The organism is Bacillus marasmi (assembly GCF_902168435.1).
Classification (GTDB): domain Bacteria; phylum Bacillota; class Bacilli; order Bacillales; family Cytobacillaceae; genus Bacillus_BU; species Bacillus_BU marasmi.
Map to the genome: position 1 here is coordinate 115,344 of NZ_LR656173.1, position 57,671 is coordinate 173,014.

Genomic DNA, 57,671 nt, shown 5'->3' on the forward strand with positions numbered 1-57,671 from the left:
GACTCCGTGTTTGGAATACCGACCAAAATTACAGCCCAAACATTTGCAGGAAAAAGCGGAATCATGAATATTGATCGCGAGGCATCCTTAAGTGGTCAAATTCACAATAAGGGATTGATGATTTTAACTGGTTTTCTTTCAGGAGAATTTGCCAAAAATCGTCCAATTCCACTATCTGCAAGCATTACTTTTGAACAAACCTATTCAACGATTGATGGTGATAGTGCCTCAAGCACTGAATTATATGTTCTTTTGTCATCATTAGCTGAAGTCCCAATTAATCAAGGGATTGCCGTAACAGGTTCTGTTAATCAATGGGGTGAAATTCAGCCTATTGGTGGTGTAAATGAAAAAATTGAAGGATTTTTCCATATTTGTCGAGAACGTGGCTTAACAGGTGGACAAGGTGTCATTATACCAAAGCAAAATGTGGCTAATTTAATGCTCGATCAGGAAGTGATTGATGCGGTTAACCTAGGTGAATTTCACATTTGGGCAATCAGTCATATAGCTGAAGGGATCGAACTGTTAACCGGGGTAGAGGCTGGAAACATTCGGGATGAATCTGGACAGTATCGAGCTGGTTCCATTTTTGCGAGAGTAGAGGATCGCTTCAATATGATGTATGAAGCAGCAAAGGCAAACAATCAATAGCATGTTTGTTTTATTATAAAAAATCTACGACTTTTTTCTAAAGTTAATTTTGGGAGACAATGAGACTTGCTGATTTGACTCACCATGACTTTTACGATGTAGCTGAAAAAATTGTGCAGGGATTTCGGAAGTAACGATATGGACATTTTCAATGGTAATATGATCAATGGTGATACTTGGTAGCTCTTTTTGTGTCATATCATTTTTTAAAGACTTAATTTCATTGTTTTGTTTAAGATTAGTTAATTCATTTTCAATAAATTCTAATTTTTCTCGAAATCTAAAATGATGCTCATCAGTTCTTTCTAACACGTGAGACAGAATTCTACTCACTAGCTTATTAATTAAAAACGCAGGAATCATATCATCACACACTAACTTTAATATTTTTTTCGTAATCCTAAACAGTTTAGTCTTTTGTACATTATGCAAAAATACCTAAATTTGTTCTTATTGATGATGATTAAGTACAACGTTACAGGTGCCTTAACTGGTACCTGTTTTTATATTTTTCAAAATAAAGGAAAGACTACTCATGAATGTAACTAATAGGAGTGTTCGGTGTGAAAGATAATCGTGATGATGATATGTCGTTACAAATTACTAAGTTCCAAACCCGAAATCTGTGGTCTGGAATATTGTTTGGAATCGGATTAGTTAGTTTTTTTGATGAGGCTGTTTTCCATCAACTTCTGCATTGGCATCATTTTTATGATAAATCCACAACTAGTATTGGTTTAATTTCTGATGGATTTTTCCATGCCTTTAGTTGGTTTGCTACGATAGGTTCTTTATTTTTGTATGCCGACTTACGCAGACAAGGAAAGTTATCAAAAGCGCGGTGGTGGGGTGGTGTACTAATGGGCGGTGGAGGTTTTCAATTATATGACGGAACTATACAGCATAAGTTGATGAGTATTCATCAAATCAGGTATAACGTTGACATATTACCATACGATGTAATTTGGAACTTATCTGCATTAATGTTAATTATCGTAGGTGTCATACTTTTGCGACGAAAACCATATCAACAACTTTCAGGTGATGGATTAAAATGATTGCCCTTTTTCGTGAGCTATGTGGAGTTCAATCCAATTTTCTTTATCAACCCCAATTATTGCTTGTGCTTATTTTTATTTTAGCCTTTATTTTATATAATGGTGCTGTTTTAATTAACAAAACTCTTGGGAAAAAATGGCCATCTAGCTCCTCATGGTCATGGAATTTTGGGATTATCTGTGCGTTAACAGCACTATGTCCCCCAATCGCTAATCTTTCGCATCACAATTTTATCATACATATGGTTAGTCATTTGTTACTAGGGATGCTCGCGCCATTACTGATGGTGTTAGCTAATCCAATTACGCTTTTTTTGCGCACGCTACCAGTTAATTACTCACGACGTGTAATTCTACTGATACAAAATCGCTTTGTTTTGTTTGTTACATATCCAATCATGGCTTCTTTATTGAATATTGGTGGTCTTTGGTTGCTTTATACGACAAATTTATACTCAGCAATGGGGCAAAATTGGTTCTTGCATCTATTTATTCATTTTCATGTATTCCTAGCAGGATATGTATTTACACTGGCAATGATAGGGAGAATTCCTGGACATAAAATAGAAAGTTTTCGGCATCGTCTTGTTGTTTTTATCGTCTCACTGGCTGGACATGGCATTCTATCTAAGTATATTTATGCCCACCCTCCTCATGGCGTTTCAATTGTGGAAGCAAAAATTGGAGGGATGCTGATGTATTATGGGGGAGATGTAGTTGATATTGTATTAATTTTTATCTTTTTTAATCATTGGTACATCGCAGTAGGGCGGAAACGGAGCGGATTAGAAATTAGGACATCTTAGAAAAAATAAATAATACCACTGTTCCGACAAAATATGCTAAAATATTATGAAATTTCACTAATTACCATACCGTTTAACTCGATTAATGTTAAACTATTAATTATCATATTTCTAAAAAAGAGAGGCATATACGAAAATGATTAAAGCAATATTTTTTGATTTAGATGATACCCTCCTTTGGGATGCCAAAAGTATAAAGGATGCATTTGAAGCAACTTGTAAAGTAGCTCAGGAACGTTACGGTCTCGATCCAGAGCAATTTGAAGAAGCGGTTAGAGAAACTGCACGTGAATTATATTCATCTTATGAAACGTACGAATTCACGCAAATGATTGGAATCAATCCATTTGAAGGACTATGGGGCAATTTCTTAGATGAGCATGACGATTTCCGTAAAATGGCTGCAATCGTTCCAACTTACCGAAAGGATGCTTGGACAAATGGTCTGAAAAAGCTTGGGATTGATGATCCAGAATTTGGCCATGAGCTTGCTGAGCGCTTTCCGCAGGAACGTCGTAAAACGCCGTTTGTTTATGAGGAAACTTTTGCTACACTTGATGCGCTTAAAGGGAACTATAAACTTCTTATGTTAACTAACGGATCTCCAGACCTCCAAAATACGAAGCTTGATATTACACCAGAGCTTGTACCGTATTTTGATAAAATCCTCATTTCAGGTGATTTTGGAAGAGGGAAGCCGGATCCAACCATCTTTGAACATGCATTAGAGCTTATGAATGTAAATAAGGATGAAGTCTTAATGGTTGGTGATAATTTAATGACAGATATAATTGGTGCCAACACTGTCGGCATCAAATCTGTTTGGATTAACCGCCATGATAAGGAACGTAATCATGTCATCCCAACATTCGAAATTAAGCATTTACAAGAATTATTCGGCATTATAGAAACATTGAATTCAGAAACTAAATAAACGACAAAAGGCCACACTTTAGGGTTTTCTCCTGAAGGTGGCCTTTTTTATTGAGAAGAATTAAAAAATAAAGGCATCATATCATACTTTCCTTAACTGTAATTTATTTTTATAATTAATCCATTTTAGGGTACAAACATACCCTAAATCCTTATGGTCCATAAAAGATCAAACAGCTAAGGAGATTATAGAAAAATGACCAATAAATAACAATCCCAAGATAAAAAGTTGGAAAATTCTATTTATTTTGATAAATCGCACAGGAAATCCTGAACAAATACTCGAATATTATCAATATCTGATAGAATAATAGGAGAGGAGCTAGAAGGATGCCTTACGGATTTATTCAAGCAATCGAACAGAAGGGGTATAGTAAGGAAACGATAAGAAGCTACGAAAAAGTACTCGGACAGTTTTTTAACTTTATTCGAAATACATATCCGGAAAACAAGGAACCTTTTCAAATTTCTCCCACAGATATCAAGCATTACCTCAAGGCACAGCAAGAAAAACAAAAGAGTATTTCAACCATTAATAAAGAACTAGCTATTATTAAGACGATGTTCAATTACTTATGGGAAATAGATAAAGTCGCCATTGACCCTTCTGTAAAATTAAAGCGACTGAAGGTTCATGAAAAAATGAATCTCGAAATTACCTATAAACAAATTGTTGAGCTCCTTGATCATACGATAAAAAACCCTAACTATTCGCTGCTTCGAAAAGCGATTTTTATTTTAGCTGCAAAAGGCTTAAAAACGGCAGAATTTCGTTTTAATAAAGAAGCTGTTACCATTTCAAATTTAGAAAATAAAGTTGAAATACAAATAAGCAAACGAAAAATACTGTTTGAAGGCCAGGAAGCGATTATCTTTAAAGATTACTATTTCGAATCTTTAACAAATGATAGTGAATTTGTCTTTATTACCAAAAACCGAAATACAGAGAAACCTGGACCAATCGAAGTCATGTCGATTCTGACACATTTACGTGTCATAAGTAAGGAGTATTTACCAAAGGATGCTCCTGCACTTACGCTCATATCGATACGGAAGGCGTTAGCCTATGAATTATATACAAATCGGACGTCGATCCAAGCTATTGCTAACCTCCTTGGTATTGAAGAAAATTCTGCATCCAATTATATAAAAAACATCATGGAAGCTATACAATTCCAAAAAGCAAATACTATGTAATTTAAATCATTGTAATGAAAGGTGTCTACTATGAGAGTTATTTCAATATGTCCAAGCAATACCGAAATCGTTGAGTTTTTAGGCTTAACTCATCTGCTTGTTGGAGTCGATGATCATTCAGATTGGCCAGAAAGCATTGTAAATCTACCTAGATTAGGACCTGATTTAGCCATTAACATGGAGCTTGTAGAGAAATTACAGCCAGATCTTGTATTAGCATCATTAAGTGTACCTGGTATGGATCGGAATGTTGCAGAATTAGAAAAGCGTGGTATTCCTCACATCGTACTAAATCCTCAATCTTTAGCTGATATCGAACGAGACTTAATCGCAACTGCAACTGCATTAGGTGTACCGGAACAGGGACAAGCCTCAGCATTACAGTTCCAGAATAGACTTGAGGCAATTCGAAAACAAACTGCAAACATAGAAAATCGACCAAGACTTTATTGGGAATGGTGGCCAAAGCCGGTATTTACACCAGGTAAAACCAATTGGTTAACCGAAATCTCGCACGCAGCAGGTGCCGTAAATATCTTTGAAGATGTTGAATTAGCAAGCGTTCAAACCGATTGGGCTGACGTTGCCTCACGCAAGCCTGACTATATTTGTTTAGCTTGGGTTGGAGTTCGCAAAGAGAAAGTTCAAAAAAGTAATGTTACAAAACGAACAGGCTTCGAGAATATGAATATTAGTCCCGAAAATATTTTGATTCTTGAAGAAGAGTTATTCTGTCGTCCATCACCACGCTTATTAGAAGGGCTGGAAAAACTGTATTCTATCATTCATGAAAAAAGACCAAGTAATACAGTTACTTCCTAAAGGTTTAAGCAGCATTATCGACATATTAAAAGTCGATAATGCTGCTTTTTTAAATGGAAATATATTTTTAGATTTATCATATCTCCTTTTGAAAATATAGTGGTATAATACATATTTATTGATGGATAATAATTCATTCATGTTTAATGTGCATAGGAGATGCGATCAATTGACAAATATTTTTCAAAATAAATGGGCAGTCATTGTCCTAGCGATTATTTGCTGCCTGCTTTGGGGAAGTGCCTTCCCTGTATTGAAAATTAGTTACGGAGAATTACAAATGACAAGTGGGGATGTCAGCGCCCAAATCGTCTTTGCTGGTATGCGATTTTTATTGGCCGGATTAATCCTTATAGTTTTCTTATTCATAACAAACCGCAAAGTATTGCTGGTTAAACGTTCATCTATCATGATTTTATTGTTATTTGGAGTCATTCAAACTGCTGTTCAATACTTCTTTTTTTACAATGGTTTATCAAAGGTATCTGGCATGCAAGGGGCAATTTTAACCTCGAGTGGAACATTTCTAGCTGTAATCTTAGCGCATTTTTTCTATAAAAATGACCGATTAAACGGGAAGAAATGGATAGGAATACTTGCGGGAATTGCTGGGATTGTTGTTGCTAACTGGGGTCAAGACTTTCAATTTTCCTTTCACTGGACAGGGGAGGGTTATATGATTCTAGCAGCGCTTACAAGTGCTATTACGACAATCATGGGAAAAGAGCTCGCTACGGATATCCACCCAGTCGCATTGACCGGCTGGCAATTGACAATCGGCTCGCTCGTGTTGTTATTAATTGGCCTGCCGCAGCTTCAGGCAAATTCGATAACCTTTACACCGTTTGGGTGGGGCTTGTTGGTGTATGCAGCTTTGATTTCATCAGTCGCATTCGCGCTTTGGTTTTCGATTTTAAAATACAATAAAGCTGGTGAAATGAGCATTTATAATTTTTTAACGCCAGTCTTTGGAACGATGCTGTCAGCACTGTTCATACCGGGTGAAAGCATGAACGTGTTTATCGTATTGGCAATCGCACTTGTTGCAATCGGAATAATGGCTATCAATTATCAAGGGAAAAATCCTCCAAGAAATCTTGTTCATACTAAAAAAGTTAGCTAAAAAGAATGTTCGGGTGGAATCATTTTGATTCTGCCCTTTATATTAGGTTAAAACTAGAACATTTGTTCTATTTGTGTTATGATGGAATCAAGAGTAAAGGGGGGATGTTACGATGCCAAGACATAAGGGGATAACTGACGAAGATATCATTAAAATGTATAAAAGTGGTATGCCCTATAAAGAAATGATACCCATTATCGGCTTAACTGACAGAGGAATCCGGAAAGTAATATACAGACATGGCGTGCAAATAAATCGAAAACAGGGATCTGGACAGCCGAGAAAACATAAAGTGAATGAGGATTTTTTCAAAACATGGTCGCACGAAATGGCCTGGGTTTTAGGTATGTTTATCACTGATGGAACTGTAAGTAGAAAAACCAATAGTATTTCATTTGCTCAAAAAGATGAAAAAATATTACATATAATAGCTGATTACATGAATGCAGACTACGTATTAACTCCGTTAGCTCCAACAAAAAAGACTCCAAGTCTAGTTATTAATTCAAAAGAAATTTGTAACGATCTTGAAAAAATAGGTATTAAAGCAAATAAATCTTTAACAGTACCGTTTCCAGATGTACCGGAAGAGTTTTTACCTTCCTTTGTTAGAGGTGTAATCGATGGTGATGGTTGGGTAGATTATGAAGGCTATGTAATGAATATTACTACTGGAAGTCAATTATTCGCTAATCAATTAGAAATCATTTTTAAGACGTGGGATCTTAGAAGTGAGATTACTACTTTTATTACTCAAGCTAATAATACTATTTATCGGGTATGGATAAAAGGTAAAAGAAGTTTAATATTCTTAGCGAGTTTAATATATAAACATGAAATTGGAAAATTTATCAACTATAAAAGACTTAATATGTCGCAACATTCAAATGAACAAATGTCGAAGTTGGAACAGCTTTTAACTCATAATGAGTATATACTACTTGATAATCACCTATGGAAATTTGAAAACGGAAAGTTATTAAAAACGAATCCTACAAATAGAATTTCATTTAGAACCACCGTAAGTAAAACTATTCTTGAAAAGTTAAAAATTTTAGCAAAAGAGAAAAACACTCAAGTGAACCATATAATTGAGAACTGCTTAAAAGCATTGTTATCTAGTGGTAACATTAATTTTAATAAGAAATTTAGACCTAATGATCGAATCCATTATAAAACTACATATGATAAAGAATTATTGGAAAGTGTTAGAGAATTTGCTTATAATCATCATGTAAATGTGAATGATGTTATCGAACATAGTTTCAAATTTCTTAAAGGCTAATTGAAAAGAAGTAGGAAAAAGGTAAAAAACAAAAATGGAATTTTTTACAAGTTAACATAATATATATTTCAGGAACTTGAATCTAAAATAAAAATTCTGTCTCAAACCTTAAGTATACTTATGATATTGAGACAGAATTTATTTTTTGTAATATTTCAATTTGTTTATTATGTTTATGTCTTTATTCATTTAATCAGCATCAATAAAATCTGGCGTTATTTTTTACTGATTCAGCGATATGTTTTGGTAATTCATCCAGCATTGATTCTAATCGTTTTTGAGCTACTCGACCAATTTCAAATTTATCTTTAATATAATTTGCACATATCGATATTTCATAATCGAACAAATATTCGTACACGTGATAATCTACAAATAATATATCCTCATTTGGAAATGGTATTTCTTTACCTCGATTCGCGAATAACAATCCTAAATGATGATTTCCTCGGATACGATGAATTCGAGCTAAATGATATAATGGTTCAGCTCGAGTTGCTCGATATTCCCAGGATTTTTGGAGATATAATATTGAAAGTGCTTCGTATTCTTCACAATTATTTTCATCTGAGCAATTTGCTAAACGCTCATAGCATAGACCAATTTGCAATAATGAATAATAGATCTCCTCTATCCACCCACCTACCTCCACTCTTTTCTTATACCAAAGAATAGATTCTTCATATTCTTCAAGGCACATATGGGTTTGGGCTAAGTAGAACATGTAGCGTCCTTTTAAATATCTTGGAGTATTACTATCTTCAAGACCTTGTTGTAATAATCGCTTATCACGCTCAAATTTGTCTGTTTTACTACCCCCGTCTTCCTGGTCATTCACTACTAGAGTATCTAATTTCCCCTTCGTATCTATATACAAAAATGATTCATGTGGCAATTTTGAACGATCAAGATCCCAATATTCGTGGGTGACTCCAACAGAATGCCATGGTAATGAGGTTTTTAAAAGACGAGTTAGCCAATATTTTATTTTTCCATTGTATTGCATCGTTAAATATTGGTCTTTTTCTAAACTGCTCTTATTAAAATTTGGTTGAACCTCTAATATCATGTCTGCATCAAGCAGCAGTAAGTAATCTGAATCCGAAAATGTTTCTTGTGCTAGGCTTACTGCTTTTGTACGGTTGTATCCAAAGTTTTTAAATGGTTCAAAATGAACCTTACCATTAATCCCATTTTCTTTGCACCATTTTTTAATAATTTCTGGTGTTCCGTCAGTTGATCCTGTATCGCAAATCGAAATGTAGTCGACAATTGTTTTGGCAGAATTTAAACACCGTTCAATAATTCTGGATTCGTTTTTCACAATCATACATAAACAGATCTTTTTATCTTTCTTCCCCATTTTAGCGACCTCCTTGCCTACTAACGCTAACTTCCCTATCATATTCTTATTAATATGACTAGGAATAAATTATGTTTGGACTTCGTGACTATTTTATATGTAAAGGAAAAAGTGCCCATCATACTGTCATGGACACTTTTTTAAGTCTAGCCTATTATTCAATCAACGTTAGTTCCTATGGCACACTAAAAGTAATTGTTGCTGCTACACCGTCTGCAAATGCTCCGTCACCTGTTGTAATGCGAACAGAAATAAGGGTACATGGGTTTAGTTGAAGATTTGCAGCTACGGATGCACAACAATTTCCTGGATTCGGACCATTAACTGTGGCAATGATACCTGTCGGAGTAAATGTAGTTCCGCAATCTGTGCTGATATAGATTTCGGCCGTTGCAGTATCACCAGCAGCTAAAGGATTGGTGCGAATACTGTAAGTTAATCCAGTAATTGTTGTAAGTTGAGGGATGACTAATGTGTTTCTATTAAACATTGGTGAGGACGTTCCTAGTCCTAGGAAATCGTTATCGCTTATTGATTGGTCAGTGCCTAAATAGATCGTACTACCGCCAGGACCAGTAGCACCAGTAGCACCCGTCGCACCAGTAGCACCCGTTGCACCAGTAGCGCCCGTTGCACCAGTAGGTCCAGTATCGCCAGTAGCGCCCGTTGCACCAGTAGGTCCAGTATCGCCAGTCGGTCCAGTTGGCCCTGTAGGTCCAGTACCTCCTGTTGCACCCGTTGCACCAGTAGGTCCAGTATCGCCAGTCGGTCCAGTTGGTCCTGTAGGTCCAGTACCTCCTGTTGCACCCGTCGCCCCCGTAGCGCCCGTTGCACCAGTAGGTCCAGTATCGCCAGTAGGTCCAGTTGGTCCTGTAGGTCCAGTACCTCCTGTTGCACCCGTCGCACCAGTAGCGCCCGTTGCACCAGTAGGTCCAGTACCGCCAGTAGGTCCAGTTGGTCCTGTAGGTCCAGTACCTCCTGTTGCACCCGTCGCACCAGTAGCGCCCGTTGCACCAGTAGGTCCAGTACCGCCAGTAGGTCCAGTTGGTCCTGTAGGTCCAGTACCTCCTGTTGCACCCGTCGCCCCCGTCGCACCAGTAGCGCCTGTAGCACCAGTAGCGCCCGTCGCTCCTTTTTTGCAACAACAACAGCAACAACAGCAATCGTGATTTTTATCTTTCTTGTGCTTCGGTTTTGGCTTTGGTTTAGGCTTGTGTTTACTCTTTTTTTCTTCTTCCTCGCAAGACATTGCTTTTCCCCCTTTATTAAAATTTGTACTTGCTCTATATATGTATGGGGGTGGAATAAAATGGTATCAGCTAACATATCAAATCATAGTTTAATTTTATTAAAATAATAAAAATACCTATTTAAATGAATACATTTGAAGCGAGAATAGCCCGAAAAATGACATGCATACAAAAAGGAAGGCTACATAGTATACCTTCCAAAGTATAGGCTTATTTTTTATTGCTTAGCTTATTGCAAGACCTCCGCTTGCTACACCTTCCAGTGTCGCAATTAATAAGCCAGGTTGTGAAGTCACATAGAATACCATAATTAGACGTTCACCTGCAGAAACCGGAATGTTCAAGCCACTTAAGACGCCACTCGCTGTATCGCCAATAGAAATTAAGCCTGAGTAATCAGGAGCTAATGCAACATCTGTTCCCGCAATAGGTGTAAATACATTAGAATTTGATGGAGCTCTCCAGATTTCAGCGTGTACGGTTACTGTTTCAAGTAGAGAAACGCCAAGTGTTAAACTAAAGAATGCAGAAATGTCGGTAATAACACCATCTCTTGGTACAGAAAATGCAACATTTAATGCTCCTTGAAGATCTAGAGTATTCCCTAGAAGTGATACAGTTGGTAAAGCATCACCAAATGCAATGGCGCCACCTGAGCCAATTGTTCCACCTAATACTGTTGCCAGTGTCAATCCTACACCAGATGAGAATGGGATGATTGCTCCTCCGGCATTAGCACCCGTAGCACCGGTAGAACCCGTAGGACCAACATCGCCTTGGGCACCCGTAGCACCTGTAGGACCAGTAGGACCAATGTCGCCTTGTGCACCAGTTGCGCCTGTAGGACCAGTAGGACCAATGTCGCCTTGTGCACCAGTTGCGCCAGTAGTACCAGTAGGACCAATGTCGCCTTGTGCACCAGTTGCGCCAGTAGGACCAACATCACCTTGTGCCCCAGTCGCGCCAGTAGGACCTGGATCACCTGTTGCACCAGTAGGCCCCGTGTCGCCTTGTGCCCCCGTAGGACCAGTATCGCCTGTTGCACCTGTAGCACCGGTAGGACCTGGATCACCAGTAGCGCCAGTAGGCCCCGTGTCACCTTGTGCACCGGTAGGACCAGTATCGCCTGTTGCACCTGTAGCACCGGTAGGACCTGGATCACCAGTAGCGCCCGTAGGACCCATGTCACCTTGTGCACCGGTAGGACCAGTATCGCCTGTTGCACCCGTTGCACCGGTAGGACCAGGATCACCAGTAGCGCCAGTAGGCCCCGTGTCACCTTGTGCACCGGTAGGACCAGTATCGCCTGTTGCACCCGTTGCACCGGTAGGACCAGGATCACCAGTAGCGCCAGTAGGCCCCGTGTCACCTTGTGCACCGGTAGGACCAGTATCGCCTGTTGCACCCGTTGCACCGGTAGGACCAGTATCACCTGTTGCACCCGTTGCACCGGTAGGACCTGGATCACCAGTCGCGCCAGTAGGCCCCGTGTCACCTTGTGCACCGGTAGGACCAGTATCACCTGTTGCCCCCGTAGCCCCCGTAGCCCCCGTATCACCTGTTGCCCCCGTAGGGCCTGTGTCACCCGTAGCACCCGTTGCCCCAGTAGCGCCAGTAGGCCCCGTGTCACCCGTAGCCCCCGTAGCACCCGTCGCGCCAGTAGCGCCAGTCGGTCCTTCTTCTGGTTTCGGCGGCTTAGGTGGTTTTGGTTTATGGTGATGGTGATGATGCTTTTCTTCTTCTTCGTTTGACATGCTTTCGACTCCTTTTAATTTTTTTTACTTGCATTCTATAATATTTTGAAATTCGAAATATTGTATGGGACAACCGCCTTTTATGTAATACATTTTTTAGAAAATGATAAAAAAGCCTACTCTCCATAACAGAGAATAGGCTGCATAACTTCCCACTATTTAAAATATTTTTTTATCTTTGCCTTTTGCAACACCCAATTACCATTGACTCTTTTCCAACTGGAATCCACATAGGCTAATTTCTCTCCACCATAGCCCTCCTCTACCAGTTGTCGACCTTTTATTCCAAAGGAAAGATCTTTAAGCCTCGTCAAGTGAACAGTATTTATCGGGGAAACAATCAATTCCATTGGTTCATTTAGGGAGCCATGGTGGTAAACTCCCTTTTGCTCAAGCTGATTTTTTCGGTGAGATAAACTCAGAGTATTGGTTTGATTTAGATCATTAATTTTAATAGATGCTTGATAATTATTTTCATATTGAGCTGTAATATCAACGGTTTCTGGTAATGGAATGCTCTTTATTTGTTGGTTTTCAAATACTAACAATATAGATTGTTCCTTTTTTTTATTGTTAGTGGAATAAGTGACGAAAATGTCTTTAATACCATCCTGGGTTACGTCCTGGAAAACAATATTTGTTTTTGAGGTGTTGCCTAACGGTACACTTTTTAGTCTTCCCTCATTATTTGAGATCGTTAATTTGGTCGACGCACCCTTTTTTATTAATTCAATATCTTCAACTTCATGGTCTCCAGTGACATCCTTTTTATATGAATGAATAATCGTTGGTTTTTTTTCTAAAGCATACACAACCGTAATATTCGTAAAGCCAATAAAAAATATTGTTAGTAAAAGTAACAACTTATCAATTTTCATAGATGTCATCACACCTTTCCTAATGGTAATTTGCCCAATAAAGGAAAAATGATGCAGCAAATGTTTTTTTTAGTAACAAATCAACCCCCTTACCAAAAAGATAAGGGGGTTGATGATTAGTTATTATCCGTCGAGGCAATCTCTTCAGGAATACCTTCTTCTTTATATATCGCGATAATTTTCCCGCTGTCTGATTCATCGAAAATGAATGAACCATTTTGGTAGCGATCATTGTAGCGTAAATCTTTAACAAGTAATGTTTCTATCTGTCCTTTAGCAGACTCAATCATGACTTGATCGTGCTCGGTTGTCATAACGAAGCCGATAACCCGATGAGGATTAGCTTTTAATTCCCGTAAGACGATAACACCGCGTTTGGCTCTGGATGCTAGCTCAAATTCAGTTAACTTCATTTTTTTGACCGCACCACGTTGTGTAGCCATTACAATTGATTGTTTATGATTAGGTTCAACTAGCTGCCCACCAACAACATAATCACCGTCTTTTAAGTTCAGTCCCTTAACTCCAGCTGCACGTGCACCTACAATACTAATTTCTTCTTCCTTGAACCATAACGCGTACCCAAAGTGAGTCATTAGGAACAATTCTTTGTTTCCATCTGTCACATGTACATCTATTACTACATCATCGCCTTTTACATTTACAGCTACAAGAGGTTTTGAGTAACGTTGGGCTTTATACTGACTTAATTCAGTTTTCTTTACCATACCGTTTTTCGTAACAAACAGTAAATACTCGTTATTATCAAAGTTTTTAATGGGAATAGCTTTAATAATTGATTCATCACGATCAATTGGAATGATATTCGCTATATGCTGCCCCATATCCTTCCAACGAATATCAGGCAATTCATGAACAGGGCAATACAAGTAATTCCCTTTGTTAGTGAATAACAGAAGCACATCAGTTGTGTTCATATCAAGCTTAGCCAATAACCGATCACTGTCTTTTATCGCAAAATCTTGACCGTTTGACGCTGCATATGATCGCTGGCTTGTCCGTTTTACATAACCATGATCCGTAACGGTTACGATTACATCTTCATTGGCAATCATGACCTCGAGATTAATCTTAATTTCTTCAATTTCAGCTTGAACAACTGAGCGACGCTCATCTGCAAATTTCTTTTTCACTTCTTTAAGCTCGTTTTTAATAACCTGAAGCAGCTTATGCTCACTACCTAAAATAGCGGTTAGTTCTTCAATTTTCTTCGCGAGTTCTTCTGCTTCATTACGCAATGCGGTTATATCTGTATTGGTTAAACGATAAAGCTGCAACGACACGATTGCTTCTGCCTGTGGTTCAGTAAACTGAAATCTAGCTATTAAGTTATCCTTCGCGTCCCTTTTATCCTTTGAAGCTCGAATTGTTGCAATAACCTCATCTAAAATCGATAAGGCCTTGATTAATCCTTCAACGATATGCTGACGTTCGCTCGCTTTTCTTAGCTCGTATTGTGATCTTCTTGTTACAACTTCCTTTTGGTGATCAATGTATGCGGTTAGCATTTCCCTAATCCCCATAAGCATAGGTCGTTTATTATGAATGGCAACCATGTTAAAGTTATAGGTTATTTGAAGATCCGTGTTTTTATATAAGTAATTTAATACACCTTCAGCATCCGTATCTTTTTTCAATTCGATTACAATCCGTAGGCCAGTCCGATCGGTTTCATCACGAACTTCAGAAATCCCCTCAAGCTTTCGGTCAAGGCGAAATTCATCCATTTTTTTAACAAGATTCGCCTTATTTACCTCATACGGAATTTCAGTGATGACGATTTGCTGCTTGCCTCCACGGATTGTTTCGATATCAGCTTTACTCCGGATAATGATTTTTCCTTTACCCGTTTCATATGCCTTCTTTATTCCTTCGACGCCTTGAATGATCGCTCCGGTTGGGAAGTCAGGACCTTTAATGACAGTCATTAACTTATCTACGGATACATCTGGATTATCTATTTTCATCAATACGCCATCGATGACCTCACCAAGATTGTGCGGAGGAATATCTGTTGCATAACCGGCTGAAATTCCAGTTGACCCATTTACGAGTAGGTTAGGAAATCTTGCTGGCATAACTGTTGGTTCTTCAGCAGTGTCATCGAAGTTTGGAACAAAATCGACTGTTTGTTTATCAATATCACGTAATAGTTCGCTAGCAATCGCCGATAGTCTTGCCTCTGTATAACGCATCGCTGCAGGAGGATCGCCGTCAACGCTCCCGTTATTACCGTGCATTTCAATTAAGTATTTGCGAACCTTCCAATCCTGACTCATCCGGACCATCGCTTCATAAACGGAGGAATCACCATGAGGGTGATAATTGCCGATTACATTACCAACCGTTTTAGCCGATTTGCGGAAACCTTTTTCATGGGTATTTCCTTCTACATGCATGGCATATAAAATCCGTCTTTGAACTGGCTTTAACCCATCACGGGCATCGGGTAATGCCCGTTCTTGAATAATATACTTACTATAACGTCCGAAGCGGTCACCTATAACATCTTCAAGAGGAAGATCGCGGAATTTTTCTACTTGACTCATCCTTCAGATTCCTCCTCTGCCACACTAATATTCTCATTTTCAAGGATGCTTCCATCCTCTTCTAAACCAAAAGCAACATTTGATTCAATCCATTTTCTTCGCGGTTCTACTTTATCACCCATTAATGTTGTCACACGTCGTTCAGCTCGTGCAGCATCATCAATACGAACACGAATGAGCGTTCGTGAATCAGGATTCATTGTCGTATCCCAAAGCTGATCAGCATTCATCTCACCGAGACCTTTATAGCGCTGAATTATATATCCTTTACCCACTTTTTTTATGGCGCCTTGAAGTTCATCATCGCTCCAGGCATATTCAATTACTTCTTTTTTGCCCGACCCTTTACTAACCTTATAAAGCGGAGGTAGAGCGATAAAGACTTTGCCATTTTCAATAAGCGGCTTCATGTAACGATAAAAGAAGGTTAAAAGCAACACTTGGATATGCGCTCCGTCTGTATCAGCATCGGTCATAATGACGACCTTATCATAATTGATATCCTCGACGCTAAAATCAGAACCAACACCACCACCAACAGCGTGGATGATTGTATTGATTTCTTCATTTTTAAATATATCTGATAGCTTAGCTTTTTCCGTATTAATTACTTTTCCTCGCAACGGTAAGACAGCTTGGAATCTGCGGTCTCGTCCTTGTTTAGCAGAACCACCAGCAGAATCTCCCTCTACTAGATATAGTTCATTTTTCTGAGGATTTCTTGATTGAGCCGGTGTTAATTTACCAGATAATAGTGCCTCTGAACGTTTTCTCTTTTTCCCGCTGCGTGCCTCTTCACGTGCTTTTCGAGCAGCCTCACGTGCTTGATAAGCTTTTAATGATTTTTTTATTAAAAGGGAGCTAATATCAGGATTTTCCTCTAGGAAGTAAGACAAGTGCTCTGAAACAACAGAATCTACTGCAGAACGGGCCTCGCTTGTCCCTAATTTTCCCTTTGTTTGTCCTTCGAATTGCAATAATTCTTCTGGAATTCTAACTGAAATAATCGCCGATAAGCCTTCGCGAATATCTGCTCCATCAAGGTTTTTATCCTTTTCCTTTAATAATCCGACCTTGCGAGCATAATCATTGAACACACGTGTCATTGCTGTTTTAGAGCCGGCTTCATGCGTACCGCCATCCTTTGTCCGCACATTATTGACAAAGGAAAGGACGTTTTCTGAGTATCCATCATTGAATTGAAATGCAAAATCTACCTCAATGCCATTTTGAGCCCCTTCAAAGCTTACAACTGGATGTAATGAATCCTTCTCTTCATTTAAATAAGCAACAAAAGCTTCAATGCCATTTTCGTAATGATAGACATCTTGTACATCGTTTCTTTCATCAATAATTTCAATTTTCATACCTTTAAGCAAAAAGGCTGACTCTCTCAAGCGTTCTGACAAGGTTTCATAGTTATAGCTAGTGCTGGAGAAAATGGTCGTGTCTGGTTTAAAATGAATCGTTGTCCCAGTTTGATTAGTCTTTCCAATTTTCTCTAGCGTCGTAACTGGTTTACCACCATTTTCAAAGCGTTGCTCATAAATAAAGCCATCGCGTTTGATTGTCACGACAAGCCATTCTGATAATGCATTAACAACCGAGGCTCCCACTCCATGTAAGCCTCCGCTTGTTTTGTAGCCACCTTGTCCAAATTTCCCGCCAGCATGGAGGACGGTTAAAATCACTTCTGGTGTTGGTTTGCCCAGTTTATGCATTCCAGTCGGCATACCTCGACCCTTATCTTGAACACTAATTGAATTGTCCTTGTGTATCTTCACAATTATATGGTTACCGAAACCTGATAAGGCTTCATCGACAGAGTTATCAACGATTTCATATACGAGGTGGTGAAGACCGCGGGCATCGGTGCTGCCAATATACATACCAGGTCTTTTCCGTACGGCCTCAAGCCCTTCTAGCACCTGGATGGCGTCATCATTGTAATCGAATACTTGCTGGTTTCTTGCCACGAACATACCCCTTTCATACTTACAAAACAACAAAACCCATTTTAAACACTATGGTGTCAAACTTGTTTAATAATTCGTCTATTAAATCGTATTTTCCTTTTTGAATTTAAGAAAATATATTTTACAGAACGAACGTTCGAATTATATTATTTTATCATATATTTTAAAACGTACAATGTTTATTGTATCTCGCTTTATTTGTATTTGGCAAACAGTTCTCATGATTGCTCACCAATTTGTAGAAATTTTATACATAAAAAAAAGCCTAATGTATCAATATTTTAAGCAGAAACGAAGAAAAAAGAAAGGCATGGGACGAATATTTCACCCCATGCCAATTTAATCACATATTTTTTGTTATTGCATGTTCAACTTTAATACAACGATCCATAATCACTGTAAAGCCTTTTTCAGTTAATTCTTGGAAAACCCCTTCATGCTGTAACCCTAATTGGGCCCAGAAAATATCAGCATCGATTTTTAAGAATTCTTCAGCCACTTCTGGCAAGAATTCTGAGCGGCGAAACACGTTAACAATGTCAACATGTCCTTTTACATCGCTAAGCTTGGCAACTGCTTTTACACCTAACACTTCTTTAGCCTGTGGATTTACAGGAATAATTTCATACCCGGCATCTTGCATTGCTTTTGATACCATATATGAGGTTCTTTCTGGATTATCACTTAATCCAACAACTGCAATTCTTTTAGCTTTTTTTAAAATTGCTCCGATTTCTTCACGACTAGGGTTTTGAATTGCCATATGATTTCACTCCCGCTAATATTGATTTGTACTATTATTTTACCTTTTTCACCATGATATTCCTATTTTTCTGCTCTCAATATCAGAACCTTACATTTCGGCAGTATGAATCCCTAGCGAAACTTTATTGATTATTCACCTGGCTATTTGGCATTTGCATTGCTGTCCAAGCCGTTGGAGCAGCAAAATATCGCGACCAACTGGCAATTCCAGCTAGATCATATTTAGAAGCTAATTCGGCGCGTTTTTTTAAGGAAAGTTCATCCTCTAGCCAAACTTTATAGGTTGCATTTTCTTCCACTGAAACAAACTCTGCATAATTTTGTCCGCTTTGTTCATCGTACGTTGGTGTCAATTGATGCTCAAGAAGCCAAGCAGTCACTTTTTCCATGGACATTGATTCAGAGGTAACGGTGACAGCTCCGTCTGGTCCTGTCGTTTCCTTCCATAGTCTCGTATATAGCGGAACACCAAGAACAAGCTTTTTATTCGGTACCTGCTCAAGTAATTTCTGAAGGTTCTGCTCCACCCATGGCAGGCTAGCTACACTTCCTGCTACCGGTGAGCTACCCCAATGCTCGTCATAGGCCATAACCACCATATAATCAACTATTTGCGACAGTTTATCCCGTTCGTAAAATGCAGACCAATTACCGCTAGAAGAGATAAAAGTAATATCCATCGAAACATGTAGACCTGCCTCATGGAAATATGGCGTCGCTTCACGAACGAATTGTGTCACGAGTGGCCCATCCTCATTACGTACATTTTCTATATCAATATTAAAACCATCAAGTCCATACATTTGGCTAAAATGGAGAAGTTGGCGTATGATGTTTTGTCTAGTTTCAAAATCAGAAAATGCTTCATGGGTTAAATCAGGATCGAAATCATTGGAGAATAGTGCCCAAACAAGATATCCCTTCGAATGTGCCCATTTAACATAATCAATTGATGCTAAATTTTGGACACTACCATCGGTCCCACCAAGCTTAAACCAAGTCGGCGAGACAATATTAACACCTGGCATATCAGGTATAGCACTCGTATTAGGATTTTTAGAATAGACCGCTTCCCATGTCAGATATACCTGTCCTGCACCTGGAATCTCTCTTAAATTGGTTTCTTTAACTGTATGATTCACTTGAATTTTTTCGGTTTTTCCTGGGGTAATTAGTTCCTTATCGATGTAACCAGCGATCCCGTTTGCTTTTCTAACAAAATAGAAATTTGCTTTTTCCCCTTCAATAACAACCGATTCATTTGCAACTGTTTGCGCAGTATACGGTGACCTTAAATCAGCTTTCACACGCAATCGGAGTTTTTCTTCATGGACATCCTCGCTTGTGATTTTTGCTTGTTTCAATTTCTGTCCATCCTTTTCAATTAAAACAGCTTTAGTATCTGGCAAAATCTCATAACGAATAGGATAAAACGAGAGTATCGTCTCAAGTGCAATAAAATGTTCGCCATCCTTTTGTGTTAAAGCGGGAATTTGCAGTTCAACTGGAGTTTGATTAACAAAATATGTTAAAGACTCCGTTGGCATTTGCACGACTTTATCTGCAGTAGTGATTATCATAGATTGAGATTTTTCATCATAAATTACACTATCGTCCATTTTCTTTAAAAATGTATATGGGATATAAATTGTTTCCCCTTTAACTAAGGCATTTCCTTGTTGTTTTCCAGAAAAGACAATCGGATGGTCACCTTGGAAATAGGGTTCCTTTTCCTTTGATGCAAAGGGATATAATAAAAACAGAATACTAGAAATGACCAAAAGCACACCAAAAAGAATCCCTGCAATTAGGACACCAGGCGGAATTGATTTTTGTTTTTGCAGTTGTAATCTAGCCAGTAAAATCTCCTCCTCAATTGAAAACACAATCACCAAAATAAATATTCATTTCATCTGGAAACCATGCCTAAATTAAAAATCTCATACTCTATCATCTTAGCAAAGGGAGCAAATGAAAAAAAGTAGTTATTGTAGGAGTCATTAAAAAGCAAATGTATGTCATAAACATGAGTTACCTTATCGCTTAAAATGCTATAAATCCTCATGGTGTTTTTCAAAAAAGATGTTACAATATAGGAATGATTAAGTAAGTTCGAAGGAGACATTTTATGGTAACAAACGCAATTATACTCATCATCGCTTATTTACTAGGTTCCATCCCTTCTGGATTAATTGTCGGGAAAATGTTTTATGGAAAAGATATAAGAGAGCATGGAAGCGGAAACCTTGGTGCAACTAATACATTTCGCATATTAGGAAAAAAGGCCGGTTTAGCCGTTACTTTTGCAGATATTTTAAAAGGAACCTTAGCCGTTTTATTAGTAGACTGGTTAGGTGCAGATATACATCCTCTAATTGCCGGAGTGATTGCTGTAGTAGGTCACATGTTTCCCGTGTTTGCAGGTTTTAGAGGTGGAAAAGCTGTCGCAACCTCTGCCGGTATCATACTAGCCTATGCACCGCTTATGTTTGTGATTTTATTATTAGCCTTTTTCATTAGTTTATATATTACGAAATATGTATCACTTTCCTCAATGCTCGCTGCCGTTGCTGCGATTACATATTCTTTGATTAACGGAGATTTACCATTAATCATTGTGGTAGGAGTATTGAGCAGCTTCGTCATTTACAGGCACCGAACGAATATAAAAAGAATAATCGATAAAACCGAACCAAAAATTACATGGTTAGACAAAAAAGAACGTAAATAAGAATGGAAGAACCCGATTACTCTGGGTTCTTTTTTTTTCCTAAAATGTAAATTATGTAAAATTTAAAGGAAAAATGACATATTTTTTGCAAATTCCTGTTCTGGATTGCCTTAATTTGGTATTATTATTTTATGTAAAAGTGACATTAATCACAGTTAACATTATTTTTTCAATTATCGACATATATACTGGTAAACTATCATAAATTTTTTGTAGACACTTGAAATTAAAAACAACTGGTGCGTACACCAGTTTATTTAAGGATGGATGGTTATGCAAATGGATCAAAAATCAGTATTTGAACAAATGCCTTTCCCTCATTTTATCATTAACCAAAAATACCAAATTCTGTCTTCATCACATTCAGCCAAACATAGTTTCTCAGAAACGACATCATTCATTGATCTTGTGCAATCTTCCCAATGGAACATATTTGAAGAATTTTTAAACGCAAATCACCAAAATCATTATGGCGAACTAAAAATGGTAAATAACGAATGCAATATTTTGTCATTTCAGGTTTATAAAGTGGCACAAGCAGATGGAACCTTTCATTTATTTTGCATCCCGATTGAGACTTACTCTGCTGAAGTAAGTGATTTACTGGATACAGTGGAAGGGAAAATTTCTGACCTAAATAATGAAATTGAAGTAAACAAATATATTTTTGATCAAAAGCTAGCGAAGATGAAGGATGCAGCAATTCTCTCGGAGCATTTGGCAACAATTGGGCAGTTGGCAGCTGGAATTGCCCATGAGATCCGCAATCCACTTACAACTGTAAAAGGATTTATTCAACTTATACAGCCTTATTTAGTAGATATCGGTAAAGAAGATTATGCGATTATTGCCTTAGAGGAAATAGATCGAGCTAATGAAATCATTTATGAATTTCTCAATTCTGCAAAGCCGAAGGTTCACAAAAAACAAATCATTCCTTTAGAAAAGCTTGTGAAGGACATCATGATGCTCTACGAAAGTGAAGCCATACTCCGGAATATAGATATCGAATGGAATTCAAAGGGTGAAACAGCATCCTTGTTTATTGATGCAAAGCAAGTGAAGCAAGTATTAGTAAATCTCATCAAAAATGCTATTGAGGCAATTACAGAAAATCAAAGTAATGAAAAAGGAAAGATATGCATTAACACTGAAGCCATTGAAGATAAAGCTGTAATATGGATTGAGGACAATGGAATTGGTATGAAGAAAGAAACAGTAGATAATCTTTTTGTACCATTCTATTCAACAAAAGTTGAAGGAACAGGTCTTGGTTTAACGGTTTGTAAAAATATCATTGAGGAGCATGGTGGTAATATCATTGTCTCAAGTACTCTTGGTTTAGGTACCTCATTCCGGATAGAATTACCCATTTATAAAAAGGCAAATCAAAACAGTAATGGTGACATTTAGCACATGAGTCATGAATTTGTCAAAAAATATAGATAATTACCTTCCTTTTTCAGGATACAATATCAGTAACGAATTGAGGAAGGTGTTACTATGATAAGTTCGAACATACATCAAGAGGAGTTCATATTTTCTACAACGGCAAGTGATGCTAATAGCCCGGTTGATGAATTTATTTTAGAACTTTTTGATTACTCTCCCAATCAGTCCTGCGAAGGTACACCAAGAAAAATCATTACAAATTTCGAAGAATTGATTGATTTTTTCGAAACGATTGAATGAAACAAAACTCGTGTAAATGAATAAGGGTTTGATTTCCTTTAACTGCTTGGAATTAGTGCCAAGCGCTCATAAAGGAAATCAAACCTTTTTGTTTGGAATATAATATTTATAGCTTAAGCAGTTTAAAACGACTTTTGCCCAATACATCTGTTACATAATCCAATTTAGTTTGATTACAATAAATCATATCACGGGGTTGTAACAAGAAGTCTATGCCTTCTATTGTCACGATTTCATCATTGGTTATAGGCTGCTCTTCCAGAGACAGATTCAACTCTGGACCACCTCAACCAATGCCAATACTTAAACGTACGTATAACTGTTCATCATCCATCTTCTTCCCTTTTTCGATTGCTCTTGATATTAAATCATAAGCAGGTCCGGTTATTTGGAACATATTATTGCTCTCTCCTTTTATTGTACTTTATGCTGTTAAAATATTGAGAATAAAGAAATTTTCATGAATAAATTTAATATGTATTATAGTTAGAAGAGATTATTTTGTATATTCATTTGCTCAATATCTATTTTTTGACAAGGAGATCAATATGAAAAAAAACGGAAAAATTCTCATGCTCTTAACTGTCGTTTTGATTGCTACGATAGCATATGTTTATTTTGAAAAAGGCCCTAACACACTAACTGATGAAAAAAGTAAACCTGTCTCAGTTGGCACCCATGCATCAAGGACTTCTTCCAACGTAAATGCGGATAAAATAATTGTTCAATCTGCGACAATTGGTGCAATTGGAGATATATTAATTCACGATTGGGTTTATCAAGACGCAGCAGTCGACCAAACATACGACTTTAAACCAATGCTGACCAATGTTAAGCCATTTATGACTAAACCAGATTATTTAATTGCCAATCAGGAAACCATTCTTGGTGGAGTTGAAATGGGTCTTTCGAGTTACCCTACCTTTAATTCACCTCAAGAAGTCGGAGATGCATTTATCGATGCCGGAGTTGATTTCGTTACAACCGCTAACAACCATAGTCTTGACAAAGGAGAACGAGGTATATTAGCTGAAATCGACTATTTTAATCGAGTTGGGTTGCCCTACGTTGGTGTGTTTAAGGATCCCCAAGACCAACAAACCTTGCGTATTATGAATATTAATGGAATAAAAGCGGCTATTCTTTCCTATACATACGGCACTAATGGAATTCCCATTCCAAACGGAAAAGAATACTTAGTAAACTTAATTGATCAGGATAAAATAAAAGCCGAAATCAAACGAGCAAAACAACAGGCAGATATAGTCATCATGAGCATGCATTGGGGCAACGAATATCAGAGATTCCCAGCAACCCTTCAAAAGGATCTTGCTCAATTTCTTGTCAACGAAGGTGCAGACATTATTTTTGGTCACCATCCACATGTGCTTCAGCCTATGGAATGGCTAACTGATCCAGCAGGTCGGAGGGCTTTTGTTATTTATTCATTAGGGAATTTTTTATCAGGTCAAATGCATGATTATAAGGATATTGGCGGTTTAGCAACGATCGATGTCAAGAAAACCGTCAACACAACAGGAGTCAAAATTGAATTATCTAATCCATCATTTTTACCAACCTATGTATCAAATCAAAAGCTCCAGAATTATCGTGTTGTACCCCTATCTGACGCTTCAGGGTTTGGTTTGTCTGGTGCTGCAGAGAAAAACGATGAAATTATGGCTCATATGACTCAATGGTTAAATAAATAATAAGAGTTCACCATTTGAATTAAAAAGTTATTCATGATAAAAAGTAATGACAAATAAATAAATGTTTGGTGGCAGAACTATTACGAAATCATGAAATTACTGTGTAAATAGTGAATACTCATCGACTTGTTTGCGGTCCTCTACTATAATGAAAGCATACCGAGGAGAGGAGTTTTCAATATGAAAATCCACATTAGTCACGAGGCAGCACAATGGTATAAAAATGAATTACAGCTAAAAAATGGTGATAATGTTCGTTTTTATGCACGATATGGCGGACATAGCTCAGTCCAACAAGGTTTTTCCTTAGGTCTATCCACGGATGTTCCTATGGACATCGGTGTGAAAGAAGAAATTGTAGGAATCACTTTCTTCATAGAAGATGGAGACCTTTGGTATTTTGACGAAAAGGACTTATATATCGATATTAATCAACAATTTTCCGAGCCGGAATTCCGTATATCCTAGTAAAAAAACGAGCAGGCGAATAGTCGTCTGCTCGTTTTTTGTAGTTCAATCTTATCCTAAACTTCACCAAATATATTGGTCTAAACCCTCTTTTTTTAATATTTCTATCTGCACTTCACCAATCAAATCAAAATGTGGATATAGCTTGTTCCTGTTATCAATCCATTCAGGCTTTAAGCCGTATTGGTTTCCCCATTGTATCAACCTATCGAGATTACGACATCCTACCTTTGTAACTGTTTTACTATTAGGAAAGCGATCATCAAGCCAGTAATGGGTTATAAAAGCAATTTGTCCAGCAGCCACTTTCCGTTTCCATTCTAAAAGATCTGCTCGTTTAATGCCAAATGCCATCACAGTTCCTCCCTTTACAACTGGTTGGATTGTGGTTGTTTTTTAGCATTATCGTATGCCCTATGCCACTCAGGATATTTTCTCTTAATAGATATCGGACGAAACGAATCATGTTTTACACAAACGTGTTTTGATTTACCAGTAACCGACAACTCTAATTGTCCATTATAAATTTCATAACCATATGTAACCCGGAATCCATCATATTCCTCTATCCAAGTATGAACTGTCGCAGTTTCACCGTAACGGAGTGGCTTTTTATAGGATGCTTCAATATCAATCACTGGGGATATTATTCCATCCTTTTCCATTTCAGCATAATTAAAACCAAGATCTTGAATTAATTTTGTCCTACCTAATTCCATCCAAACAAGATAATTCGCATGATAAACAACACCCATTTGGTCTGTTTCAGCATAACGAACTTCGATTTCTTTTTTTGAAACAAGCATTGATATACTCTCCTTTAGCTTTTGAAAAACATGGTCTTATCAGTTAGGTATATGAATTTCCCATCTTATTCATTGTACCAATGTACGTAGTAATAACACCAGAGTCATAGTAGTTTGATTATGTTCACAGTTTATTATTACATACATGGCGTAAATTGACATCAAAAAGGACCTATCCTCATTTGGATAGGTCCTTTTTGCGATCCCACTTATTATTTCCGATTGCGAGCTTCATCTTTTACTTCTAATCGCATTGAATCGATACTTTCTCGTCGCCGTTCGTTTTTGGCTTCAATTTGCGCTCTTTCTTCTGGGCTTGCAAATTCTAACGCCTCTTCTGCCTCTTCCATATTTTCGATGGTATGAACAATCATCTCCTGAAGCTTTTCAACATTATCGCTACGATCATCTGGATTAGGTCTATTTTGAGCCATACTTCATCCTCCTATATCTTTATGCTTGTTACAAATTTAGTTTGTAACGAATCTTGAAAATAATAAAAGGTAAAGGGTGGAAATTGATTAAAACGTATGAAAAAAATACAAAATAAAACCCACCAAAATGGCGGGTTCATTGTAGAGGATATATTTATTCCCCTTTAGTTTGGATGACTTGGGCGTGTTTTCCAGATGTATCCTGCATTTGCTTCCCTTTATTGCCTCCAAATCCTCGGGGTTGCGTACCTAGGGTTTCTGGAACAAAAGCCTGACTTCTTTTTTTCTGCTTGCCCATATTAAATCCCTCCTCATAAATAGCTTACCCATTTATGAAAGGAACATCATTAGGAAATGCATCCAAATCTATTCTGCTTTTTCCAATCTTTTTGCTTCGATACGATTTTCGATTTTTTCCATCGCATCACGGTCGCTTAATAGCTGACGTTTGTTTTCGGAAACTAACTCGGCAAAGGAGCGTTTTCTAGGTTTTCTCATCATATTCACCTTCCTTATTGTTATTGTATCAGTTATTCTGTCCGGAAACGCTTTCAATTATTACAACTTTTTGAAAATTATTTTAAGTATTTACTATGTTAATAATCATGAAAACGGAATTGTAAAATAAACAGAATATATCTTGCTTTTTACAAAAAAAAGCTAACCAAACTTGGTTAGCTTTTGACTATTTCGTATTTTCTTCCATATCCTCTAGCTTCATTGAACCAGTAATCTTATAATCGATTATTCCTTTTTCGTTTATAAAGAAAGTTGTTGGAATGGAGACGATGCCATAATCTTTATTTACTTCATTATTTTCATCTAATAGAATTGGAAATGTTAGTCCATACTCTTTTACGAAGCCTGCAACATCATTCGTTGTATCCATGTTAACAGCTAATATTTCAACCCGATCTTTGTTACCTTCATAAAATTTTTGCATATCAGGCATTTCTGCTTTACAAGGTGGACACCAAGTTGCCCAGAAATTTAACATCACTTTTTTACCCTTATAATCAGATAGTTTAACTGTATCTCCAGCTAATGTTTTTAATTCAAAATCTGGCGGGGTATTTCCGATCTCAAGACCAACTTTTTGTCCAGATGTATCTTGTTCTTCCTTCCCCATTGCTTGCACCATTGCTACTGCAAATAAGGCTACAATGACTACTGCAGCAATTACTTTTTTAATCATGCTGCTCCTCCTCAAAATTAATACCATTGAAAATATTTTAACCTAAAAAACTTAATATAACAAAGCTGTCTGCCGATAAAATGTGACAAAATTATGAAATACCTACACGGGTATTATTGTTTGTAAAAAAAATAATAATTAAGACGTCCGAAAATAAATATCGGACGTCTCAATACTATTAGTTAGCTTTAGCAGCTTTAACTTTTTCGCGTAATACCATTTGTAGAATACCGCCATGACGGTAGTAGTCGATTTCAACTTCTGAGTCGAAACGAACAAGAACTTCGAATTCTTTCTTGTTGCCAGCTTCGTCAGTAGCTGTAACTTTTACCATATCACGTGGTTTTACGTTTTCATCAACTTGAACTTCGATTGTTTCTTTACCTGTTAAGCCAAGTGTTTCTGCGCTTTCTCCAGCTTTGAATTGAAGTGGAAGAACACCCATTAACACTAGGTTAGAACGGTGAATACGCTCGAAGCTTTCAGCGATAACTGTTTTAATTCCTAATAGGTTTGTACCTTTTGCGGCCCAGTCACGAGAAGATCCCATACCGTAATCTTTACCTGCTAGGATTGCAAGACCAGTACCTTCTTCTTTGTACTTCATGCAAGCATCAAAGATAGCCATAACTTCGCCAGTTGGCCAGTAAGTAGTGAATCCACCTTCTGTACCAGGAGCAATTTGGTTACGGATACGGATGTTAGCGAATGTACCTCTCATCATAACTTCGTGGTTACCACGGCGAGAACCGTAAGAGTTGAAGTCACGTGGAGAAACGCCTTTTTCAGTCAGGTATTTACCTGCTGGAGTATCTTTACCAATTGAACCAGCTGGTGAAATGTGGTCAGTTGTTACTGAATCACCAAATTTACCAACTACACGTAAGCCAGTTAAAGGTTTAACTTCATCTGGATCAGCTTTTAAGCCTTCGAAGAATGGAGGGTTTTGGATGTAAGTTGAATCCGCATCCCAAGTGTATAATGGCTCATTGCTAGTTTTGATTTCGTTCCAACGAGCGTTGTCGCCAAATACGTTTTCATATTCTTTACGGAATAATTCAGGTGTTACAGTTTGCTTAACAACTTCGTTAACTTCAGCAGTAGTTGGCCAAATGTCTTTGAAGAATACATCATTGCCATCTTTATCTTTACCTAGTGAGTCGTTTTGAAGGTCGATGTTCACGTTTCCAGCTAGTGCATATGCCACAACAAGTGGTGGAGATGCAAGGTAGTTACCTTTTACTAGTGGGTGAATACGTCCTTCAAAGTTACGGTTACCAGAAAGAACAGAAGTTACTAATAAGTCGCTATCTGCTACAGCTTTTTCAATCTCGTCTTTCAATGGACCTGAGTTACCGATACAAGTAGTACATCCGTAACCTACTGTATTGAAACCTAATTGCTCAAGGTATGGAAGTAAGCCTGAATCACGAAGGTATCCAGTTACAACTTTAGAACCAGGAGCTAAAGAAGTTTTAACAAATTTAGGAACTTCTAAACCTAATTCAACTGCCTTCTTAGCAACTAAACCAGCGCCAACAAGAACGTATGGGTTAGAAGTGTTAGTACAGCTAGTGATAGCAGCGATTGCGATAGCACCAGTTTTCATAACAGCTTCGTCACCATTGTTAAATTTAACAGTGATTTCTCTGTCAAGTTCAGCTTCAGTTAAGCCAAAGCCTTGGTTACCTTGAGGAGCACTGATTTGGTTAACGAAAGTTTCTTTCATTTGAGATAGAGGAATTAAATCTTGTGGACGCTTAGGACCAGAAAGATTAGCCTCAATCGCAGAAAGATCGATTTCAACAACTTTAGTATATACAGGCTCATCGCTTGGATCTAAGAATAAGCCGTTTTCTTGGCAATATTTTTCAACAACTTTAACTGCTTCTTCGTCACGACCAGTTAATTGTAGGTATGCTAATGATTCGCCATCAATTGGGAAGAATCCGCAAGTTGCGCCGTATTCTGGAGCCATGTTAGCAACAGTTGCACGGTCAGCTAATGGTAATGAAGAAACGCCAGGTCCGAAGAACTCAACGAATTTATTTACCACGCCAGCACCACGAAGAACTTGAGTTACTTTTAACGCAAGGTCAGTTGCAGTAGCACCGTTTGGAAGTTCACCAACTAATTTTACACCGATAACTTCTGGAACTGGGAAGTATGAAGGTTGTCCAAGCATTCCAGCTTCTGCTTCAATACCACCAACACCCCAACCAAGTACGCCAATACCGTTGATCATAGTTGTATGTGAATCTGTACCAACTAATGTATCTGGGTATGCTTCAAGCTCGCCGTCTGCTGTTGTAGCAACATGAACAACATCAGCTAAATACTCAAGGTTAACTTGGTGAACGATACCAGTTGCAGGTGGAACTGCACGATAGTTATCAAATGCTTTTTGAGCCCAGCTTAGGAATTGATAACGCTCAGCGTTACGTTCGAATTCTAATTCCATGTTAGCTTCTAAAGCAGTTTGTGAACCGTAGTTGTCAACCTGTACTGAGTGGTCGATAACTAGGTCTACAGTTTTTTCAGGGTTGATTGCATCTGGATTTCCACCCATGTCAGCCATTGCCTTACGAAGTGAAGCAAGGTCAACTACTGCAGGTACCCCAGTGAAGTCTTGAAGGATAACGCGTGAAGGTTTGAAAGGAACATCGATTTCCTTAACTTCGCTTGTACCCCATTTTGCAAGGTTTTCTACGTGTTCTTTTGTAATTACACGTCCGTCATATTGACGTAACACTGATTCAAGTAACACTTTGATTGAGTAAGGTAATCTTGAGATTTTTCCAAGACCCGCTTCTTCAAGTGCACTTAAACGATAATAGTTATACTTTTTGCCGTTCAGTTCAAACGATGTCCGTGATTGGAATACATCGTTTTTTGCTAAAACATCATTTTTTGACATATGTATTACCCCCTATTCGTACTCAATTATACCAAAACAAGGTTAATTGTCGAAAAGTTTGAATTTTCACCCATCCGAACTTTTCTTGCAATTCCAATTTTAATATATTCGGCGTTATAAGTAAATAACAAGAAAGTTATTGCTTTGTATAAGTTTATCTTATTGTTTTAATGATTTTAATCATTTTTATGTATTAAAACTAGATAAATAAAGAGCTATTAATCAAATACTAATCCTGTTTCATGGATATTATTTTATCCTAATATAACATCAGAACATCTGCATGACATTTTTTGAAGCGGTAAAACTATAATTGGAGGTGAAAATATTGTCAAAACGAAAAGCAAATCACGTCATCCCTGGAATGAATGCGGCAAAATCGCAGGGTATGGGAGCAGGATTTAATGAAGAGTTTTCAAATGAGCCTTTAACAGAAAAGCAAAAGTTGAATAATAAAAAGAGAAAGAAAAATCAGTAACGACGATTAAGTGGAAGTAGATTACGGTGGTAATATTAAAGAACATAAATAAAGCGGTCACTATTAAGTGACCGCTATTTGTTCAATTATCAGGTAGATTCACTTCATGTATGATGCTTTCTAGATCTGAGCGGAAGCGTTCCAACTGAGATCGTTGGTGGTCTGACGCAACCTCCAAAGCATTTTCAATTTGTTGGTATGCTTCGTTGACTTCATTTTTCAAATGCTTTAATTGGTGACCATAGCTCGCACTATCTTGCACAATTTCACTATATAGTCCTTGCACATCCTCAATTCCTTGTTGCGCTGCCTGAAATGCTTGTTGTTTGTTCTTATGATAAGGCATGTACTTTTTCACTCCTATTCCAAGGTTACCGTTAAATTGTGCAGTTTTTAAAAGAAATATTCAGTATAAACGTGCGTTGAATTCACAATCTATATTTAGGAGGGATTTACATGAACAAAAACAACGGAAAAGATATGCGCCGAAATGCACCAAAAGGTGGAAATAGCGGTCAACCCGAGCCATTAAGCGGCTCCCATAAAGTTAAAAATCGCAACCACACAAGACAAAAACATAACCAGCACCATGATATGTAGAAAAGCGGAAGCGGCTTGCCCAGAGGCGACAGGCATAAGACGAGCCGGCTGGAAGGTTGTTCTTTAACCTTCTGGACGGAACGGCTTATGACCCCGAGCCTCTAGCCGCTGGAGCTAGACAAGAAAAGCGGAAGCGGCTTGCCCAGAGGCGACAGGCATAAGACGAGCCGGCTGGAAGGTTGTTCTTTAACCTTCTGGACGGAACGGCTTATGACCCGAGCCTCTAGCCGCTGGAGCTAGACAGAGAAAAGCGGAAGGCGCCTGCTTATCGGCGACAAGATTGACATTAAAAAAGGTTGCATGGTGTTATTCACCATTTGCAACCTTTTTTAGTGCGATTAAGATGAGTTCTAGTTCTGGTTCTGTAACGGTTCGTAAGTCGAGTTGTATTTCTTCATTTTGAATTCGGACTATAATCGCTGGGGAATGCTCAGTTCGTAGCTTTCTTGCTAGCTGTTCAGCAGTTAACTGTGGATGGCTAATCCCTACAACATAGGTCGGTAGCTCGACATCCGGCATCGTACCTCCACCAACTTGACTAGTACCTTCTATTATCTTCACTTGATAAGTTTCATGGATTTGACGTATAAAGCGAACACCTTTACTTTGTATTTCTTTTTGAGTAATGAGCAAATCGCGGATGGTTGGTATATTTCGTAATTCACTTCCACCCTTTACATAATCAATCAAGGTACCTTCTAATGCTGCAAGAGTCATCTTATCAACTCGTAGAACACGTGCGAGTTGATGCTTTTTTAACCTATCAATCAATGCTTTTTTACCAGCGATAATTCCAGCCTGGGGACCACCGAGGAGCTTGTCTCCACTAAAAGAAACGATATCTGCACCTGCTCTCAGCACTTCGCCAACAACAGGTTCATCACCAATTCCGTGCTTTCGGAAGTCGTATAAAACGCCACTTCCGAGGTCTTCATAAAAAATCACCTGCTCGTGTTTTTGGGATAAATTGACTAATTCCTCTGTCTCTACAGATTTCGTGAAACCTATCGTTTTAAAATTACTGGTGTGCACTTTTAGGAGCATCGCAGTCTGATCGGAAATAGCGTTTTCATAATCGTATAAATGAGTTTTATTGGTTGTTCCGACCTCGATTAGCTTCGCGCCACTTTCTTCCATGATTGAAGAAATGCGGAACGAACCACCGATTTCAACTAATTGACCACGCGAAACAATCACTTCTTTTTCAAAGGCGAGCGCACGAAGAACTAAATACACCGCAGCAGCATTATTATTAACAACCATCGCTGCTTCTGCACCTGTGATTTCTTTGATTAGGGTTTCCACATGGGTATGTCTCGAGCCTCTTTCACCTTCTTGAATCTTGTATTCCAAATTAGAGTAGTTTTGTGCTGCTACGACTACATGTTCAGTGGCTCGATCACTTAATCGTGCTCTTCCAAGATTTGTATGTAAAATTGTACCTGTGGCGTTAATTACTCTTTTTAATGTGTAGCTTGTTTTTTTCTTCACCTGCGTTTCAGTTATAGTGAAGATATCATTTAAAAAAAGGGACGTTCCTGGCTCGGCTCCCTTCCAGGTTCCGGTTAATATTTCTTCTCTAACGGAGTCTAGAGTTTGTTTTATTATTTCGGTTAAATAGCCTGTCTCCAGCTTGTGTTCGGATTCAATTTTTGAAAACCGATCATCCTTTTGCAGCTCATGAACAGGAGGTAAAGATCGCAGTAAATGTTTCAAAAAAACCCCTCCAAAAATAGATACATTAGCTATTATATCAATATTTACCACTATTAAAAATCTCGAGAAAAATTGTCACATTATGTTCTAAATTTTTTCTAATGAAAAAGAGACTGAAGTTATATAAAACCAGTCTCTAAAAACACTTTATGCATTCATTTTTTCAATTAATTCATTTGATCGTGGAAATACGCCTGTTTCCTTTTTTGAATAGATCTTTTCATCATTTACAGTAACCTCGAAAATTCCACCGGAAGCAGGAATGAGCTCCAATTTCTCGATTTCTCCTCTGAAATGTGTAAATAAGTCTTCTGCGACACTCGCAGCTTTCGGAGCGTAGTTTCACATCATGCAAAATTCAATTATTACTGAATATTTCTTCATAGGAATTTCCCCTTTAATTAAAAAATTGCTATCGTAATTGTAGTATAAGCACGAGGTATCACGCAAATTATCTGTTTTAATATTGTGCGCGAACAGATAATTAAAGGTATACTAAACATTGGAGGTGAAAAACGTGAGTGAACAAGATAAAATACGCCTAACTTCATTTTCTACAAAAGCTGGCTGAGGCTGCAAAATTGGTCCTGAGGACCTGGCGCAAGTGTTGCGCCTTTTACCTGAGCAAGCCCCAGTCCCAGAATTATTAGTTGGGCATGAAACTAGCGACGATGCCGGCGTTTTTCAGTTAACAGATTCAATTGCACTAATTCAAACTCTTGATTATTTTACTCCCATTGTGGATGATCCATATAAATTTGGACAAATTGCCGCAGCAAATGCGTTAAGTGATGTTTATGCAATGGGCGGTGTACCAAAAACAGTCCTGAACATTGTTGGGTACCCGGTAAAAAAATTAGGTCCAGATATCTTAGCTGAAATATTACGCGGTGCTTCTGATAAAGTGACAGAAAGTGGCGCTGTCACAGTTGGGGGCCATTCAATTGATGACCAGGAACCAAAATTTGGCTTATCTGTAACAGGCATTGTGCACCCTTCGAAAATTTGGAAAAACGTTGGTGCAAAACCTGGGAATGTATTAGTCATAACGAAGCCAATCGGTGTTGGTATTATTACTACTGGGATAAAACGCTGTGCTGTTACTGCGGAACAAGAAGAAATTGTAACGGAAACAATGGCCATGTTAAATAAAACGGCTGCAGAAGCGCTTGAAGGACTTCATCCTTATGCGGTAACTGATGTGACCGGATTTGGATTACTTGGACATGGAAGTGAAATGGCAAGAGGAAGTAATGTCAGCTTGGAGATTCATCTATCACAGGTTCCAGTGCTCGAGGGAGCATTTGAACTCGCTAAAGATGGGGTCGTACCAGGAGGGTCAAAAGCTAACCACAAGTGGCTGTTGGATGACGTCGATTACGAGAATATACAGCAACACGAGCAAATCGTCCTATGCGATGCGATTACATCAGGTGGATTGCTGGTAGCACTAGATGAATCAGAAGCAATACAATATATCGAAAATCTTCACAAACGCGGACATGCTGTTGCTGAAATCATTGGTGTCGTCAAAGAAAAACAAGAGAAGCTAATTTATGTAAAAAAATAAACATCAACAATCCCCTTAGCCATGAGCTTTGGGGATTGTCTGTGCTTACGCTGTTGTAGGCTTTGCTTGTTTAAGCAAGTCTAATTCTTTTTGAACTTCATCCTGTAGTACTTTATCCAAGAGTACATTCTCTTGTGGTCGTTTCATTTCATGAATTGATTGTGTTGCACTAGCTTTTGCCTCTAGATTTAAAATTTGTTCTTCCATACGTGAAAATCCTTTAATGGCATTTTGTGGTGAAAACGAGGTTAAGGTTTGATTCACGTGCTGAGAAGCTTGAGCTGCGTTAGCTCTGGCAATAAGCGCCAGTTTTTTCTGCTGTAAATGCTCATACGTATCCTGTAATTTTTTGACTTGACCATATAAACTGGTCGTTTGTTGCTTGATCGTTTCGTACGTCGCTTTGGTTTGCACTAATTTTTTCTCGTGGCTGATTTTATCTTGAAGTGCTAATTTAGCAATTTCATCCTCATTCCGGTCAACAGCTAATTGAGCCTGGCGAACACGTTTTTCGATGATACCTTCCGATTCAGCAATTAGTACTTCGTATTTCTTTTCAATAAATAATTGGTTGGATAGTGCATTCTCTGCCTTTTCCATTTCTGCCTCTAAGTCACGTAAATATTGTTTTAGCATTTTAATTGGATCTTCCATTTTATCAATTGCATGATTGACATCAGCAAGTGCAATCCCTTTTAATCTTTTAAAAATACCCATTATTTTACCTCCTTGTTTATTGACCGTTCCCATTCATCTAGGAAATCTAGTTTTTGAGTTGGAACAGATACATATTCACTGATAACATCCATTGTTTCTTCGGCTTTTTCACGTGTTTTATACCAATAATAGCCTCCCATTAATAGGAATAGTAACGCAAGCCAGTTCGGTAATAACGTCCATAATCCTATAAACAGTAGCGCAGCACCAATCCCCTTAACCAAAGACTTTTTACCGGCAAATTTTAGAAGCGCTAATCCGGCGATAATTAATCCTAGGTCAAATAAAATTGGAAAAAACGTACCATGGTGAGTATGGTGTCCTCCAACAAAGCGCTGATGAACCTCAATTCCATGCCTTGGTTCATTAAAGTGGCCCAAACCACCTTTATCAAAGCTGTGCATCACAACTTGATGATGAACTTGTGTTATGTCTTGGCTAAAAGGAGCCTGACCAAGATGTAGGAAAGCCATTTTTGATAAGTGGAATACAACTAATGCACATATAGCAATGCCAATAAACCATAGTATTCTTTTTTTCATCCATTTCACCTCCTTTCAAAGTTATTCTGTTAATGTCACTGTGATTGTTTCGAGCTTACCGTTTCGGTACACGCCAATTTTCACTTTTTCACCAACTTTTAATTGTGTGTAAAGGATTTTTCGTAAATCACTGGCTCCATCAATTTCAGTTTCATTAAACGAAACGATAATATCCTGTACTTTAAGACCGGCTTTGCTTGCAGCTGAATCAGGATTGAGATTGGTCACCATTGTTCCGTTTGTAATGTTTTCTGGAAGGTCTTGAAGGTATTGCGCTGGGATTTGCTCTAAATCTGTTAGACTAACTCCCAAATAGGGTCTAGTAATTTTTCCTTTTGAAATCAACTCGTTAACGATTGGAATAACATCGTTACTTGGAATGGCAAAGCCTAATCCTTCAATACCACTTTCTGAAATTTTTAGACTATTGATACCAATGACCTGTCCATCCGTGTTAAGAAGCGCCCCGCCGCTATTGCCGGGATTAATCGCTGCATCAGTTTGGATTACATCGAGATCCCATTCTCCACTAGATGTAGAAACTGACATCGAACGATCAACACCACTAACAATTCCTTGTGTTACCGTACCCGATAAATCAAGGCCCAATGGATTACCGATTGCAACAACCTGGTCACCTGCACGAACTGTGCTTGAATCGGCAAAGCTAAGAACATTACTCACATTTTTTGCATCTATTTCCAAAACCGCTAAATCGGTCAGCGCATCCGCACCAATGATTTTCGCGTTTGTTTTCTGCCCATTTTCTAGTGTAATCTCAACTTCACTTGCACCTTCGATAACGTGATTATTCGTCACGATATAAGCTGAATTGTCCACGATTTTAAAGATCACCCCAGAGCCTGTCCCGCTTTTGACCGTTTGATTTTGTGAAGTATAGCGGTTTTTCGCCTGTTGAATATTAGTTACACCAACAATCGATTTAGAAGCAGTTTCGACCATATCAGAGATTGAATTAAAGCTGGTGTCACCCTTTGTTGCTTGTGCAGTTACGGTTTGCGTATTTGAATCTATTTTTACTTCATCCTTTGCCTCGAATTTTTGAATGGCTTGTGATATAGTTTCTAGATTCATTTTGTTTAAGACTTGCTCGGAATATGGACTTGCAATGAATGCAACTGTTAAAACCGATCCAATAATCCCACCTGTTACTGTGGCAATAAATTGTTTACCCTTTGAAGCCTTTTGAATAGTGACTTGTTGTTGATTATCCTCAAAATTTTCCATGCTCTAACCCTCCACTTATCTAGAAACTGATATTTTTTCGTTAGTAATTATCATTTCTTTCATCTGTGATTATCTTATCGAGAACATATGACAAACTTATTAACAAACTAGGAAGAGAACATGAAGAGTTATGTAATAAATCGTTACTTTTGCACAAAAAATAGCACCCCTTGAAAGGATGCTAGTTTTTTGTGGTATTACGTTGTTTTTTGAGGTAGTTTGATGACAAATTTTGTCCCCTTGCCCTCTTCACTAGATACTGTAATTTCACCATTATGAAGCTGGACCAATTGTTTCACAATCGATAAGCCTAGTCCGAAGGCACCATAAGGATTATTTTTACGAGATAAATCTGCTTTATAAAACCGGCGCCAAATTGATTCAATTTCTTCTGCACGAATCCCTACACCTGTGTCCTCAATCTCAATCATCGTGTGAGTGTCACTTGTAATGCCACGAAGTGTAATCGTGCCATCTGCAGTAAATTGAATACTGTTTTTTGTAATATTAATTAGGATTTGAGTTAAACGATCATAATCGGCGTACACAACGGCTGTCTCTTCTGCTTCTATGATGATTCTGGTGTTTTTTTCTTCTGCTTGAAGCAGTAGTGTTTCTTTGATGATTTCTAGAAGCTCAGCTAATTGTATCTCTTCTTTGTTCAATTTAACCTGATTGGATCTTATTTTTTCATAATCTAGATTTTCATTTACGAGTCGAATTAATCGTTTCGTTTCCTTGCTGACGAGGCTGATGCCTTTTTCTTTATCTTCCTCAGAAATCATCTTGTTCCGCATTCCTTCAATGACTCCACTGATGGTTGTTAATGGCGTCCGCATTTCATGGGAAACATCTGCCATAAATTGACGGCGTCGATTTTCTAAACTTTCGATTTCATCCATTGAGCTTTTCAGCTTCGTTACCATGTTATTAAAATCACTGGCAAGTTCACCAATCTCATCAAATTCCGAAGCTGGTAATTTCACTTCATAATTACCAGCTGATATCATTGAGGTCGCATCGCGAATTCCTTGAATTCTTTTGACATGAATCTTGGATAAAATCCAACTTAACAATAGAGTAACTGACAAGGCAATGACCACTGTAAAAAGCAAGTAACGATTGATTTCACTTATCATCTCCCGTGTTCCGCTTACTGGTGAAAGAAGTAATATTCCACCGACAAATTGACCAGATTGCAAATAAGGAACTGCCACTAATGAAACGTCTTGGTCATAGCGTGTATCGCGCTTCACAATTAGCGTCGCCCCTTCCGTTATTTGCTGCCATTCTCTTTTCTCAAGTTCAATTCTCGGGATTTTTCCGACAACTGGATACACTACTGTTCCTCGTTCATCAAAGATAATAAAAGTAATGTTTCGAGCATTTAAAACAGTACTGTACTGGTTTAGAATTTGTTCGCGCCCAACTTGGATTCGCTGGAATTGGTGCAATATACTCTCCCCATAATTTGTAAGCTCTTCGGCCTTAGTGCGATACACGAAGTTTTCTACGAGATTCGTAAAAACAATACTAAGGATTAGCAAAGCTACAATGAGAATGCTGATATGGCTGATGAATAGCTGATAAATATATTTAAGCCTCATCCTCTACCACCGATTCATCAAACTTATAGCCGACGCCCCATACCGTGTGGAGAAACGGCTGTTTAGCTGTGCCAATTTTTGTGCGAAGCCGTTTAATATGGACATCTACGGTCCGTTCATCTCCATAATATTGGTAGCCCCAAACCCGTTCAAGCAGCTGCTCTCTTGAAAATACTTGGCGTGGATGCTCGATAAAATAATAAAGTAGATCAAATTCCTTCGGAGTTAAATTGGTAATGTGCTCACCATTTAAAAGGACCTCTCTTGTTTCTTTACTGATTTTAAACATTTGTGTTTCTAAATAATGATTGCGATTTTCCTCATTATTTTTTTGAACACCACGGGTACGTCTTGAAACGGCTTTAATGCGTGCCATTAAGGCAAGCGGACTAAACGGCTTTGTTACATAATCATCCGCTCCCATTTCGAGCCCTAATACTTGATCTGATTCCGAATCTTTAGCTGTTAGCATAATAATCGGAATGTCCTTATCTTGTTCACGGATTTTACGACAAATCGTGACTCCGTCCATATTCGGTAACATCCAATCAACGATTAACAAATCCCATTCTCCGTCTTTGTACCGCTGATAACCTTTGAGGCCATCGTTAATAAATTCTCCTTCAATGCCTTCCTTTAAGAAGAACATTTCAACCATCGAACAAACGCTCTCATTATCCTCTATCATTAAAATTTTCATAAAAACACCTTCCATATCGTTCGGTCTGCTAAACATCAGTTTTGCCAATCGTCATAAACAAATTCTTATAAATTCAAAGTAAATCGAATTGCAGGAAGGTTCAACCGTTTTTTCAATATATCCCAAATTTTTAATCTATCAGAAATAGTTTGTTAATATTTTGTTCATTTCTGCTGGAAAGTGAAGCGGAATTTTCCAAGGTATTTTAAAATTGCAAAATAAAAAGGAGACTAATGCAATCTCCATTTTTAGACTTACTATTCTCCTGATTTTTCAAAGACCTCGACAACATCCCAACGCTCATCGTACCGCTTTATTTCAACGAGGGTATTCTCGCCTTTATTATTTTTATAGAAAATATAACCTTTGTTTTCATGGAGATAAACCGCTGGTCGCCCATAACAACCATCTGTACAGCTTGTATATACGATATCGAGCAAGGATAATGAAGCAACATCTGTTTTACCACTATTAATAATATCGTCAGTGGATTCCTCGCGAAACCTGTCCAAATTTACATCAAAGCTCTTTTTGACTTCTTCGATAATTGGAATATTTAGCTCTTGTGCGGTTTGATCAATTTGGGCAAAGGTTACGATGTTCTTTTGATAGATTAATTGCATATAACCGACACGGATGAGAATGATCGCCATCAACCCAAACAATATCATATATATGAAGCGAACACGAATTTTCGTCTGATCTTGAAAATCCTGCATGGGCATCTCCCCTAATGGTTTTTTAAAAGTATATGCTTAAGGGTTTTCCAATAGAAGAGGATGTCTATCAAACTCATCATAATCAGTATTTTTTAATGTTCGCATCAAGCCTTGCGTCCTCTAGCCAGGATGTATATTCAGTCGATAACTTTTCATCAAGCAGTGCGGCTTTGATATCTTTTTTATGATCTTCGTACTTGGCTTCTATAGCTTCCTTCTTTTCAAATACTTTAATAATATGGTATCCATAATCAGTTTTGACTGGCGAACTAATCTCATTTACTGATAGTGTAAAGGCTACTTCTTCAAATTCGGCAACCATATCACCTTCGTAAAAAAAGCCAAGGTCCCCGCCCTTATCCTTTGTGCTAGTATCGGTAGAATATTCCTTAGCCAGTTTTGTAAAGTCTTCTCCATTAGCAAGCTTTTCCTTGATTTCGTTTGCTTTTGATTCATCCTCTACTAAAATATGACTTGCCTTTACTTGTTGAGGCGTCGTAAACGAAGCTTTATTATCTTCAAAATACTGCTTCATTTCTTCTTCGCTTATTTTTATGCTAGGTTTAAGCAGTTTTTCCGCTAATAGATAGCTTTTTATATCAGCCTTTACTTGGGCAACCGTGACACCGCTAGCCTCAATCGTTTCCTTAAAGCTTTCTTCCCCACCATAAGAGTCCACAACAGTTTGATATTCCTTATCTATTTCGCTTTTTGAGACTTTGATATGCTTTTTAGCTGCAGCTTGCTCGATTAATTTTTCAGAAATCAATGCCTCGAGCATCTCTTCCCCATAGGTTTCATTAAGGATTTTGTTTAGTTCATTCTGGTTGATAACCTCCCCATTAACCTCCGCTATAGCATCCTTATTCATCAAAATAAGAGTGAGCACGATAATCGAAGCGACGATTAGCACGCCTGTTAAGGCATACATCATCCCATTGCGTGATTTCAGTTTAGCTAACATAGTTCATCTCCTTCGTTTTTGAATTACATTCATCATAGTGGTTAAATATGACGAATTTATTAACAAACAATGAAGGCGGTATGAAAAATAAAAGCTGATTCATCTCTCTATATAAAAAGAGCTTGAGTCAGCTTTAACATGAGCTAATTAACTTGCAATAGGTCTGTTGTAGTTTAATTTCTCGAGCATATCGACTGTCATGCTGGCTAAATCGTAATGTGTTTTAAAGCCCCATTCTTCCTTAGCAATTGATGCATCCAATGAATTTGGCCAACTATCAGCGATTGCTTGTCGGATAGGGTCAATTTTATAAGAAATGTTAAAATGGGGAAGATGCTTCTTTATTTCTGTGGCAACCTGCTCAGGATCAAAACTCATCGCCGTCACATTAAAGGAATTTCTGTGTGACAATTTTGCTGGATCGGCTTCCATTAAGTCAACAATCGCCTGTAAGGCGTCAGGCATATACATCATATCAAGATAAGTTCCTTTATTTAAATAGCAAGTATATTTACCGCAGTTAAGTGCCTCATGATAGATTTCCACAGCATAATCCGTCGTCCCCCCGCCGGGAGGGGTCACGTAAGATATTAACCCAGGAAAACGCAAGCCACGCGTATCAACTCCGTATTTATGAAAATAGTAGTCAGCCAACAACTCCCCCGCGACTTTATTTACTCCGTACATCGTCGTCGGACGCATAAGCGTATCTTGAGGCGTCATATCTTTAGGGGTAGCAGGACCGAATGCCCCAATTGAGCTCGGCGTGAAAAACTGGCAGTTACGCTCCTTTGCTATCTCAAGTGCATTAATGAGCCCGTTCATGTTTAAATTCCAAGCTAACAAAGGCTGCTCCTCAGCTTTTGCTGATAACAACGCTGCTAAATGTATGATTGTATCGACTTGATATTGAGATGCAATGTTTAACATGGTTGTTCCGTCTGTTACATCTAGGATTTCGAACGGACCTGATTCTGATACTTCACGAACAGTCCTTTTTATATCGGTTGCAACAACATTGTCGGTGCCGTAAATATGTCTCAAGGTGGCAGTTAGTTCTGAACCGATTTGACCTAATGCGCCGGTAATCAAAATTTTCTTCATCACTGTACCTCCCTTATACTCAAATATTCAGTTTTTCAGGCAGGATATTGGAACTTGAGGGCAATTAAATTAACCCCATTTCCCTACCAACTTTTTCGTAAATGGCAATGGCCGAATCGAGCATTCCTTTTGTATGGGCTGCTGTTGGCATATTACGCACCCGACCAGTTCCTTTTGGGACAGTTGGGAATACAATCGCCTTTGCGTATACTCCTTCTTCAATTAACCGACGACTAAATTGTTGTGTTTGAACTTCATCCCCGATAATGCATGGGGTAATTGGTGTTTCACTGTTGCCGATATTAAAGCCTAGTTCTTTTAAGCCTTGCTTCAAATAGTCGCCATTTTCCCATAAGCGATCATTAAGTGCTGTGCTACTTGTTAAAATATTTATTGCCTCGATACACGCTGCCACATCTGCAGGTGTCATCGCTGTAGAAAATAGAAATGGACGGCTCCGTACTTTAAGCCAATCAATTAATGCTTGTTTTCCCGCCACATAACCTCCAACTACACCAAGTGCTTTTGAAAGCGTGCCAATCTGAAAATCAATTTTGTCAGATAAACCGAAGTATTTAACAGTCCCCGCGCCTTTTCCAAGTACCCCTGATCCGTGGGCATCATCTACATAAGTGATCAAATCGAATTCTTCTGCGATTTTGACGATTTCAGGCAGCTTAGCAATATCTCCATCCATCGAGAAAACTCCATCGGTTATCACCATTATTTTGTTATATTTACCTGACTCTAATGCTTCCTTCGCCTTTTGACGCAAATCTTCCATATCTGAATGCTTGAATCGGATAATCTTTGCTCGAGAAAGTCTGCAGCCATCTATGATTGAAGCATGGTTTAATTCGTCCGAAAGAATAGCATCGTTTTCATCCATCACAGCTGAAATAGCTGCCATATTACAATTAAATCCGGATTGATAACTAATTGCTGCTTCAGTTTGCTTAAATTGAGCGAGCCTCTCCTCAAGCAAAGTGTGCAGTTTCAAAGTTCCATTGATTGTTCGAACTGCACCGGAGCCTACTCCAAATGATTTTATTGCATTGATGGCAGTATTTTTTAGCCGCTCATCGGTTGCTAAGCCTAAATAATTATTTGATGAAAGATTAACTAAATTTCTTCCATTAATAGTAATAATAGGACCATTTGGACTTTCCAATGCATCAATTTCATTGTATAAACCTTGTTGTTTCAACGACTGTAAATGGTTGTTTAAAAAAACCTGCAATTGACGACTGCTCATTCAATTAGCCTCCCCTAATAACCTGAAGTTTTTCCGATTCACAAGCACAAGTGTCCATACTAAAAACACAAAGAAAACTAAGATAACACTTATCATACCAACACTTACCTTACTTTCATTTTATTACAATGAATGTATTTGTGCATTCAAAAAAGACATTAAATACCTAAAAAAAGACAAAGCCCTGGCATCCCTGGACTTCGCCTTATTAATGTTACATATTTGCTTTTGTTTCTCGCATTAACTGACACGGCTTAAACCTCTGGCCAGCTTTCCTTCATCTCTCTTCGCATTATTTTGATGGATAAGAATAATTAATTGCAAAAATAAAAATGGTAAAAATACCTTCTTATAAACTAGGTATCGAGCCTCCCACTGCGGAGCAAACTTCTTCTTGTATTCGTGTAAACCCTTAAACTTATAAAAAGAATCACCATGTTCAAACACGAACCGTGCCAACTTCTCATGTATTGTTGCATGCTTACTATGTCCTACATTAGCTAAAGGTGACATTCCCATACTGCACCAATCATAGCCTTTCTCCTTACACCATTGAAAAATCGACAAAAACAAGAAATCCATAGTACCGTGAGGACAATCAGAAATATGTCTCATTAAATCAATCGTAAATGTCCGTTTCCGTTTTTGTTTATCACAGGCAAGTGAAGCAAAGGCAATCACTTCTCCATCGGGGTTGCTTAATGTAGCAATCGGAAAACGGGAAAGATAATCCCTACAAAAGAACCCAACAGAATAGCCCTTTTCTTTACGATCACCTAGCCAACAGTCTGATATTTCTTCAGCCCTATTGAGCAGTTCGTGATTATGAGGTGGAAATGATACTCCAAACTGAAAACCGTTTCGTTCGAATTTATTTTTTCTTGTTCGTAGCTTGGCACCTTTTTTTCCTGCTAGGCTAAATTCATGTAAATCTAGTTTAGCCTCTTCTCCTAATTTGAATAATCGATAATCGAAATTCCGATAGTACAACATAAAACGTTCAGACACTTGATAAAATACTGGTTTTTTATTCAGCTTTTTACAGTACTGTTCAAATTCCTTAATTCCTTCACGTATGAACTCATCTTTACCGATTGGATCACCTAGAACAATGAATTTGTTTCCTATCTTTTGAAACACAAACAAAATCTTGTTATTACTAGTACGATACACTTCTTTATCATTAAGAAAAGTTAAATGCGATACATGTGTTCCGCCATTATTTTCGATAAAGGCTTGTACATCATCTAAGCTTTCTTCGAGTCTAATCATATGTTTGGTTTTTAAAAATAATAATAGAATAAATGTGGATAAAATAAGTCCAACAAAAATAAGAACAAATTGTTCCATAGCACCCTCCCTATCGCATATTACAAAAGCATAAAAATCATATCACGAATGTGACCAAACGCGATATGATTTTTATTAACAAAATTCGACTATATTCAACAATCATATCTCTTGTACAAATATCTCCAAAAATGGCTAACACCTTAAGTGTCAGCCATTTTTGGTTAATCCCACTTTTTATACCAAGCAACTAATTTTTCCTTAAGCTTAGTTATGCCGGTGATTTCGCCTTTTGCGACTTTTTGCTTGTTCCATTCGTTGAAGCTTGCTACAGATATGAGGATTGAACCAGCAATTAGTAAGTATGCCCACCATGGCATATTCCCCCAAAACGGTCTTGTTTGTAGCAACACGTTTAATAACAGGACCCCAGAACCAACGATAAAATACGATTTAACCTTCAAGAACATTCCTACTAACATCGAAACAAGCGATAAAGTCCCTAAAATTAGGGCATCGTATATTGTCGAGCTTTCAAGTCCATCTTGAATAAGAAACAATGAGACTAATATTAATATCGACCAATGGATTTTACTTGTTATCAGCTTATATTTTCCGTTTAAACAGTGTTGTAAGTATATTGACACGACCACTAACGGAAGCATTTGCAATTCCCTTTCAAATAATTCAGGAATATTTAGCATTGCAAGTGTTGAATAGTAAGGTTCAATGAGGTAAATACCACTGACGAGCTTTACCCATATTCGAAAACGTTCAGGTATGCGTGCTATTTGTAGCCATAGGCCAAATGAGAGTAGCACTCCCGGTATAAAAGCTGTAAATATCAGCTCGGTTTTATAAAGGTAACCTGAACCAAGAAACAAGAGAGCTGTGATCGTATAGCCATCAATTTGTTTTACAGAACCTTTGTCGTCTTCCTCATAAAACTGTTGATAAACAAGCTTTCCAACGAATAATAAAACTAAACCAATACCACATACTAATGTTATTTTATATTCGTTTAAGAAGGTTGCTATTTTTAAATATTTCATTGTTGCCGAAAAGAATAACAACAACGGAATAAGCGTCATGATATTCCACTTAATCACAGTCAAATAGGCAATCAACCCAAACGCATATATAACGGTTACGGCATAGAGTGTCAAGCTGTATGGGTACGTACCAATAAAGGCGGCAATGCCTAACATTGAAAATGGTACAAGATAATATTTTGCTCGATTTTTAAAATTGGGTGATGCTAACAGCCAATATACAAAAATAGTCAAACTGGTAAATAAAAATGAATACTGTGGCTCAAGTTCGAGCTTAAGACTTAGCATTCCAGTAACAAACCATAAGTAAATCGAAGTAAACCCACTATATAGAAATGCTTTAATCTGCCATTCTGTTTGAACTAAATATGCGCTCGTAAAATAAACGGCTCCTGATAATAAAAAGTTCCATACTGTATTCTCGGTAAAAATAAAGAAGCTAAATAGGAGTGCACCCGGAAGATAAAGATGACCAACCCAGACGAACCCACTGGCAATCGCCGAACTCTTCCGAGATACCACTAAACCTGCAATTAGTATAAGTACTCCACCAAGTGTATTTTCCAAATAAATCATCGTCGTTGGCACTTGAACTTGAAGATAGAGTGATTGGAGAACTACAAAATATGTGATTAAGCTCAATATGCCGATTATATATGGTAGGTATTTGTATCTAAGTACTAGATAAAAAGCAATATAAACGGCTATACCAACAACTAGCACTGCTGGCCGTACCCAAACTTCATCGATATTAAATGTTAGCGCAAATAAGATGGCGAGTGAATAAAAGCCTTGACCGACTAAAAAAGAGTTATTCGCAAGCTCGATTTGCTTTATTCTTGTCCATACATAGTACGCTAAAAAAGAACTTGCACTTGCGACGATTGCGTTCATGACAATCCCGAAATTCACATAATAATAATCTGAACTAACACGGATTTGTTCTGCAAATGCTAAACCTGAAAATGCCAATGAAAGTGGCAACAACCACGGTATTGCAAGCTTGAGGATCTTACGTTGGTCTATTTTCTCGCTTAAATAAAAACATGCACTTATCAATAAATTGATAATTCCTAACTGAAGCCATTTCTCGTGATACAGTGTCATCAAAATACCTACCATCATAATGGCCATACCAATGTCGCGGGAACTTTGTTTGATGATTAGAAGATAAGTTTGCTTCATTAGAAATCCGATGGTGCAAAATAGAGTAAAACCAATCAAAAATATTGGCAGAGATAAGTCATTAAGCTTTATTATCAGATTTGCGAAATGAATTAATTCAAACAAAGATGCTGCCAAAAAGATGGGGCTTAAATAATGAAAGAGTAATAGCCTCAAGTTGTTTGCTAAATAAACAAATTGTCCAGCCAACAATAAATAGGCAAAGAAAATCGCCCATGAAGGTGTATCAAACATCATATTTACATAAAAAGCCTCAAGGCTGATATAGATAAATGCTGCACCTGAGACAACAGCACTCGTTAATTGAAACACCTTTCGCCAATGGTCTTGTTCATCAAGGAATTTCGGAAGTGCTAAAAAGCCAATACCCACTAAAACAAAGAGTACTTCGGCGAAGCTATTAAGCATCGAATGATATATTACTTGATAGGCACCATAGACAATCATCGTACTAAATATAAAATGGTATTCTTTTTTGCCACTTACAAATACCATAGCAAGGTACACTGCAGCTGTAAGTAGGAGGTTTAATCCATTAACAAGACCGTTTTCATAAAAAATTAACGTTAATAATGAAGATAGGATTAGCTGAATTTGGGCAAATGCCACTAGTTCATTCGTGAAAAGCTTTAAGGATTCCTGTTTCTTTAAACGGTGAAACACCAGTACAGTACCTACGTTATAAAGCATAAAGCCAAAATAAAACCAGTCTTGTCGCAAATGCAGTGCCGCGATTAAAAACGCCGCTCCAGTTGTTGTAGTTAAATATGAAAACCATACAAATAGTCGAGATGAAAGCTTCCGGGCAATTGCAATATAAATAGGAATAAGAAGAATACAACTAATCAAACCGAAAATATATCTTCCTTCGCCATTAAAGGAGAAATAATCACCAAGCAATTTAAACCAGCCAATTGATAAAAGGAAAATGGGTAAAAATAAACTTCCTAAAACAATGAAGGCTAAACCCGTTTTTTCAATTTTTAATACGCGCTTTGAAAAATAGGAAATTCCAAAAAACAGAAATGATACTAAACCAATCGAGCCACTCTTCATCCAATTTGGCATCGATGCCCAATTACTCGTTGCCACAAACAAACCACCAATTAAAAGTAAAATGACTCCGAGATTAAGCGACCAAGTGATATTGCGTTCCCTAATCTCCTCTGGGTTGAGCTTTTTAATTTCTCGCTGCGGCTTTGCTAGAATGGTGCGTTTTGGTTTAGCTGTTACAGTTGAAGATGATGTTGGCCAAGGTGCCTGCATCGCCGCTTTTTTCACTGCGTGATTTAACTCGTGATCATCTTGTAAATCGCGGTAATACTTATGATGTGCCCTCGCAATGTCATTAAATTGCCTTCCGTTAATGTAATCCTCTTCAAGTAATAAATGTAATTCCTCCAAAAATAACGCTTTTCTTTCTTGCTTTGAAGGTCGGTCCAAAACCGTACACCTCCTTAATCATTTTTTATTTTCACTTCCACGTTTTGCCTATAGTGTAATTTTACACTATTTAAAAAATAATTCAATATGTTCAGAAATTATATTAAAACAGTAAAAATATCGCTTATTTCTTTCATACAACGAAATAAATGCGAAAAAAATCACAGTTGGACAATATTTAGAAACAGCTTTTCGAACGTTTCTTGTCCAAATTTAATAGTTATAGATTTAGCTTGCTTTTTTTATTACGATTAACACGTAGCAGATGTGAATAACATCACTTTAACTTTATTAGAATAATTTTTTACAAATTAACTCTCAGGGGTGAATATATATGAAATACGATTTAGTACTTTTACATGCACCAAGTGTTTATGATTTTCGTGAGAATTCTTTATTGGCAGGCCCAATCAGTGACGTAGTACCTTCTTCTCCAGTATTTGAAATGTACCCAATCGGGTTAACTAGTATTGCAGATTACTTGGAGCGCCATGGTCTAAGAGTAAAGATTATCAATATTGCTAACCGCATGCTGATGAATCCTAACTTTAATGTCGAGAAGAAACTAAAAGGAATTAAAGCAGCGGCGATTGGTATCGATTTACACTGGCTTCCACATGCACATGGAAGTATTGAACTGGCAAAGCTCACAAAGAAATTCCATCCTGAAACACCCATCATATTTGGTGGATTATCTGCAACTTACTATCACAAAGACCTAATTAACGACTATCCGTTTATTGATTTTGTCATGCGCGGTGATTCAACTGAGAAATTAATGCTTATGTTAATAGAAGAAATCAAATATGGGAAAAAGAACTATTTAGATATTCCGAACTTAACATGGAGAAATGAACAGGGAGAAACGATTTCTAACGATATCACCTATGTTCCTGATAGCCTAGATGAATTCGATGTTCCTGGTTACCGGTACTCCATAAAATCAGTATTCAAATATTTAAACTTTAAAGATCCGCTTCCATATAACGGTTGGTTACAATATCCAAACACTGCTATTTTAACAGCTCGTGGATGTACGCAAGGCTGCTTGATTTGCGGTGGTTCAAAGCTATCGTATGAACAAAACTGTAACAGACCAGGACTAGCATTACGATCACCTGCTAAGCTAGTTGAAGATATTCAATTTATTCAACGCTTTAGCCGTGCGCCAATATTCATTCTCCATGATATTCGTCAAGGTGGAAAAGAATATGTTGATGACTTTTTAGGACGTTTAAAGAAAATTAACTTAAAAAATGAATTAGTATTTGAGTTGTTCCAATATGCAGATGAGGAATTCTTCAAAAAGATTAACGATGCTGTGCCAAAATATAGCATGGAATTAACACTTGAAACACACGATGAAGGCATTCGTCGTTTTAACGGAAAATTCCGTTGTACTAATAAGAAGGTAATTGATACGCTGAATTATGCATTAAAACATGGTTGTGCAAAAATTGATTTATTCTTCATGGTCGGTATTCCTGATCAAGATTATGCAAGTGTCTTGAAAAACATCGATTTCGTTGAAGAAATTCATAATTCATGTAACCAAGACCGTCGCCTTTCATACTTTGTTGCTCCGCTAGCACCGTTCTTAGATCCTGCTAGCCCAGCATTCGAAAACCCTGAATTATACGGTTATAAAAAATTCTGTCATTCACTTGAAGATCACCGTGAGGCAATTAAGGCCCCATCTTGGAAATATATGCTTAGCTATGAAACAAATAAAATGACTCGCGACGAAATTGTTAATTCAACCTATGAATCTGCTAGTTTATTAAATGACTTCAAACTTAGATATAACCTGATCGATAAAGCTACACATGAAGATGTGCAAAGTAAAATTTCTGCTTCAATGAAATATATTGCACAAATAGATCATCTTATGACTTTGCCAGAAGCAGAAAAAACGGCTGAATTAGCGAAAATCAAAAAAGAGATTGAAGGAATTAATGAATACAGTATTTGTGGTGAGCACGAATTGAAATGGGAGGTTAAGAAGCATTACGCTGACTTTCTTTCACTTACAGTTGTTGGGATGGAGCTATTATTAGAGGATATTACTGTAAACCTCAAAAAACAGCTATCCTTCAAAACTCGCACTCAAGTAAATTTAGATAACTAATTAGTTAAGCCCCCACGCTTGATTCGTGGGGGCTTTTATTCAATACATTTAATTGGTTTTTTCTGTTTTTCCAGACATCATCAATATCGCTTCTTCATTTTGGGCGATCTTAGTCAATTGTGCATCTAAGCGTTTATGGATATACGCCAATTCTTCACTGCTTTGTCTTTTTGTCATTGGTAGAATAATATCCCGTTGGAATTGTTCGACCTTCTCAACAATTTCCTTTATATCTGTCAAATCAATTTGATTAACGGAAACGCGATGCTCGATACTATCCATTTTTTCCAGACGCGATAAACGTTGCTCTAAGCCCTGTATTGATTCATCAATTCTGGCTACGTTATTTTTTATTTCATGAACATTTTCAATTAACTGTTTAAGTAATTCCTCCATCGATGTCTCTCCCAACTGTAGTAACATAAAAGTATTTTAACACTGAATGGCATATATAGTTGTGAAGGTTTTATTACTTTTTAATGTATAAACAGTAGCAACCTAGAAATTGTATTCTCGACATTAACTAGCTTTTCCATTCCTACCCTATTCATACAAACAATGTAATAATCCGTCACTTCACGATGATTAAGGGTATAATAATGTTATGGAGTAAATTTCATTAGGAGGTAATTTCTATGAGCTTTTATCAGCAGCTTCATCAATATTATGATTTACTCTTTCCAGCAAATTTTGCTCAAATAGACTTCATCGAAAATAATTGTCAAGTAGGTTCACGAATGCTTGATATCGCCGCCGGTACGGGAAATCAAGCTATCCTCTTTGCGAAACGAGGCTTTGAGGTTACAGCTACAGATAGCGAAGCAGACATGGTTGCAAAAATGATTGAAAAAGCAAAGCTTGAAAACATACCTTTGCAAGCTTTAGTCCTACCAATGGAAAAAATCGAGCAGTTGGCTACTTCAAGCTTTGATGTCATTACGTGTATTGGTAATTCAATTGTCCATTTACCATCGCTTGAGGCAATTAGACTTATGATCAACGATGTATATAAAATGTTGGAGAATGATGGAACCTTCATTATCCAAACCGTAAATTATGACAAAATCATCGCAGAGCAGATTAAAGAGCTTCCCTTAATCACAAAACCGGATGGAATTCAATTCCAACGAACCTATGAATTCAGTGGGGAAAAAATACTCTTTACCGGAAAATTAACGGTAGAAGTCAATGGGGGTACGGAATCCTTTGAAAACACGGTTGAGCTTTATCCGCTTCAATCGTATGAACTAATCTCTGTATTACAAGAAGCGGGTTTCTCTGAAATAAGTTTATATGGTGATTTTACAGGGAATGAATATACAAGTTCTTCTCCAGCAATTGTCGTTGTAGCGAAAAAGTAAAGGCTGCTGATTATTAATCAGACAGCCTTTTGTCGTTTTACCTATAACTCTCAAATGTATTGATATTTATCTTCTGGTATGTCAGACATTAGTGGACTAAATTTGCTGATTGAAGCAATATGGAGATTATGCATCGCCCTCGTGCAAGCAGTGTAAAATAACTTTCGCTCACTTTCTTCTACATATTGCGATGAATCATAGATGATAACCGCATCGAATTCAATTCCTTTGGCTAAATAAGCTGGAATAATGACAACGCCATTTTCAAACGTAATCGTGCCTTTTTCAATCAAACGTAGTGATACATATCCTTTTAGCGCCTCGTACGTTTGCTTGCTTTCAAAAGCAGTTCGACATATTACCGCTATCGTTTCATGTCCGTTTTTTTCATAATCCTTAATTATATTTATTAGGCTTGTATGCAACAACTGCCGATTATCTACTACGTTAACTGTTGGTTTATTGCCAGGTCGATTGAACGGTATAATTTGCTGACCATTCTGGATTAGATAACTTGTAAGTTCAACTATTGGTTTCGTTGAACGATATGTTTGGTTTAAAACATAACTCGCAACAGATTCATTATTACTCTCCACTCGCTCCGCAAGCGTTTCTGTGTACCCGCTTGATTCGCTATAGATTCCTTGATTAATATCACCTAACAAGGTCATTTTGCTATAAGGAAACATGTTTTTTATAAAAGCAAACTGAAATGGCGAATAATCCTGGGCTTCGTCAATAAAGATATGACGGATGGAACTATTAGACCTTTTACCAAGTATTAAGTCTTGTAAAAATACAAATGGTGTCGCGTCCTCATAGAGGATTTTCTTTTGTTGGAGTTGTTCGAATGTCAGCTTGCTAATTGCTGCATAGTTTTCTAAAGTCGACTGACTCTGCATTAAAAATAGCTGTTGATAAATGGAAGCGATATCAACGAATTGAAAAGACTTAACCCGATTAAACAAAGGCTTCATCTTCTGCTTTACAAGCATTTCTGATAGTAAATGTTGTTCGCGATCGAAATCATCAAAGCTATTCTCCGAGTAATAGCCCTTTTCCTGTAGTTGCTCAAAAGCTTCTATAAAATCATCCTTATCAAGGAATTGCACGGCTTCTTCAACCCATTTTTTTTGTTGTTCTAGCTTTGACCTCTTTTTCAATTCCTTGAAGAGCCATTCCTTTACAAGTTGCAGACGATTAGGGATTGGATAGCTACGGTCCAAATTATAAAAATACTCATAAATTTGTTCCTTAGAAATGATGATTTTTTTTCTGAAAATGAGATGATTAAAAATTAATCCTTGTTGAGCTAATTCTTTTACGTGCTGTTCAATCATTTGTTTAAATTCAATACTACTTTTAAACCGAATACTAGTTAATCTTGTTTCATACTCATCGCTATTTTTCGCCGTTAAAATATATTCAATTTGGTCAAAAGAATCTTCTAGTGTAAATTCTTTGCTCAAGCGCTGGTCGAGATATTCTTGAAATGTACTTTGTTGCATATTCTCTTCGCCAAGCTCCGGCAATACGGTTGATACATAGCTATTAAATAATGGATTAGGTGAAAAAAGAATCATATTTTCTGGTGAAAGAGACTCTCGGTAACGATATAACAAATATGCAACTCTCTGCAATGCTGCCGAGGTTTTTCCGGAGCCAGCCACACCTTGAACTACCACAATTTTACTCTTTTCATTCCGGATAATTTCATTTTGTTCTTTTTGAATGGTTGCAACAATGCTTTTCATCTGGGTATCAGCGTTATTTCCAAGTACGGCTTGGAGCATTTCATCTCGAATTGTTACCCCTGAGTCAAACATTGCATGGATAATTCCTTTTTTTATCATAAATTGACGTTTTAGCGTCATTTCGCCACTGATGATTCCAACGGGGGTGTTATACTGAGCTGGACCAGGTGGGAAATCATAATACAGACTAGAAATGGGTGCACGCCAATCGTATATAAGGAATTCTTCATCAGCTTGATCCATAAACGAGGCAATCCCAATATAGATTGATTCAGAATGTTTTTCATCACGCTCCAAAAAGTCAATCCGGCCAAAATATGGTGAATTCTTCAATCGCTCCAGTGTTCTCAATTCCCGATTAATTTGCGTATGACTTCGCTCGCGTTCCCCTAACAATTCAGCATGTTGACGTAAACTTGTATGCGTCTCAATTACATCATCAGGCTCATCGAGGTTAACGGTGACATCATTCCAAAACGTTTCCCGTATTTCTTTAACATCGAGGCTTACATCTCCGCCTTTAGATTTAAGTTTAGCCATTTTCTCATCAATTTCTTGGATAATTGAGTTGACCCTAGCTTGTTCGGGCCCTTGTTCTACTTGTTGATTCTGACTCATCCAATCCCTCCCAAATACTATTTTTCACTTATCTTGACCAACAATATGTATGAAAAGTAATATATCCTCCTACTTTTGTAGGAGGATTAATAAAATTGATTATCAAATTATCGTACATTTTTGTCTTGATTTTGTTATGATTTTTCAATGACCATATAATTTTTTGAGTACACGTTCTCTAAATCCTCATGATAGAAAGCAAATGTGTTTTTTCCTTGTTTTTTTGCATAATACATTGCCTTATCAGCTCTTTGTATAAGTATTTCCTCTTCCTCTCCGTCTTGCGGAGCGATGCTCGCACCAATACTAGCAGTAACATGAATGAATTCATCATTAAAAGTATATGGCTTTGATACTTCGTTAATGATACGACTTGCAACTTCTGAAGCGTCTTTCAGATCACAATGATTTAGAACTACTATAAATTCATCTCCACCAAGCCTTGAAACTAGATCATCATCTCGTATACAACACTGAATACGGTTTCCTGCTTCTTTTAGTAGCATATCACCAATTTTGTGACCTGTGGTATCATTTACTTCCTTAAACCCATCCAAATCAATAAACAGAACAACAAGAGTCTGCTTGTTAAGTTGTAATTCAGTTATAGATTTTTTTAAAAAAGTGTAAAGATGGATGCGATTAGGCAAAGAAGTTAATTCATCATAGTAAGCCATCTGTTGCAATTTTTGTTGGAATTCCATTAATTCTCGATAGCTTTTTGATAACTGATGTTGCTTTATCACTAATTGCTTATGAAAATAGTTCGCTTTATCATATTGCATACCTAACCAATAGACAATGGTTGTCACTGCTATTAGTACTGATACGTCTATCGTTGTTCGAATCGTACTGTGGAGCGTAAGGTAATTGTAAACGCAGTATGGAATTCCAACTAATAAGCTAATAAAAGAAACGCTGAACCTTCCTCCATATTTCATGCGCTCACCACCATAAACATTAGTATTTTAAAATATTCAATTAATTTAAAAACTTCACTTAGTTATTTTAACATAATTAATGGTGGATTTATTCACTATTTGATATATATTATCGTAGAATCTTCATCTCTGATAATAGATTAGCAAATTCCGTACCGCTTAATTTTACCATGATCTAAATGGTTTTCTTATGTAAATAGAAACAACAAAAAAACCTGCCTCGTGTTAATTGTACCTGGCAGGGTTTTAGCCTTTGACTTCCGCTTCAATATCCGTGATAATCACATCCTAATTCATTAAAGATTTGTTTTACTGAATTCTGATAGTTGTTCATCGGTTAAATGTTTAATAAACATATTAAAGTTCATTGATTCCATCCCATAGTTTTCACAAGCCGATTTGTAGCTTTCATATGCCTGACGATAAATATCCATTTTCATCTCTCCCTTTTCGTTAACTGTTATATAACAATTTATTTTTGTTAATATTAATATATGACAGTTTGTAAACTTCGTCAATCATTTTTTGAAAATTTTTAATTATAAATAAAAAACAGACCCTTGTAATTGTACAAAAGGTCTGTGTTTATGTATTATTCCCCTAAATCAACGTTGTGATAAACACGTTGAACATCATCTAAATCTTCTAAAGCATCAATCATTTTTTCAAATTTTGCTAGTCCATCCTCTGGAAGTGTTACTTCACTTTGTGCCAGCATTGTAAGTTCCGCTACTGTGAATTCCGTTACACCTGCAGCTTTTAATGCTTCTTGAACAGCATGGAATTGGTCCGGTTCTGCATAGATGATTACTGCTTCATCTTCTTCAAGAATGTCGCGGACATCCACATCGGCTTCCATTAATATTTCTAAAACTTCATCAGATGTTTTTCCTTCTAACCCGATTACAGCAGTTGCATCAAACATATAAGCAACTGATCCGCTCACACCCATGTTACCTCCATTTTTCCCGAAGGCAGCACGCACGTCAGAAGCTGTACGGTTAACATTGTTCGTTAGAGCATCAACAATTACCATTGATCCATTAGGTCCAAAACCTTCATAGCGAAGCTCTGAGTAGTTTTCTTCAGAACCACCCTTTGCTTTATCTATCGCACGATCAATAATATGCTTTGGCACATTATAAGTTTTCGCGCGTTCAAGTACAAACTTTAATGCCTGATTCGCTTCAGGGTTTGGCTCGCCTTGTTTGGCTGCAACATAAATTTCAACCCCAAATTTTGCATAAATACGACTTGTATTCGCATCTTTTGACGCTTTTTTGTCCTTAATATTATTCCATTTACGACCCATCATGAACACTCGCTTTCAACATTGACTAATTACTGAGTGAATTGATTTCTAGGCTCTATTCACTGTATTATATTATACCGTATTTAATTGATTTGTTAAGTCTTTCATCATTAAAATGGAACAGGCCATATCATGTATGTTAGATCTTGCTAATTTCCTCGAAAAAATATCATCATCTGTTAATGGAATGAATTAGGTTTTTACCAATATGATTAATAACAACATCTATTTATGGGGGTGTAATTGATGAGCTTTTATCTCCCGTTTATTATAGGTATCATCTTAATCATTGGAATTGCTATTTATTCACTATTCTGGTTTACAAAGAAAAAAACTAATTCTGTGCGGAAAAAGATTTTATCAGGTGACAAAACTTACCTAGCTCATTGGACATATGATGATTCAATAAACTTTGCATCCTTTCAAGGAAAAGGAAGTGCTCTATCGTGGTACAATAAGAAGTTAGGAGACGTGAAAGAAGTTTTTATCTGTCCCGATGGTGTATTAATTGGCGATGTCATATTTTATAGCTGGAACCGCTTTGCTTATTTTAAAGCCCTTGAAATTACTAATGATATTCCCCCATGTATATTTGTTAAAATTGAATTTTCTGCAGGCGAAACAGAAACAATCGCCGAATTTAAAATTCCAATACCACCTGGTAAAGAACAAGAAGCTGAGGTTGTTCTGGATGCTTTATACGGAATAGTCCGCTTCAGTTATTAATAAAAAGCATTGAAAAAACAGAGCCAGCTTCTATAAATGGCTCTGTTTTTTTATTTTGAGATAGCAACATATTTATGTATTCAAAGCAAGACAATTCCATTATCTAAGTAAATATGATAAATTATGTTAATGATAATTAACGGATAAGTTAGGAAGTGAAACTTGCTTGAACAATAAAAATGCGATGTTAATCTTGTTTTTTGTGATGTTCCTAGTCATGGTTGGCTTTGGAATTATTATTCCTGTATTGCC

General features: G+C 37.4%; 54 protein-coding genes and 3 pseudogenes (2 of these 57 cut by a window edge). 21 read left to right on the forward strand and 36 right to left on the reverse strand.

Going from position 1 to position 57,671, the window contains the following annotated elements; translation table 11 throughout:
* Positions 1-654, forward strand: the end of a protein-coding gene (locus FXW34_RS14380; protein ID WP_147534698.1) for an ATP-binding protein. It extends 1,770 nt beyond the left edge of the window; the window shows 654 of its 2,424 coding nt (coding positions 1,771-2,424); the start codon falls outside the window, past its left edge; the stop codon is at positions 652-654.
* Between the two features lie 24 nt (positions 655-678).
* On the opposite strand, the gene FXW34_RS14385 is transcribed toward FXW34_RS14380, so the two are convergent.
* Positions 679-966, reverse strand: coding sequence for a hypothetical protein (locus tag FXW34_RS14385; protein ID WP_147534699.1), 288 nt, complete (start codon positions 964-966; stop codon positions 679-681).
* 275 nt (positions 967-1,241) lie between these two features.
* Between FXW34_RS14385 and FXW34_RS14390 the strand changes: the two genes are divergently transcribed.
* The 7 genes from FXW34_RS14390 to FXW34_RS14420 all read left to right on the forward strand — a co-directional run bounded on the left by FXW34_RS14390 (position 1,242) and on the right by FXW34_RS14420 (position 7,878).
* Positions 1,242-1,712 (forward strand): DUF2243 domain-containing protein, encoded by a 471-nt coding sequence (locus tag FXW34_RS14390; RefSeq protein ID WP_147534761.1) that lies wholly within the window; start codon positions 1,242-1,244, stop codon positions 1,710-1,712.
* Positions 1,709-2,518: a cytochrome c oxidase assembly protein gene (locus tag FXW34_RS14395; RefSeq protein ID WP_147534700.1), complete on the forward strand. Its 810-nt coding sequence runs from the start codon at positions 1,709-1,711 to the stop codon at positions 2,516-2,518. Before FXW34_RS14390 ends, FXW34_RS14395 begins: the two co-directional genes overlap by 4 nt.
* Positions 2,519-2,654: 136 nt before the next feature.
* Positions 2,655-3,452, forward strand: a complete 798-nt coding sequence (locus FXW34_RS14400) for an HAD family hydrolase (RefSeq protein ID WP_147534701.1) — start codon at positions 2,655-2,657, stop codon at positions 3,450-3,452.
* Between the two features lie 329 nt (positions 3,453-3,781).
* Positions 3,782-4,648 (forward strand): tyrosine-type recombinase/integrase, encoded by an 867-nt coding sequence (locus FXW34_RS14405; protein WP_147534702.1) that lies wholly within the window; start codon positions 3,782-3,784, stop codon positions 4,646-4,648.
* 30 nt (positions 4,649-4,678) lie between these two features.
* The gene (locus FXW34_RS14410) at positions 4,679-5,470 is read left to right on the forward strand and encodes a cobalamin-binding protein (RefSeq protein WP_147534703.1); all 792 of its coding nucleotides are present in this window, start codon (positions 4,679-4,681) and stop codon (positions 5,468-5,470) included.
* A gap of 169 nt (positions 5,471-5,639) precedes the next feature.
* Positions 5,640-6,593 carry a DMT family transporter gene (locus FXW34_RS14415; protein WP_147534704.1) on the forward strand — a complete coding sequence of 318 codons (954 nt, stop codon included), beginning with the start codon at positions 5,640-5,642 and terminating at the stop codon, positions 6,591-6,593.
* Positions 6,594-6,705: 112 nt separating this feature from the next.
* Entirely contained in the window at positions 6,706-7,878 is a 1,173-nt protein-coding gene (locus FXW34_RS14420) for an LAGLIDADG family homing endonuclease (RefSeq protein WP_147534705.1), read from the forward strand.
* A 199-nt stretch (positions 7,879-8,077) separates the two neighbouring features.
* Here the strand turns inward: FXW34_RS14420 and FXW34_RS14425 are convergent, their stop codons facing one another.
* The 8 genes and pseudogenes from FXW34_RS14425 to FXW34_RS14460 all read right to left on the reverse strand — a co-directional run bounded on the left by FXW34_RS14425 (position 8,078) and on the right by FXW34_RS14460 (position 20,326).
* Positions 8,078-9,283, reverse strand: a complete 1,206-nt coding sequence (locus FXW34_RS14425) for a glycosyltransferase (RefSeq protein ID WP_425457435.1) — start codon at positions 9,281-9,283, stop codon at positions 8,078-8,080.
* A gap of 514 nt (positions 9,284-9,797) precedes the next feature.
* Positions 9,798-10,373, reverse strand: a pseudogene (locus FXW34_RS23175) (hypothetical protein); the annotation flags it as partial.
* 342 nt (positions 10,374-10,715) lie between these two features.
* Positions 10,716-12,245, reverse strand: coding sequence for an exosporium glycoprotein BclB-related protein (locus tag FXW34_RS14435; protein WP_147534706.1), 1,530 nt, complete (start codon positions 12,243-12,245; stop codon positions 10,716-10,718).
* 155 nt (positions 12,246-12,400) lie between these two features.
* Positions 12,401-13,123 (reverse strand): hypothetical protein, encoded by a 723-nt coding sequence (locus FXW34_RS14440; protein WP_147534707.1) that lies wholly within the window; start codon positions 13,121-13,123, stop codon positions 12,401-12,403.
* A gap of 116 nt (positions 13,124-13,239) precedes the next feature.
* Positions 13,240-15,693: a DNA topoisomerase IV subunit A gene (gene parC, locus FXW34_RS14445; RefSeq protein ID WP_147534708.1), complete on the reverse strand. Its 2,454-nt coding sequence runs from the start codon at positions 15,691-15,693 to the stop codon at positions 13,240-13,242.
* The gene (gene parE / locus FXW34_RS14450; protein ID WP_147534709.1) at positions 15,690-17,669 is read right to left on the reverse strand and encodes a DNA topoisomerase IV subunit B; all 1,980 of its coding nucleotides are present in this window, start codon (positions 17,667-17,669) and stop codon (positions 15,690-15,692) included. Before parE ends, parC begins: the two co-directional genes overlap by 4 nt.
* Before the next feature lie 343 nt (positions 17,670-18,012).
* On the reverse strand, positions 18,013-18,432 hold the full coding sequence (locus FXW34_RS14455; protein ID WP_147534710.1) for a CoA-binding protein: 420 nt from the start codon (positions 18,430-18,432) through the stop codon (positions 18,013-18,015).
* Between the two features lie 124 nt (positions 18,433-18,556).
* On the reverse strand, positions 18,557-20,326 hold the full coding sequence (locus tag FXW34_RS14460; protein WP_342780731.1) for a glycosyl hydrolase family 18 protein: 1,770 nt from the start codon (positions 20,324-20,326) through the stop codon (positions 18,557-18,559).
* 236 nt (positions 20,327-20,562) lie between these two features.
* Here FXW34_RS14460 and plsY point away from each other — a divergent pair, with 236 nt between their 5' ends.
* From plsY to FXW34_RS14475, 4 genes and pseudogenes are all read left to right on the forward strand, one after another.
* A complete protein-coding gene (gene plsY / locus FXW34_RS14465) occupies positions 20,563-21,165 on the forward strand; it encodes a glycerol-3-phosphate 1-O-acyltransferase PlsY (protein ID WP_147534711.1) in 603 nt (200 codons plus the stop codon).
* 726 nt (positions 21,166-21,891) lie between these two features.
* Positions 21,892-22,014 (forward strand): annotated as a pseudogene (locus FXW34_RS23705) (histidine kinase dimerization/phospho-acceptor domain-containing protein); the annotation flags it as partial.
* Between the two features lie 117 nt (positions 22,015-22,131).
* Complete coding sequence (locus FXW34_RS23710; protein ID WP_425457438.1) at positions 22,132-22,578, forward strand: sensor histidine kinase; 447 nt, start codon at positions 22,132-22,134, stop codon at positions 22,576-22,578.
* Positions 22,579-22,668: 90 nt separating this feature from the next.
* Positions 22,669-22,857: a hypothetical protein gene (locus tag FXW34_RS14475; protein ID WP_147534713.1), complete on the forward strand. Its 189-nt coding sequence runs from the start codon at positions 22,669-22,671 to the stop codon at positions 22,855-22,857.
* Positions 22,858-22,963: 106 nt separating this feature from the next.
* On the opposite strand, the gene FXW34_RS22980 is transcribed toward FXW34_RS14475, so the two are convergent.
* Positions 22,964-23,131 carry a hypothetical protein gene (locus tag FXW34_RS22980; protein WP_187118968.1) on the reverse strand — a complete coding sequence of 56 codons (168 nt, stop codon included), beginning with the start codon at positions 23,129-23,131 and terminating at the stop codon, positions 22,964-22,966.
* A gap of 274 nt (positions 23,132-23,405) precedes the next feature.
* Between FXW34_RS22980 and FXW34_RS14480 the strand changes: the two genes are divergently transcribed.
* Together FXW34_RS14480 and FXW34_RS14485 are read left to right on the forward strand one after the other, a co-directional pair.
* Positions 23,406-24,569 (forward strand): CapA family protein, encoded by a 1,164-nt coding sequence (locus FXW34_RS14480; RefSeq protein WP_147534714.1) that lies wholly within the window; start codon positions 23,406-23,408, stop codon positions 24,567-24,569.
* Positions 24,570-24,749: 180 nt separating this feature from the next.
* Positions 24,750-25,037, forward strand: coding sequence for a HesB/YadR/YfhF family protein (locus tag FXW34_RS14485; protein ID WP_147534715.1), 288 nt, complete (start codon positions 24,750-24,752; stop codon positions 25,035-25,037).
* Positions 25,038-25,100: 63 nt separating this feature from the next.
* Here FXW34_RS14485 and FXW34_RS14490 read toward each other — a convergent pair whose 3' ends face one another.
* The 7 genes from FXW34_RS14490 to acnA all read right to left on the reverse strand — a co-directional run bounded on the left by FXW34_RS14490 (position 25,101) and on the right by acnA (position 30,389).
* Entirely contained in the window at positions 25,101-25,391 is a 291-nt protein-coding gene (locus FXW34_RS14490) for a hypothetical protein (protein WP_147534716.1), read from the reverse strand.
* A gap of 14 nt (positions 25,392-25,405) precedes the next feature.
* On the reverse strand, positions 25,406-25,843 hold the full coding sequence (locus FXW34_RS14495; RefSeq protein WP_147534717.1) for an acyl-CoA thioesterase: 438 nt from the start codon (positions 25,841-25,843) through the stop codon (positions 25,406-25,408).
* A 212-nt stretch (positions 25,844-26,055) separates the two neighbouring features.
* Positions 26,056-26,277 carry a small acid-soluble spore protein Tlp gene (tlp, locus tag FXW34_RS14500; RefSeq protein WP_147534718.1) on the reverse strand — a complete coding sequence of 74 codons (222 nt, stop codon included), beginning with the start codon at positions 26,275-26,277 and terminating at the stop codon, positions 26,056-26,058.
* Positions 26,278-26,431: 154 nt separating this feature from the next.
* Positions 26,432-26,575: an acid-soluble spore protein N gene (locus FXW34_RS14505; RefSeq protein WP_147534719.1), complete on the reverse strand. Its 144-nt coding sequence runs from the start codon at positions 26,573-26,575 to the stop codon at positions 26,432-26,434.
* 68 nt (positions 26,576-26,643) lie between these two features.
* Positions 26,644-26,775: an FbpB family small basic protein gene (locus tag FXW34_RS14510; protein ID WP_147534720.1), complete on the reverse strand. Its 132-nt coding sequence runs from the start codon at positions 26,773-26,775 to the stop codon at positions 26,644-26,646.
* A 187-nt stretch (positions 26,776-26,962) separates the two neighbouring features.
* Complete coding sequence (locus tag FXW34_RS14515; RefSeq protein ID WP_147534721.1) at positions 26,963-27,472, reverse strand: peroxiredoxin family protein; 510 nt, start codon at positions 27,470-27,472, stop codon at positions 26,963-26,965.
* A gap of 178 nt (positions 27,473-27,650) precedes the next feature.
* On the reverse strand, positions 27,651-30,389 hold the full coding sequence (gene acnA / locus FXW34_RS14520; RefSeq protein WP_147534722.1) for an aconitate hydratase AcnA: 2,739 nt from the start codon (positions 30,387-30,389) through the stop codon (positions 27,651-27,653).
* Between the two features lie 328 nt (positions 30,390-30,717).
* On the opposite strand from acnA, the gene sspO reads away from it, so the two are divergent.
* Positions 30,718-30,867, forward strand: coding sequence for a small acid-soluble spore protein O (gene sspO, locus FXW34_RS14525; protein ID WP_147534723.1), 150 nt, complete (start codon positions 30,718-30,720; stop codon positions 30,865-30,867).
* 82 nt (positions 30,868-30,949) lie between these two features.
* Here sspO and FXW34_RS14530 read toward each other — a convergent pair whose 3' ends face one another.
* Positions 30,950-31,213 (reverse strand): hypothetical protein, encoded by a 264-nt coding sequence (locus FXW34_RS14530; RefSeq protein ID WP_147534724.1) that lies wholly within the window; start codon positions 31,211-31,213, stop codon positions 30,950-30,952.
* 110 nt (positions 31,214-31,323) lie between these two features.
* Between FXW34_RS14530 and FXW34_RS14535 the strand changes: the two genes are divergently transcribed.
* On the forward strand, positions 31,324-31,467 hold the full coding sequence (locus FXW34_RS14535; RefSeq protein WP_147534725.1) for a small acid-soluble spore protein P: 144 nt from the start codon (positions 31,324-31,326) through the stop codon (positions 31,465-31,467).
* A 306-nt stretch (positions 31,468-31,773) separates the two neighbouring features.
* On the opposite strand, the gene selA is transcribed toward FXW34_RS14535, so the two are convergent.
* Both selA and FXW34_RS14545 read right to left on the reverse strand, forming a co-directional pair.
* Complete coding sequence (gene selA, locus FXW34_RS14540) at positions 31,774-33,183, reverse strand: L-seryl-tRNA(Sec) selenium transferase (RefSeq protein WP_147534726.1); 1,410 nt, start codon at positions 33,181-33,183, stop codon at positions 31,774-31,776.
* A gap of 147 nt (positions 33,184-33,330) precedes the next feature.
* Positions 33,331-33,513: pseudogene (locus FXW34_RS14545) on the reverse strand (Rdx family protein); the annotation flags it as partial.
* Between the two features lie 187 nt (positions 33,514-33,700).
* Between FXW34_RS14545 and selD the strand changes: the two are divergent.
* Positions 33,701-34,753 carry a selenide, water dikinase SelD gene (selD, locus tag FXW34_RS14550; protein ID WP_147534728.1) on the forward strand — a complete coding sequence of 351 codons (1,053 nt, stop codon included), beginning with the start codon at positions 33,701-33,703 and terminating at the stop codon, positions 34,751-34,753.
* 45 nt (positions 34,754-34,798) lie between these two features.
* On the opposite strand, the gene FXW34_RS14555 is transcribed toward selD, so the two are convergent.
* From FXW34_RS14555 to FXW34_RS14605, 11 genes are all read right to left on the reverse strand, one after another.
* Positions 34,799-35,470 carry a PspA/IM30 family protein gene (locus FXW34_RS14555; protein WP_147534729.1) on the reverse strand — a complete coding sequence of 224 codons (672 nt, stop codon included), beginning with the start codon at positions 35,468-35,470 and terminating at the stop codon, positions 34,799-34,801.
* Complete coding sequence (locus FXW34_RS14560) at positions 35,470-36,012, reverse strand: hypothetical protein (protein ID WP_147534730.1); 543 nt, start codon at positions 36,010-36,012, stop codon at positions 35,470-35,472. The genes FXW34_RS14555 and FXW34_RS14560 overlap by 1 nt, the downstream gene beginning before the upstream one ends.
* 21 nt (positions 36,013-36,033) lie before the next feature.
* Positions 36,034-37,260: a S1C family serine protease gene (locus FXW34_RS14565; protein WP_147534731.1), complete on the reverse strand. Its 1,227-nt coding sequence runs from the start codon at positions 37,258-37,260 to the stop codon at positions 36,034-36,036.
* Positions 37,261-37,457: 197 nt separating this feature from the next.
* Entirely contained in the window at positions 37,458-38,867 is a 1,410-nt protein-coding gene (locus tag FXW34_RS14570; RefSeq protein WP_147534732.1) for a sensor histidine kinase, read from the reverse strand.
* On the reverse strand, positions 38,857-39,567 hold the full coding sequence (locus tag FXW34_RS14575) for a response regulator transcription factor (protein ID WP_147534733.1): 711 nt from the start codon (positions 39,565-39,567) through the stop codon (positions 38,857-38,859). The genes FXW34_RS14570 and FXW34_RS14575 overlap by 11 nt, the downstream gene beginning before the upstream one ends.
* A gap of 257 nt (positions 39,568-39,824) precedes the next feature.
* Positions 39,825-40,286, reverse strand: a complete 462-nt coding sequence (locus FXW34_RS14580) for a hypothetical protein (protein ID WP_147534734.1) — start codon at positions 40,284-40,286, stop codon at positions 39,825-39,827.
* Positions 40,287-40,368: 82 nt separating this feature from the next.
* Positions 40,369-41,250 (reverse strand): peptidylprolyl isomerase, encoded by an 882-nt coding sequence (locus FXW34_RS14585; RefSeq protein ID WP_147534735.1) that lies wholly within the window; start codon positions 41,248-41,250, stop codon positions 40,369-40,371.
* 147 nt (positions 41,251-41,397) lie between these two features.
* Positions 41,398-42,354, reverse strand: coding sequence for an L-threonine 3-dehydrogenase (locus FXW34_RS14590; protein ID WP_147534736.1), 957 nt, complete (start codon positions 42,352-42,354; stop codon positions 41,398-41,400).
* A 64-nt stretch (positions 42,355-42,418) separates the two neighbouring features.
* The gene (locus FXW34_RS14595) at positions 42,419-43,609 is read right to left on the reverse strand and encodes a glycine C-acetyltransferase (protein ID WP_147534737.1); all 1,191 of its coding nucleotides are present in this window, start codon (positions 43,607-43,609) and stop codon (positions 42,419-42,421) included.
* Between the two features lie 240 nt (positions 43,610-43,849).
* Positions 43,850-44,959: a phosphatidylglycerol lysyltransferase domain-containing protein gene (locus FXW34_RS14600; RefSeq protein WP_147534738.1), complete on the reverse strand. Its 1,110-nt coding sequence runs from the start codon at positions 44,957-44,959 to the stop codon at positions 43,850-43,852.
* A 164-nt stretch (positions 44,960-45,123) separates the two neighbouring features.
* On the reverse strand, positions 45,124-48,579 hold the full coding sequence (locus FXW34_RS14605) for a hypothetical protein (protein ID WP_147534739.1): 3,456 nt from the start codon (positions 48,577-48,579) through the stop codon (positions 45,124-45,126).
* Positions 48,580-48,913: 334 nt separating this feature from the next.
* On the opposite strand from FXW34_RS14605, the gene FXW34_RS14610 reads away from it, so the two are divergent.
* Positions 48,914-50,707: a TIGR04190 family B12-binding domain/radical SAM domain protein gene (locus tag FXW34_RS14610; RefSeq protein ID WP_147534740.1), complete on the forward strand. Its 1,794-nt coding sequence runs from the start codon at positions 48,914-48,916 to the stop codon at positions 50,705-50,707.
* A 48-nt stretch (positions 50,708-50,755) separates the two neighbouring features.
* Here FXW34_RS14610 and FXW34_RS14615 read toward each other — a convergent pair whose 3' ends face one another.
* Positions 50,756-51,103 (reverse strand): hypothetical protein, encoded by a 348-nt coding sequence (locus tag FXW34_RS14615; RefSeq protein ID WP_147534741.1) that lies wholly within the window; start codon positions 51,101-51,103, stop codon positions 50,756-50,758.
* Between the two features lie 239 nt (positions 51,104-51,342).
* Here FXW34_RS14615 and FXW34_RS14620 point away from each other — a divergent pair, with 239 nt between their 5' ends.
* Positions 51,343-52,068: a class I SAM-dependent methyltransferase gene (locus tag FXW34_RS14620; protein ID WP_147534742.1), complete on the forward strand. Its 726-nt coding sequence runs from the start codon at positions 51,343-51,345 to the stop codon at positions 52,066-52,068.
* Between the two features lie 50 nt (positions 52,069-52,118).
* On the opposite strand, the gene helD is transcribed toward FXW34_RS14620, so the two are convergent.
* The 4 genes from helD to FXW34_RS14635 all read right to left on the reverse strand — a co-directional run bounded on the left by helD (position 52,119) and on the right by FXW34_RS14635 (position 56,693).
* The gene (gene helD / locus FXW34_RS14625) at positions 52,119-54,440 is read right to left on the reverse strand and encodes an RNA polymerase recycling motor HelD (RefSeq protein WP_147534743.1); all 2,322 of its coding nucleotides are present in this window, start codon (positions 54,438-54,440) and stop codon (positions 52,119-52,121) included.
* Between the two features lie 134 nt (positions 54,441-54,574).
* A complete protein-coding gene (locus tag FXW34_RS14630) occupies positions 54,575-55,381 on the reverse strand; it encodes a GGDEF domain-containing protein (protein ID WP_147534744.1) in 807 nt (268 codons plus the stop codon).
* A gap of 296 nt (positions 55,382-55,677) precedes the next feature.
* Entirely contained in the window at positions 55,678-55,815 is a 138-nt protein-coding gene (locus FXW34_RS22985) for a hypothetical protein (RefSeq protein ID WP_187118969.1), read from the reverse strand.
* 158 nt (positions 55,816-55,973) lie between these two features.
* Complete coding sequence (locus FXW34_RS14635) at positions 55,974-56,693, reverse strand: YebC/PmpR family DNA-binding transcriptional regulator (protein ID WP_147534745.1); 720 nt, start codon at positions 56,691-56,693, stop codon at positions 55,974-55,976.
* Between the two features lie 246 nt (positions 56,694-56,939).
* On the opposite strand from FXW34_RS14635, the gene FXW34_RS14640 reads away from it, so the two are divergent.
* Both FXW34_RS14640 and FXW34_RS14645 read left to right on the forward strand, forming a co-directional pair.
* Positions 56,940-57,419, forward strand: coding sequence for a hypothetical protein (locus FXW34_RS14640; protein WP_147534746.1), 480 nt, complete (start codon positions 56,940-56,942; stop codon positions 57,417-57,419).
* 166 nt (positions 57,420-57,585) lie between these two features.
* Positions 57,586-57,671, forward strand: partial view of an MFS transporter gene (locus FXW34_RS14645; RefSeq protein WP_147534747.1) — the start only. It continues 1,084 nt past the right edge of the window; only the first 86 of its 1,170 coding nucleotides appear in the window; its start codon is at positions 57,586-57,588; its stop codon lies beyond the right edge, outside the window.

Coding starts and splice junctions, on each gene's coding strand:
- FXW34_RS14390 (WP_147534761.1), top strand. CDS start 1,242: ATGTCGTTACAAATTACTAAGTTCCAAACCCGAAATCTGTGGTCTGGA.
- FXW34_RS14395 (WP_147534700.1), top strand. CDS start 1,709: ATGATTGCCCTTTTTCGTGAGCTATGTGGAGTTCAATCCAATTTTCTT.
- FXW34_RS14400 (WP_147534701.1), top strand. CDS start 2,655: ATGATTAAAGCAATATTTTTTGATTTAGATGATACCCTCCTTTGGGAT.
- FXW34_RS14405 (WP_147534702.1), top strand. CDS start 3,782: ATGCCTTACGGATTTATTCAAGCAATCGAACAGAAGGGGTATAGTAAG.
- FXW34_RS14410 (WP_147534703.1), top strand. CDS start 4,679: ATGAGAGTTATTTCAATATGTCCAAGCAATACCGAAATCGTTGAGTTT.
- FXW34_RS14420 (WP_147534705.1), top strand. CDS start 6,706: ATGCCAAGACATAAGGGGATAACTGACGAAGATATCATTAAAATGTAT.
- FXW34_RS14425 (WP_425457435.1), bottom strand. CDS start 9,283: ATGATAGGGAAGTTAGCGTTAGTAGGCAAGGAGGTCGCTAAAATGGGG.
- FXW34_RS14435 (WP_147534706.1), bottom strand. CDS start 12,245: ATGTCAAACGAAGAAGAAGAAAAGCATCATCACCATCACCATAAACCA.
- FXW34_RS14440 (WP_147534707.1), bottom strand. CDS start 13,123: ATGAAAATTGATAAGTTGTTACTTTTACTAACAATATTTTTTATTGGC.
- parC (WP_147534708.1), bottom strand. CDS start 15,693: ATGAGTCAAGTAGAAAAATTCCGCGATCTTCCTCTTGAAGATGTTATA.
- FXW34_RS14455 (WP_147534710.1), bottom strand. CDS start 18,432: ATGGCAATTCAAAACCCTAGTCGTGAAGAAATCGGAGCAATTTTAAAA.
- plsY (WP_147534711.1), top strand. CDS start 20,563: ATGGTAACAAACGCAATTATACTCATCATCGCTTATTTACTAGGTTCC.
- FXW34_RS23710 (WP_425457438.1), top strand. CDS start 22,132: ATGCTCTACGAAAGTGAAGCCATACTCCGGAATATAGATATCGAATGG.
- FXW34_RS14475 (WP_147534713.1), top strand. CDS start 22,669: ATGATAAGTTCGAACATACATCAAGAGGAGTTCATATTTTCTACAACG.
- FXW34_RS14480 (WP_147534714.1), top strand. CDS start 23,406: ATGAAAAAAAACGGAAAAATTCTCATGCTCTTAACTGTCGTTTTGATT.
- FXW34_RS14485 (WP_147534715.1), top strand. CDS start 24,750: ATGAAAATCCACATTAGTCACGAGGCAGCACAATGGTATAAAAATGAA.
- FXW34_RS14490 (WP_147534716.1), bottom strand. CDS start 25,391: ATGGCATTTGGCATTAAACGAGCAGATCTTTTAGAATGGAAACGGAAA.
- FXW34_RS14495 (WP_147534717.1), bottom strand. CDS start 25,843: ATGCTTGTTTCAAAAAAAGAAATCGAAGTTCGTTATGCTGAAACAGAC.
- tlp (WP_147534718.1), bottom strand. CDS start 26,277: ATGGCTCAAAATAGACCTAATCCAGATGATCGTAGCGATAATGTTGAA.
- FXW34_RS14505 (WP_147534719.1), bottom strand. CDS start 26,575: ATGGGCAAGCAGAAAAAAAGAAGTCAGGCTTTTGTTCCAGAAACCCTA.
- FXW34_RS14510 (WP_147534720.1), bottom strand. CDS start 26,775: ATGAGAAAACCTAGAAAACGCTCCTTTGCCGAGTTAGTTTCCGAAAAC.
- FXW34_RS14515 (WP_147534721.1), bottom strand. CDS start 27,472: ATGATTAAAAAAGTAATTGCTGCAGTAGTCATTGTAGCCTTATTTGCA.
- acnA (WP_147534722.1), bottom strand. CDS start 30,389: ATGTCAAAAAATGATGTTTTAGCAAAAAACGATGTATTCCAATCACGG.
- FXW34_RS14530 (WP_147534724.1), bottom strand. CDS start 31,213: ATGCCTTATCATAAGAACAAACAACAAGCATTTCAGGCAGCGCAACAA.
- FXW34_RS14535 (WP_147534725.1), top strand. CDS start 31,324: ATGAACAAAAACAACGGAAAAGATATGCGCCGAAATGCACCAAAAGGT.
- FXW34_RS14555 (WP_147534729.1), bottom strand. CDS start 35,470: ATGGGTATTTTTAAAAGATTAAAAGGGATTGCACTTGCTGATGTCAAT.
- FXW34_RS14560 (WP_147534730.1), bottom strand. CDS start 36,012: ATGAAAAAAAGAATACTATGGTTTATTGGCATTGCTATATGTGCATTA.
- FXW34_RS14565 (WP_147534731.1), bottom strand. CDS start 37,260: ATGGAAAATTTTGAGGATAATCAACAACAAGTCACTATTCAAAAGGCT.
- FXW34_RS14570 (WP_147534732.1), bottom strand. CDS start 38,867: ATGAGGCTTAAATATATTTATCAGCTATTCATCAGCCATATCAGCATT.
- FXW34_RS14575 (WP_147534733.1), bottom strand. CDS start 39,567: ATGAAAATTTTAATGATAGAGGATAATGAGAGCGTTTGTTCGATGGTT.
- FXW34_RS14580 (WP_147534734.1), bottom strand. CDS start 40,286: ATGCAGGATTTTCAAGATCAGACGAAAATTCGTGTTCGCTTCATATAT.
- FXW34_RS14585 (WP_147534735.1), bottom strand. CDS start 41,250: ATGTTAGCTAAACTGAAATCACGCAATGGGATGATGTATGCCTTAACA.
- FXW34_RS14590 (WP_147534736.1), bottom strand. CDS start 42,354: ATGAAGAAAATTTTGATTACCGGCGCATTAGGTCAAATCGGTTCAGAA.
- FXW34_RS14595 (WP_147534737.1), bottom strand. CDS start 43,609: ATGAGCAGTCGTCAATTGCAGGTTTTTTTAAACAACCATTTACAGTCG.
- FXW34_RS14600 (WP_147534738.1), bottom strand. CDS start 44,959: ATGGAACAATTTGTTCTTATTTTTGTTGGACTTATTTTATCCACATTT.
- FXW34_RS14610 (WP_147534740.1), top strand. CDS start 48,914: ATGAAATACGATTTAGTACTTTTACATGCACCAAGTGTTTATGATTTT.
- FXW34_RS14615 (WP_147534741.1), bottom strand. CDS start 51,103: ATGGAGGAATTACTTAAACAGTTAATTGAAAATGTTCATGAAATAAAA.
- FXW34_RS14620 (WP_147534742.1), top strand. CDS start 51,343: ATGAGCTTTTATCAGCAGCTTCATCAATATTATGATTTACTCTTTCCA.
- helD (WP_147534743.1), bottom strand. CDS start 54,440: ATGAGTCAGAATCAACAAGTAGAACAAGGGCCCGAACAAGCTAGGGTC.
- FXW34_RS14630 (WP_147534744.1), bottom strand. CDS start 55,381: ATGAAATATGGAGGAAGGTTCAGCGTTTCTTTTATTAGCTTATTAGTT.
- FXW34_RS22985 (WP_187118969.1), bottom strand. CDS start 55,815: ATGGATATTTATCGTCAGGCATATGAAAGCTACAAATCGGCTTGTGAA.
- FXW34_RS14635 (WP_147534745.1), bottom strand. CDS start 56,693: ATGGGTCGTAAATGGAATAATATTAAGGACAAAAAAGCGTCAAAAGAT.
- FXW34_RS14640 (WP_147534746.1), top strand. CDS start 56,940: ATGAGCTTTTATCTCCCGTTTATTATAGGTATCATCTTAATCATTGGA.